Source organism: Paraburkholderia sp. 35.1, from assembly GCF_050436525.1.
GTDB classification, from domain to species: domain Bacteria; phylum Pseudomonadota; class Gammaproteobacteria; order Burkholderiales; family Burkholderiaceae; genus Paraburkholderia; species Paraburkholderia tuberum.
The window spans coordinates 2976199-3033505 of record NZ_JBNDMJ010000003.1; the positions used below are offsets into that span (position 1 = coordinate 2976199).

Consider the following 57307-nt stretch of genomic DNA (forward strand, 5'->3'; position numbering starts at 1 on the left):
AGGCCGAGGCGCCCGCGGGCTTCATCCTCGCGGTCACGCTGTGGCTGTGGTTCACGGTGCTGTTCGCGAACTTCGCGGAGGCGCTCGCCGAAGGCCGCTCGAAAGCGCAGGCCGCGTCGCTGCGCAGCGCGAAGAGAGACGTGATGGCGAAGAAGCTCAACGAGCCGCATCCGAAGTCGCCGATCCGCATCACGACCGCGACGGATCTGCGCCGTGGCGACGTCGTGCTGGTCGAGACCGGCGACGTGATCCCGGCCGACGGCGAAGTGATCGAGGGCGTCGCTTCGGTCGACGAATCGGCGATCACCGGTGAATCGGCGCCGGTGATCCGCGAGTCGGGCGGCGACTTTTCGTCGGTGACGGGCGGCACGCGGGTGCTGTCGGACTGGATCGTCGTGCGCGTCACGGCCAATCCGGGCGAGGCGTTCCTCGACCGCATGATCGCGATGGTCGAAGGCGCGAAGCGTCAGAAGACGCCGAACGAAATCGCGCTCACCATCCTGCTCGTCGCGCTGACCATCGTGATGCTGCTCGCCACCGCGACGCTGCTGCCGTTCTCGATGTTCTCCGTCGAAGCCGCGAAAGCGGGCCACGTGGTGACGATCACCGCGCTCGCCGCGCTGCTCGTGTGTCTGATCCCGACGACGATCGGCGGCCTGTTGTCGGCGATCGGCGTGGCCGGGATGAGCCGCATGATGCAGGCGAACGTGATCGCGACCTCGGGCCGTGCCGTCGAAGCGGCCGGCGACGTCGACGTGCTGCTGCTCGACAAGACCGGCACGATCACGCTCGGCAACCGCCAGGCGTCGCAGTTTCTGCCGGCGCCGGGTCTGACCGAAGAGGCGCTTGCCGATGCCGCGCAGCTGTCGTCGCTCGCCGACGAAACGCCGGAAGGCCGCAGCATCACTGTGCTCGCGAAGCAGCGCTTCAATATCCGTCAGCGCGATATGGCCTCGCTGCATGCGGTGTTTCTCGCGTTCACGGCGCAGACCCGCATGAGCGGCGTCGATCTCTCCCCCCAGGGGACTTCCTCCGGGGCGCCGAACCGCGAAATCCGCAAGGGCGCGGCCGATGCGGTCAAGCACTATGTCGAAGCGAACGGCGGCCGTTTCCCGAACGAAGTCAGCAACGCGGTCGCCGATGTCGCGCGACGCGGCAGCACACCGCTGGTGGTCGCCGAGAAAGGCGAGCAGGGCGCGCGCGTGCTCGGCGTGATCGAGTTGAAGGACGTCGTGAAGGGCGGTATCAAGGAGCGCTTCGCCGAGCTGCGCAAGATGGGCATCAAGACCGTGATGGTGACGGGCGACAACCGCCTGACCGCCGCCGCGATCGCGGCCGAAGCGGGCGTCGACGACTTCCTTGCCGAGGCGACACCCGAAACGAAGCTCGCGACGATTCGCGCGCATCAGGCCGAAGGGCGTCTGGTCGCGATGACCGGCGACGGCACCAACGACGCGCCCGCGCTCGCGCAGGCCGACGTCGCGGTCGCGATGAACACCGGCACGCAGGCGGCGAAAGAGGCCGGCAATATGGTCGACCTCGATTCGAATCCGACCAAGCTGATCGAGATCGTCGAGATCGGCAAGCAGATGTTGATGACGCGCGGGTCGTTGACCACATTCTCGATCGCCAACGACCTCGCCAAGTACTTCGCGATCATCCCGGCCGCGTTCGCGTCGACGTATCCGGCGTTGAACGCGCTGAACGTGATGCATCTGGCGACGCCGACCTCGGCAATCATGTCGGCGGTGATCTTCAACGCGCTGATCATCGTGCTGCTGATTCCGCTGGCGCTGAAGGGCGTGCGCTATCGCGCTCTCGGTGCTGCGATCCTGCTGCGCCGCAATCTGCTGATCTATGGCCTTGGCGGGATCATCGTGCCGTTCATCGGCATCAAGCTGATCGATATGGTGCTCGCCGCGTTCGGCTGGGTTTGAGCGCAGTGACCATGTGATGAAAAGGGAAAGAGACCCATCATGAAAAATCTGTTCCGTCCGCTGATCGTGATCTTCGCGGTGCTGACCGCGATCACAGGACTCGCCTATCCCGCCGTGATGACCGCGTTCGGCCAGGCGGCGTTTCACGAACAGGCCAACGGCAGCCTCATCGAGCAGAACGGCAAGGTGGTCGGCTCACAGCTGATCGGCCAGCAGTTCGACGCGCCCCAGTACTTCTGGGGCCGGCTGTCGGCGACGAGCCCGATGCCGTACAACCCGCAAAGCTCGGGCGGCTCGAACCTCGGGCCGAACAACCCCGCGCTGCTCGACGAGATCAAGGGCCGTCTCGCGGCGCTGAAGGCGGCGGGCACCGACATGTCGAAGCCGGTGCCGGTCGATCTGGTCACGTCGTCGGGCAGCGGGCTCGATCCGGAGATCAGTCCGGCCGCGGCCGCGTATCAGCTCGAGCGGGTCGCGCAGGCCCGTCACCTCGCGCCGAACGACGTGCAGGCGCTCGTCGAGCGCTACACGACGGGGCGCCAGTTCGGCGTGCTCGGCGAGCCGCGCGTGAATGTGCTGAAGCTCAATCTCGCGCTCGATGAAATGAAGCGCGGCTGACACTGAACGCATCGACGACGCACCAGCCGCAATTGCGGTTCATCGCTGAAACAGCGGCGTTTCGCGTGGCGCCGCGCCGCCATTTGCGGGCCGGCGCGGGCCGTGCCACCATGCAGACACCGCCGCTCGCACGACTATCAAAACCACTGAGCATGAACCGCCCCGATCCTGACCAACTGCTCGACAAGCTGCAGCGCGACGAAGAAAAACGCCAGCGCGGCCGGCTGAAGGTTTTCTTCGGCGCGTCGGCCGGCGTCGGCAAGACCTATGCGATGCTGCAGGCCGCGAGCCGCCGCCAGCAAGAAGGGGTCGACGTGCTGGTCGGCATCGCCGAAACGCATGGACGCAGCGAAACCGCCGCGTTGCTCGCGGGGCTCGACGTGCTGCCGCTCGCGCAGATCGAGTATCGCGGCCGCAAGCTCGGCGAGTTCGATCTCGACGCCGCGCTTGCGCGCAAGCCGCAACTGATCCTCGTCGACGAACTCGCGCATTCGAACCTGCAGGGCGCGCGTCATCTGAAACGCTGGCAGGACGTCTACGAACTGCTCGACGCGGGCATCGACGTTTATACGACCGTCAACGTGCAGCATCTGGAGAGCCTGAACGACGTGGTCGGCCAGATCACCGGCATCCGGGTGTGGGAGACCGTGCCCGATCGCGTGTTCGATCATGCCGACGAAGTGACGCTCGTCGATCTGCCGGCCGAGGAACTGCTCGACCGCATGCGCGACGGCAAGGTCTACATGGCGCAGCAGGCCGAGCGCGCGGTGCGCAACTTCTTTCGCAAGGGCAACCTGATCGCGCTGCGCGAACTCGCGCTGCGCCGCACCGCCGATCGGGTCGACGCGCAGATGCGCGAGTACCGCGCCGATCGGTCGATCCAGCGTATCTGGCAGGCGCGCGAGCGGCTGCTGGTGTGCGTCGGTCCCGGTCCGGAGGCGCCGGCGCTGGTGCGCTCGGCGGCGCGCCTCGCCGCGAGCCTGAGGGCCGACTGGCTCGCGGTCTATGTCGAAACGCCCGCGTTGCAGCGCCTGCCCGACGCGCGCCGCGAACGCACGTTGAACGCGCTGAAGCTCGCCGCCGAACTCGGCGCGGAAACCGCGACGCTCGCCGCCAGCGATGCGCTCGACGCGTTGATCGGTTACGCGCAGGCGCGCAACGTATCGAAGCTGGTGGCGGGCGCATCGTCGCGCACGGGCGCGAGCCGCTGGCTGCGCCGGCCGCTGGGCGAGCGCATCGCCGAGAAGAGCGGCGATCTCGATCTCACGCTGATTCGCGTGTCGTCGGAGCGCGACGGCGGCGAGCAGCGGCGGCTGTTGAACACGACCGCGAACGCGTGGCGCGAGGCGTTGAGCGCGGCCCGCGAGCGTCGCTCGCCGCCGCGCGCGTACGCGTTCGCGCTCGCGATCGGCGCGGCGATCACGTTGCTGTCGAGCCGGTTGATCGTCCGCATCGATCTGACCAACCTCGTGATGCTGTATCTGCTCGGCGTGATCTTCACCGCGGTGAAGCTCGGGCGCGGGCCGGGTGTCGTGCTGTCGTTCGCGAGCGTCGCCGCGTTCGATTTCTTCTTCGTGCCGCCGCGCATGTCGCTGTCGGTCTCCGACACGCAATACCTGCTGACGTTCTTCGGCATGCTGCTGACCTCGCTCGTGATCAGCCATCTAACTTCGAGCCTGCGCCACGAGGCGAGCGTCGCGCGACGCCGCGAGCAGCGCACCGGCGCGATGTACGAGATGGCGCGCGAGCTCGCCGCGGCGCTCGCGACCGAGCAGATCGTCGGCATCGGCACCCGGCACGTGAGCGAGGTGTTCGGCGCGCGTGTGGCGATCCTGCTGCCCGACAGCGCCGACCAGATCAAACAGAAGATCGAGGACCCCGACGCGGCGATCACGCTCGAAGGCGACGCGCTCGATCTCGACGTCGGCCAATGGGTCTACGATCAGCAGAAGCCGGCCGGCCACGGCACCGATACGCTGCCGGCCGCCGCGGCGCTGTATCTGCCGCTGAAGGCGCCGATGCGCACGCGCGGCGTGCTCGCGGTGGTCGTGCGTGACGAGCGCGAGCTGACCGTGCCCGAACAGCGCCGCATGCTCGATGCGTTCGCCGCGCAGATCGCGCTCGCTCTCGAACGGGTGCACTACGTCGATATCGCGCGCGATGCGCTCGTCAACATGGAGTCGGAGCGGCTGCGCAATTCGCTGCTGTCGGCGATTTCGCACGATCTGCGCACGCCGCTGACGACGATCGTCGGGTTTTCGTCGATGCTCGCGCAGGGGCGGCAGGCGGGACAGGGGCGGACAGAAGGCGAGGTGAATGCTTCTTTGCGGACCGACGCGCAATCCGCCGCGCGGCGTGACGACGAACTCGTCGACGCAATCCACGAAGAAGCGCTGCGCATGACCGGCATCGTCACGAATCTGCTCGACATGGCGCGCTTGCAGGCCGGCAGCCTGCAACTGAACCAGCAATGGACGCTGCTCGAGGAGACCGTCGGCGCCGCGCTGCGCGCGTGCAAGCGTGTGCTCGCGGATCATCCGGTGCGGGTTACGCTGCCCGCCGATCTGCCGCTGCTGCATCTCGACGCGGTGTTGATGGAGCGCCTGTTCTCGAACTTGTTCGAGAACGCGGCCAAATACACGGCGTCCGGCACGCCGCTCGCGATCGGCGCGCAGCAGATCGACGCGGACGGCACGCCGTTCGTGCGCATCACGATCGACGACAACGGCCCCGGCCTGCCCGCCGGCATGGAAGCGCGCGTGTTCGAGAAGTTCACGCGCGGCGAGAAGGAGTCGGCGAAACCAGGCATCGGCCTTGGGCTCGCGATCTGCCGCGCGATCGTCGAGGCGCACGGCGGTACAATCGGCGCGCTCAACCGGATGGCCACGGATGGCCACGTCGAGGGCGCGCGCTTCTGGTTCACGCTGCCGGTCAAGACGCCGCCCGACGCACCCGAGACGTTTGATACGCTCGAAGACGAAGGCGCAGCCACCGACACCGCCACCGACCTCAACCCGCTCACCCGCCCCGCCCATGAGTGACCTGAGTATCACCGTCGTTCTGATCGAAGACGAGAAGCAGATTCGCCGCTTCGTGCGCACGGCGCTCGAAGGCGAGGGCATCGCCGTGTACGACGCCGAGACCGGCAAGCAGGGGCTCGTCGAAGCGGCGACGCGCAAGCCCGATCTCGTGATCGTCGATCTGGGCCTGCCCGACACCGACGGCCTCGACGTGATCCGCGAGCTGCGCGGCTGGAGCGAGCTGCCGGTGATCGTGCTGTCGGCGCGTACCCAGGAAAGCGAAAAGGTCGCCGCGCTCGACGCCGGCGCCGACGATTACCTGACCAAGCCGTTCGGCGTGTCCGAGTTGCTTGCGCGGATCCGCGCGCATCTGCGGCGGCGCAATCACGGCGGCGCGAACGAATCGCCGCAGGTGCGCTTCGGTGCGGTCACCGTCGACCTCGCGCTGCGCCAGGTTACGCGCGACGGCGCCGCGGTCCATCTGACGCCGATCGAATACCGGCTGCTCGCGACCCTCGTGCGCCATGCGGGCCGCGTGCTCACGCACCGGCAGTTGCTGCGCGACGTGTGGGGGCCGTCGCACGTCGAGAGTCACCACTATCTGCGCATCTACATGGCGCATCTGCGCGGCAAGCTCGAGCGCGATCCGGCGCAGCCGGAGCATATCGTCACGGAGACGGGCGTCGGGTACCGGCTGGTGGGTGCGGTGTGAGTTCGTCCGCGATGCCGCTTCGTTATAATCTCCCGACGTAAGGACGACCTTGCGCCTGCATCAATCATCGGGGACGGCCCCATTTTTCATGGAGCTGTGTCGATGTCCTGGTTTCTTCTCCTGATTGCCGGTCTGCTCGAAGTCGTGTGGGCGGCCGGTCTCAAAACTTCCGAAGGTTTCACCCGCTTGTGGCCGTCCGTCTTCACGGTCGTGACCGCGCTCGGCAGCTTCGTGCTGCTCGCGCTCGCGATGCGCCAGTTGCCGCTCGGCACAGCCTATGCTGTTTGGACAGGGATCGGCGCGGTCGGCGCGTTCATCTTCGGCGTCGTGATGATGGGCGAGGCGTTGACGGTCGCGCGCGTCGCCAGTGCGTCGCTGATCGTGATCGGCCTCGTCGGGCTGAAGCTGTCGTCGGGGCACTGACCGGGCGGCCACGTCCGCTCGGGGCGCGGCCGCCATTGCCTGCAAGCCACAGCGAAGGCTTCGCCGCTCTACGTTCTGCGAATTATCGTAGCTATAATGAGACAGAAACGACCTTGAGATTGCCCGCGGCCTGGCTGGCGCGGCCAGCTTGGCGAGCCTGATGGCTTCGGCGCGGAACGCCCGCTCGTTCCCGCCGCGGCGCCTGGCACGCACTGAGCGCGCGGAGGCGGCCATGCTTGAATCACTTTCACTTGCAGCGGGCCTTTCATGGGGCAGCGGTCTGCGCCTCTATCTGACGGTCCTCCTGGCCGGCGTGTTCGAACGTCTTGGCCTGATTCACTTGCCGAACACATTGTCCGCGCTGTCATCGCCATGGGTGATCGGTGCGGCGGCCGTGCTGACGCTGGCCGAATTCTTCGCCGACAAGATCCCCGCGTTCGATTCGCTGTGGGATGCGATCCACACCTTCATCCGCATTCCGGCCGGCGCCGTGCTGGCCGCCGGCGCGCTCGGCCACGCCGATCCGACGCTGCTGAGCGTTGCCGCGCTCGCGGGCGGCACGCTCGCCGGCACCGCGCATCTCGCGAAGGCGGGCACGCGCGCGCTGATCAACCTGTCGCCGGAGCCGGTGTCGAACGTCGTCACGTCGACCGCCGAGGACGGCCTCGTGGTCGGCGGCGTACTGCTTGCGCTGTTCGTGCCGCTCGTGTTTCTGGTCTTGATGGTAGGCTTCCTGCTGCTCGCGGCGTGGGCATTGCCGCGATTGTGGCGTGGCGTGCAGGGCGGTTTTCGCGGCATGGCCACGCACATGGTGTCGCGATTTGCGAGGAGCAGGCACGATTGAGCGAAGCACTACCAGGATCCAAGGCGGGTTCAAGAACGCGCGCCGACACGAGACCGGCGCGGCGGCTTGGCGGCATCGATCTATTGCGCCAGGCCATGCGGATGACGGCGCGCGACTGGCGCGCGGGCGAACTGACGATGTTGCTGCTCGCGCTCGTGCTGGCGGTCGCGGCGTTGTCGAGCGTCGGGTTTCTGGGCGATCGGCTGCATCAGGGGCTCGAGCGCGATGCGCGGCGCATGATCGCCGCCGACTTCATCGTGCGTGCCGATCATCCGGTCGATCCGCAATTCGCCGCCGAGGCGCACGCCCTGGGCCTGCGCACCGCCACCACGGCGATCTTTCCCAGCATGATCAATTCGACCGGCGCGCAGCCGGCGACGCGGCTCGCCGCCGTCAAGGCGGTGTCGCCCGGCTATCCGTTGCGCGGCGCATTGCGCATCGCGGCGGCGCCGGGTGCGGCCGATCATCCGGCGACGTCGATTCCGGCGCCGGGCACCGTGTGGGTCGACCGGCAGTTGCTCGACGCGCTGAAGCTGAAGATCGGCGATGCGGTGAAGCTCGGCAATCGCAACTTCACGGTCGGCGCGCTGATCACGCGCGAGCTCGATCGCGGCTTCTCGTTCGTCAACTTTTCGCCGCGCCTGATGCTGAATGCCGCTGACGTACCGTCGACGGGCCTGATCACCTATGGCAGCCGCGTCACGTACCGGCTGCTGGTCGCCGGTTCAGACGAGGCGGTCGCGCGCTTCGCGAAGTTTGCGCATGAGCGCGTCGACGGCGGCAAGATGCGCGGCGTCGCACTCGAGTCGCTGCAGGACGGCCAGCCGCAGGTGCGTCAGACGCTCGATCGCGCGGGCCATTTCCTGACGCTCGTGTCGCTGTTGACCGCGCTGCTCGCGGCCGTCGCGATCGCGATGGCCGCGCACCGCTATATGCGCCGGCATCTCGACGGCTGCGCGGCGATGCGCTGTCTCGGCGTGAGCCAGGCCGCGCTGCGTGCGCTGTTCGCGCTCGAATTCGTCGGGCTGGGCGTACTCGGCGGCGTGCTCGGCGTGGCGCTCGGATATCTCGGGCATCTCGCGCTGCTGACGTGGCTCGGCGGCCTGATCGACGTGGTGCTGCCGCAGCCGACGCTGTGGCCCGCGCTCGAAGGCATCGCGGCCGGCCTCGTGCTGCTGCTCGGCTTCGCGCTGCCGCCGCTGTTGCCGCTCACGCGCGTGCCGCCGGTGCGCGTGCTGCGGCGTGAATGGGGCGAGGAGGGACGCACTGCGTGGGCCGCCTACGCGGTCGGCATCGTGCTGTTCGCAGGGCTGCTGATACTCGCCGCGGGGGAATTGAAGCTCGGGGGCATCGTCGCGGGTGGATTCGCGGGCGGGCTGCTGGTGTTCGCCGGCATCGCGCGGCTCGCGTTGTGGGGCGCGGCGCGCGTGGTGCGCAGCGAGCGCGTCAATGCGGGCGTCGGCTGGCGCTATGCGCTGGCGTCGCTCGAGCGGCGCAGCAGTACCAGCACGCTGCAGATCACCGCGCTCGGCATCGGCCTGATGTGCCTGCTGCTGATCGCGATGACGCGCAACGACCTCGTGCAGGGCTGGCGCAAATCAACCCCGCCCGATGCGCCCAACGAGTTCATCATCGACATCCAGCCCGATCAGCGCGACGCGGTCACGCAGTATCTGGACGCGCACGGCATCGCCGGCGCGGCGCTGTCGCCAATGGTGCGCGGGCGGCTCGTCGCGATCAACGGTAAGGCGGTCGATCCGGATTCGTTCAAGGGCGAGGATGCGCGGCGACTGGTCGACCGCGAGTTCAACCTGTCCTACACGACGCAACTGCCCGACGACAACCGGATCGCCGCGGGAACCTGGTTCGGCGAGACGACGAAGCCGCAGATCTCGATCGAGCGGGGTCTCGCGAAGCTGATCAACGTGAAGCCCGGCGACGTGCTGCGCTTCGACGTGACGGGGCTGACTGTCGAGGCGCCGGTGACGAGCGTGCGCAAGCTCGACTGGGGTTCTTTCAAGGTCAACTTCTTCGTGCTGATGCCGCCGGCTTCGTTACAGGATTTTCCGGCGACGTTCATCACGAGCTTCCATCTGCCGGTGGACAAACAGTCGACGATCGATGGCCTGATCGCCGCGTATCCCAATCTGACCGCGATCGATACCGGCCCGATCCTCGCGCAGGTGCAGCGCGTGTTGCAGCAGGTGATCGGCGCGGTGCAGTTCCTGTTCGCCTTTACGCTCGCGGCCGGCGTGCTGGTGCTATACGCGGCGCTCGCCGGCACGCGCGACGAGCGTATGCGAGAATCCGCGCTGCTGCGTGCGCTGGGCGCATCGCATCGTCAGGTGCGGTCGGTGCAGGTGTCCGAATTCGTCGCGGTCGGCGCGCTTGCCGGCCTGATGGCGGCGCTCGGCGCGCAGATCGTCGGCTCAATGCTGGCCACGCACGTGTTCGAGTTTTATCTGGACTTCGATCCGTGGCTGCTGCCGGCGGGCATTGCGGCCGGCATCGCGTGTGCCGGTGTCGGCGGGTGGTTGAGTTTGCGGCATGTGTTGGCGCGGCCAGCGCTGCAGTCGCTGCGCGACGCGTGAGTTTTCCTGGTGATGTCTTTTTGCTGTTGAGCAGGGTATGAGCGATTTGAACGACGAAGTGTCCTCGGACAAGCCGACGGCCTTCGAACTGTTGGGCGGCGAGACGCGCGTGCGCGACCTGGTCGACCGGTTTTACGACCTGATGGATCTCGAGGCGGATTTCGCCGGGATTCGCGCGCTGCATCCGGCGTCGCTCGAGGGTTCGCGCGACAAGCTATTCTGGTTTTTGTGCGGCTGGCTCGGCGGTCCCGATCATTACATCGGCCGCTTTGGCCATCCCCGTCTGCGCGCGCGGCACCTGCCGTTCGCGATCGCGTCGAGCGAGCGTGACCAGTGGTTGAGGTGCATGGCATGGGCGATGGAGGATGTCGGCTTGCCGGAACCGCTGCGCGAGCGCCTGCTCGGCTCGTTCTTCGAAACCGCCGACTGGATGCGCAACCGCAATGGCTGACACGCCGCCGCACGCCACCTCGGCACCGTACTCGGTCGAAGCCGACTATGCAGCGCTTGCGCCGCGGGCGCGCGAGGTTCTCGACTGCTGGTTCGGCGCGCCGGGCACGCCGGAGCGCGGCACGGAGCGCAAGTTCTGGTTCAAGCGCGATGACGCCGTCGATACGATGCTGCGCGAACGTTTCGGTAACCTGATCGATGCAGCGAACGCGGGTGAGCTCGACGCATGGCAGAGCACGCCGTTGGGTGCGTTGGCGCTCGTCATCGTGCTGGACCAGTTTTCCCGCAACTGCCATCGCAATACGCCGCGCGCCTTCGCGACCGACGGCAAGGCGCTGCAAACCGCGCAACGGATCATCGCGAGCGGCGCCGATCGGCTGTTGCCGGACGTGCAGCATCGCGCGTTCGCGTATCTGCCGTTCGAGCACGATGAAACGCTCGCGAGCCAGCAGGAGTCGCTGCGTCTGTTCAAACAGCTTGCGGCGGAGCCGGGCGGTGACGGCTACTATCAGTACGCGCTGCGCCACGCAAAAGCGATCGAACGATTTGGCCGCTTTCCACATCGCAACGGGTTGCTCGGACGTGAATCGAGCGACGAGGAGATCGCGTTCCTGCGCGAACCCGGTTCGTCGTTCTGAATCGACGCGGACGCGCGCGCGAGGCACTCGGCCGGCGCGACGCGTTGCGCGGCTCTATTCGTCGCCGTGCAGCTTGCCCGCCATCGGCGTGCGCACGAAGACGCGCAACAGCTCATCCGAATCGCCCGGTCGCGCACCGGACCAGAACAGCCGCCATTCGCCGGCCGGCGGCCGCGCGTTGTCGCGGCGGCTTTCCTCGATCAGCCAGGTGCAGGCGGTCGTGCGCGGATCTTCGCTCGGCTGATGCACGATGCCCGTGTAGTAGAAGAGCATCGGCGCTTCGGATTCGCCGAGTCCGGAGCTTGCCATGCAGTCGCCGTCGTTCCATTCGATATCCATCTTCGCGCCGAGGTCCCGGAACACCGAGCGGTAGCTTTTCGCGTAGTCGAGCCACGGCAGCAACAGCGTGCTGACGAGCCCCCAGACGAGCATCGCGCCCGCGCACCAGCTGAGCGCGCCGCGCCATTTGCCCGCGTACTTGAACGACGGCAGCAGCCACAGCCAGCCGATCGTCAGCAGCAGCGCGCCGACGATCAGCGCGGGCGAAATCGGCAGCACCCAGTCGAGCGGCAGCCAGCGGCCGAGCAGATGCAGCGACGCATGCGTGCTCGCGGGGGTCGTCATGATCGACCAGACGATCCACACGAGCGCGGCCGCGCTGCCGAACAGCACTCGGCTAGTCATATCCCAGCCGGTATGCAGGTGCGCCGGCAAACGTTCGACGCCCTGCATCGCGACCAGCGCGAGCGGCGCGATGAACGGCAGGATGTATAGCTCGCGAACCGTCGCCGAGCTTTGCAGCACCGCGAAACCGATACCCGCGAACAGCACCGGCAACGCGACGCGCGGATCGCGCCAGCGCCGCCATGCGCCACCGGCGAGCGCGGCCAGCGCGAGCGGTACGACCGGAAAGCCGACGCTCAGCACGGTGCGCAGTACGAACAGGTGGCTCTCGTTTTCGGAGCCGAGCTCGGCGACCGAAAAACCGAAGAAACGCCCGACGTTGTTATCCCACAGCCACACCTTGAAGAGTGCCTCTGAGCGCAGGTAGAAGCAGATCGGCCAGATCAGCGCGAACGGCGCGCAGACGAGCGCGGCGAGGCCGAGCGCGCCGGCGAAGCCGCGGCTGCGGCATGCGGGATAGAGCAGCAGCGCCGCGCAGGTGGTGGCGCCGAACACGAGCGGTACGAACAGCCCCTTGGCGAGCAGCGACACGCCGACGCCCGCGCCGAACATCGTCGCGCCGCTGATGATCGCGTGACGCCGCTCGCGGGCATCGAGCGGTTTGATCTGCCGGGTGGCTTGCGAGTGCATCGGTAAATACGACGCGGCGCGCGGGTCGTCACACAGATGCACGAGTACGAGTTCGAACAGTCCGCAAAAGCCGAGCGCGGCGCCGGCCATCAGCGCGACGTCGGTCATCATGTCGTGCACGTGCTTGACGACGACGAGCGTGCCGCCGAACAGCGCGAGCGTGCCGATCACGCGCAGGTCGAACCAGCTCGACGCAGCGACCGCGCGACGCGCGACGCGCGCGGTGTAATACACCGTCAGGCCCGCGAACAGCGCGCTCGCGAGCCGTGCCGCATCGTGCAGCGGCAGATAGCGGCCGAACATCCACGCGAGGCCCGTGGCGACCCAATCGTAGATCGGCGGCTTTTCGACGAAGGGCTGGCCGGCATTGGTCGGCACGACGAGGTCGCCGGTATCGAGCATGTGCTGGACGATGCCGAATGTGTAGGTTTCGTCCTGCTTCCACGGTTCGTGGCCGAGAATGCCGGGGGCGAGCCACGCGCACAGGATCGCCAGCGCGACGAGCCACAGCAGCGGGCGGATTGCCGCGAGCGCGCGCCAACGCTGCAGGCCGCGCGTTGCGCGGTCGGCAGAAACGGCGGAGCCCGATGGATGGGCGGTGTCGGCGCTGTATGTCGCTGCGGCCGAAGCCGCGGGGTCCCCGGCCGCCGGCTGGCTCTGCGCGCCGGCAAACGGGTGCGCGGTGCTGGCGGAAAGCGAAGCCTCGTGCGCGCCACCTGCTGGAGCGGCCGAGGTCGGGGCCGTCGCGTTGGCACTGTGCGCGCGCCAGCGCGTGGACTGCTTGTGTTGCATGGAAGTCTCTGGTCAGCGTACGCGGCGGCGTTGGCCTCGTACTTATGCTTTGCTTACGTCGCCTGCAGATGCATACGATCTGGTCAATTGTAGCGCCGCATTATTACTGAAGATTACACACGAACGAACGCGCGCGCATTCGATGCGCGGCTGTGCCGGTTTCATGAGAAATCGACCAGGGTTCGTGGGGAAAGAGGAGAGGGGGGAGCGGGCTGGAAAGGCGCGGCCGTAGTGGCCCGCGCCAGGTGTTTAAGGCTTGCGCCGCGTTGCGTGCGGCGTTCGCTCAGCGGCCGCCGGCGACGTCGAACAGCGCGCCCGTCACGTACGACGACGCGTCGCTGAGCAGCCACACGATGGCCTCGGCGACTTCGTCGGCGCGGCCGGGGCGGCCGAGCGGCGTGGTCGCGCCCAGTTGCGCGGCGCGCTCGGGCTTGCCGCCGCTCGCATGGATCTCGGTGTCGATCAGGCCCGGACGCACCGCGTTCACGCGCACGCCCTGCGGGCCGAGTTCTTTCGCGAGGCCGAGCGTCATCGTGTCGATTGCGCCTTTCGACCCCGCATAGTCGACGTATTCGTTCGGCGAACCGAGCCGCGCCGCCGCCGACGAAACATTGACGATCGCGCCGCCCGCGCCGCCGCGCTGGGTCGACATGCGCCGTGCCGCTTCCCGTGCGCACAGATAGGCGCCGAGCACGTTGACGTCGAACATGCGTTTCAGACGCGCAAAGTCCATATCGGCGAGCTGGCTCGACGGCGCGACGATGCCCGCGTTGTTGACGAGCGCATCGATGCGGCCGAAGGATTGCTGCAGCGTATCGAACATGCCGGTCACGTCGGCTTCGTTCGCGACATCGCCGGCGATCGGCAGCGCGCGGCCGCCCGCGTGTTCGACCTCTGCGACCGTCTGCTGCGCGGCGGCGAGGTCACGCACGTAGTTCACGCCGACGCACCAGCCGCGCGCGCCAAGCAGACGCGCGGTGGCACGGCCAATGCCGCGGCTGCCGCCGGTGATCAGAACAGCTTTCGTCATCGCAACCTCGTCGTTGGGGTGGTGCGTGCGCGGCGCGCTTCGCTCGGGTTCGGCGGACCCGGGATTCAGATCGCGTCGCTTTGGACCGCCGCCCATTTGTCGCGCGCGGGCGGCGCGTAGCGTTGCAGCTTGCCGATCAACGCGAGCGGATCGGCGTCGATCTGCAGCATGTCGAGATAGGTCTTGCGCATGAAGCCTTCGTCGACCGTGTGCTGAAGCAGGTCGATCAGCGGCGCGTAGAAGCCGTCGGTGTTCAGGAGTGCAACCGGTTTGCCGTGGTAGCCGAGCTGCGCCCACGTGAAGACCTCGAACAGCTCCTCGAGCGTGCCCGCGCCGCCGGGCATCGCGACGAACGCATCGGACAGCTCGGCCATCATCTTCTTGCGATGATGCATGTCGGGCACCACGTGCAGTTCGGTCAGGCCGTTATGCCCCACTTCCTTGCTGACGAGCAGCTCGGGAATCACGCCGATCGCGCGGCCGCCTTCGGCCATCACGGTATCGGCGATCACGCCCATCAGCCCCACCTTGCCGCCGCCATAGACGAGCGCGAGATCGGCCTCGACCAGCGCACGGCCGAACGCGCGCGCCGCCTGCGCATACAACGGTTTGGCTCCCATCGAGGAGCCGCAATAGACACACACCGACTTCATGCTCAACTGTCCTTCGATTCGTTGCGAGGCGCGGCGCCTTCACGCGGCGGCAGGTAGTCGTAGAACTCGCGCTTGGGCAGCCTGCCCGATACGAGATCGTCGAACAGCTGCCGCGAGCGGCCGCGCAGGTAGGGCGCCATCAGCGAGACGATCTGCACGCTGACCTGATGCAGCTCTTCGCGGATCGCTTCCTGCTCGTTGTATTTGCGCGGATTCATCACGAACTGATATGACAGCCAGTACGTGCCGATCACGCCGACGTTGGTCGCGATCACCTGCATTTCCTGCGGTGTCGCGACCATTTCGCCGTCGGCGACGAGCTGTTCGCAGAACTGGCTCGCGAAGCGCACCTTATGGCTGATGATCTGCTTGAAGTGCGTCTCGAGCGTGCGGTTGCGCGCAAGCAGGTCGTTCAGGTCGCGGTACAGGAAGCGGTAGCGCCACGTGAAATCGACCATGTACTGCAGATACGACCACATCTCGTCGATGGTCGCGCGATGGTCGTCGGGGAAACGCAGACGCTTCTCGATCTCCTGCTCGAACTGGCTGAAGATGCTGTTGATGATGTCGTCTTTGTTGCGGAAGTGGTAGTACAGGTTGCCTGGGCTGATTTCCATTTCCTCGGCGATCGTCGTCGTCGTGACGTTCGGCTCGCCGATTTCGTTGAACAGCTTCAACGACAGTTCGAGAATCCGTTCGCGCGTGCGGCGGGGAGGTTTGGCTTCCATGTCGTCCGGCCCTGGTTATGCCGGGCTGGGCGCGTGGCGGCGTGCCGCTGCTGCGTGTTCCACCCGGATGCGGTTGGTATATTGAGCTCTCCCGAACCCGCCGACACGCGGCGGGCCCCCCGAAAGGGCAGGATGAGGCGAGGCGCGGATCCGTTTGCGCGAGCGCTTTCCTGTGAGACCGTCAAACGATTATAAACCGAGCGTTCTAATCCCCAACCGCCTGCGCGGATTTTCATCCTGTGGGGCGTGGCGAAGCGTGCGCTTCAACCCGCATCGAACCTCAAAGCCACGCGCGAACCCAGCCGACGACCAGCGGCCCGACGATGACTCCCCACGTCATCACACACATGCCGAGCGCGACCATCACGGCCGCACTGCCGAGATCCTTCGCGCGGCGCGACAACTCGTGACGTTCGAGCGAGATCCGGTCGATTGCCGCTTCGACGCTCGAATTGAGCAGCTCGACGATCAGCACGAGCAGTACCGAGCCGAGCAGCAACACGCGCGAAACGGGATCGACGGGCACCACGAGGCCGCACGGAATCAGGATCGCGGCCAACGTGAGTTCCTGACGAAACGCGCTTTCCTCGCGAATCGCAACGCGAAAACCGGCCAGCGAGTTTTTCATCGCGTGCCATGCGCGCGTGAGGCCGCGGTTGCCTTTGTAGGGGTTGAAGGGCAGCGGGGCGAGCGGGTCGTCGGGGCTGAGCGGTTCGTTGGGGGCGTCGTGGCTTGAGTCGCGAGTCGTGTCCTGGGTGGCGTCAGGTTGCACGCCACCCGCGACGCTGGCGCCGCCGGTCATGGTCCTCGCGCCGTTCACCCGATGCACGGTATCCGCATGCCCGGTCATACCCGGCTCGCGTACGTCGTCGAACGGTTCGATGCTGGTGGTGTCGCGGGTAGACTCGACGGCGCGCAGTGCGCCGTTCGACGCGCCTTCGGCGCTGGATCGACTGCTTCGCATGGATGGCTCCGCGCGCCGCATCACGCAGCGGCGCTTTCCTCACGATACGCTGTGTCGCGCAGCGGCTTCAGATGCGCGGCGAATTGTGCGGACGCCGCTGCCCACGAGAAGCGCTCGGCCCATGCGCGCGCATGCGACCGATCGATCTTCAGTGCCTCCAGACACGCTTCGCGCAGATCCTCGTGCATTGCACCGGCGCCGCCGTCGCCGAGCACGTCGATCGGGCCGGTGACCGGATAAGCGGCCACCGGCGTGCCGCATGCGAGCGCTTCGAGCAGCACGAGTCCGAACGTGTCGGTGCGGCTCGGAAACACGAAGACGTCGGCGGCCGCGTAGACCTTCGCGAGTTCGGCCTGCGACAGCACGCCCAGATAGTTGACCTGCGGATAGCGCGACTTCAGTTCGGCGAGCGCCGGACCTTCGCCCGCGACCCACTTCGAGCCGGGCAGGTCGAGCTGCAAGAATGCCTCGACGTTCTTCTCGACCGCCACGCGTCCCACGTACAGGAAGATCGGCCGCGCGGTGTTGAGCACCTTCGAGTCAATCGGACGGAAGATTTCGAGATCGACGCCGCGCGTCCACAGCACGACGTTCGTGAAGCCGAACTTCTCGAGGTCCTGCTTGACGACGGGGGTCGGCGCCATTACCGCGAGCGACGGCTTGTGGAACCAGTGCAGAAACCTGTAGGTCGCCGCGAGCGGGATGCGAAAGCGCGCCTGCACGTACTCGGGAAAGCGCGTGTGATACGCGGTCGTGAACGGCAGCTTGTGGTCGAGCGCATACGCGCGCGCGGCCATGCCCAGCGGACCTTCGGTCGCGATGTGCAACGCGTCGGGCGCGAAACGGCCGATGCGCTCGCGCAGCCGGCGGCGCGGCAGCAACGACAGGCGTATCTCCGGGTAAGTCGGGCACGGGATGGTGCGGAATTCGAGCGGAGTCAGCAGATCGACCTGATGGCCGAGCGCGGTAAGTTCGCGCCGGGTGTTCTTCAGCGTGCGTACGACACCGTTGACCTGCGGCTCCCATGCGTCGGTGACGATCATGATCTTCATCGCGTTGTTCATCGCTGCGGGCCCTGTGGAAGTGGAGAGTGGAAGTGCTCAGGCAGTGGCGCGGGCTTTTTGCGTGCCCGCCTGGGGCGCGCGCAGCGCAGTCCAGAAGATCACCTTGAGCTCGCCTTCATAAGTCTCGACGAGCGCCGACAGGCTCTCGACCCAATCGCCATCGTTGCAATAGAGCACGCCATCGATCTCGCGCATCTCGGCCTTGTGGATGTGGCCGCAGACGACGCCGTCGCAGCCGCGGCGACGCGCTTCGTCGGTCATTACGCGTTCGAACGACGAGATGAAGTTGACCGCGTTCTTGACCTGATGCTTCAGGTATTGCGACAGCGACCAGTACGGAAATCCGAGCTTGCTGCGAATGCGGTTGAACCAGCGGTTCAGCACGAGGATCATCGTGTACAGCGTGTCGCCGAGATAGGCGAGCCATTTCGCGTGCTGGATCACGCCGTCGAACAGATCGCCGTGCACGATCCACAGTCGCTTGCCGGCGAGCGTCGTGTGGAACGCTTCGCCGCGTACGTGGATGTCGCCGAACGCGAGGTCGCAGAACTGGCGCGCGGCTTCGTCGTGATTGCCGGGCACGTAGATGACCTGAGTGCCTTTGCGCGCTTTGCGCAGCACTTTCTGCACGACGTCGTTGTGCGCCTGCGGCCAGTACCAGCCTTTCTTCAACTGCCAGCCGTCGATGATGTCGCCGACGAGGTACAGGTACTCCGATTCGTTGTGGCGCAGGAAGTCGAGCAGATATCCCGCCTGGCAGCCGCTCGAGCCGAGATGGATATCCGAGAGCCAGATCGTGCGATAGCGATGCGGATCGTCGTGGCCGTCATCGGGATGATCGGCGCGGGCATCGAGTGATGGCGTCGCGGGCAGCGGTAGGCCGTGTTGAGTAGAACCCGGAGCGGGCCGGAACGCGACGGGGTCGACGCTCGGTCCGGTTTGACGAAACAGGGAAGTCGCGGACGTATTGGGGTCCATGGCTCACGCGTCGAGTGGCGGTGCCCGTATTGGGCCGGGTGCGCGTGACTGCGGCGTGACAGTCATGAGAAGTTCTTATTACGGAGGGGCCTTGGCGGGGCCTGTTTTTTCGTTGTTCTGGCTTTGTTGGCCTTTCCTTGTTGTCTTATCGGTCTATTAGCGTTGCCCCTGTGCGGGGCGGCACCTACTTTCTTTGCTGCTGCAAAGAAAGTAGGCAAAGAAGACAGCTCAAACCGCAAACTTTTAAGCGGGTCCCCTTGCTTGGAGGGGGTAGTGGTGCATCTGGAATCCGGGCCCCCGCACATTCCCCCGTTCGTGACAAAGCCATCATCCCTCCCGCTCCGCACTGCGTGCGTCGCGGACGGGTCTGCCAGGGAAACCAATGGTTTTGCCCGCTCAGCGGGGACCCTCGGCTGCGCCTCGGCGACGCGCCGAAACGACCAGTGGTTTTTGAGCGGGGATTCGGCGCGCGTAGCGCCGCCGGAAGAATGACTGCCTTGTCACTAGCGCGGAATGTGCGGGAGCACGGATTCCAGATGCACCACTACCTCACGCGGACCGAGGGACCCGCTTAAGAGTTGGCGGTTTGAGCTGTCTTCTTTGCCTACTTTCTTTGCAGCAGCAAAGAAAGTAGGTGCCGCCCCGCACAGGGGCAACGCTAATAGACCGATAAGTCAGCAAGGAAAGGCCAACACCGCACGAACAAAGGCAAAAAAGGCCTCCCCCGCCCAAGGAGAGCAACGCATTCGGCCCATCCCCACGCGCGCTAGCGCCCAACCGCTACCACCCGCGTCCCCGCGAACCGATCATGCAAAAACTGCCGCTGCGGATCAAAACGCCCACTCGCGGCCCACACCACGAACCAGACGCCCGCAATAACAAGCGTCTGCGGCACCCGCAACCCAAGAAGTGGATGCAACGCCAGCGGCGGCAAAAACCACAACCAGGCGAACACATACCGCGCAACCGCCCGCCCAACCGAAACCGGCGCGCCATCAGCGCCAACAACCCGTAATCGCCAGGTTTTCATCGGCAGCGTCTGGCCGCCGTGCGTCCAGAACCAGACGAAGTACACGCCAACCACGAGGCCGATCCAGCCGGCGAGCAGGTTGTGATGCGCGAGCCCGTTACGCTGCTGCGTCAGCGTGCTGAACAGATAGCCGGCGACAAACACGACGCCGAACAGAATGACCGCTTCGTAGAGCAATGCGGCGAGCCGTCGCCGGACGGTGGGCGCCCTGCCGCCGGGTGCGGCGGCAGGCAGGGTGGGGGTGGCGAGCGGCTGGGACACGTAATGGGTTCGGGGTCGGAATCAGGAGCCGTGGAAGATTGCCGGCGCTTCGGCAGGCGACACGGGCACCGGCGTCGCCGGTACGAAGCTGCCCGCCGCCGGAATCGCAGGCGTTGCCGGCAGCGAGGCCGCGGCCGGCGCGGAGGCAGCCGGCGCGGCGCTCGCCGCCGCGGCAGCACTGGCGCCGTGCTCGCGCGCATTCACGAACCGGTCGATGCCCTTGATCTCGTTGCGAGCCGATGGCGGCGCGCTGACGACGCTGGGGCGACGTTTGTGTTCGCTCGCGGCGAGCCGCTCCTTCGTTTCTTCGGGCAGTTGTTGGTACGCTTTCCACGCCTTCTGGCGCGCTTCGCGCGGCAACTCCTTCGAAACCTGGTAGTTTTCGCGCGCGACGCGGCGCTGATCGGGCGTCATGCGCACCCATTCACTCATGCGCTCTTGCAGACGCTTTTGCGCATCCGGCGACATCTTTGCGTATCGCGACGCAATCTTGATCCACTTTCGCTTGCGTTCGTCGCTAAACGAATCCCATTGCGATGCGAATGGGGCCAGCGCGGCGTGGTCGGCGGCGCTCAGGCGTGACCACGCGAGGGGGCTATTGCTGCCCGGCAGGCTGGGCAATTCGACGGAAAGTGCGGGGGCGGGCGCGGGCGCGGCGACGTTGACGCCGGGCGACGGATTGCCCGCCGACGATGGGCTCGGGTGAAAGCGCGGATAGGTCGCGACAAACGACACCAGGGCCGCGATCGTGCATCCGAAAACAACGGCCAGGCCGCGCTTGTAACTCACCCGAGGAACCTCCCGCTCAGTGGGCGCGTGAAAGATACGCGTTGAAGCCGTGGTCGAGATAGGCATTGAGCGGCAGGTCGTCGCTTAGCATGGCGGCATCGATATCGGCAAGTTCGGCGGTGCGCTGGTGATCTTCCCAGTAGGCGATGCCGATCAGGCTCACGACCAGCGCGGCCAGCGGCCACGCGAGCGCGAAGCGGCGCAGAGGCCAGCGGCGGCGCGGCTCGAAGCCTCCCTGCGGTAGCCCCGCTATCCCGGCCGGCATGCCGGCGAACGCAGGCACGAACACCGGCGCGCTGACGGCTTCGGGCTTTTTGCGCGCCAACGCGGCACGACGTGCGGCAGCGAGCCGGTCGACGGTGGCGGGAGGGAGGCTGGCGGTGTTTTCGTCAAGCGCGCGGCGCAGTTGACGCGCAAACTCGAGTTCTGTGTTTTCAAGGGAGCTCATAGCGTGATTCCTTTCGCCTTGAGCGCTTGCGCCAGCGTGTGAGTGGCCCGGGAGCAGTGCGTTTTCACGCTGCCTTCGGAGCAGCCCATTGCGGCGGCAGTCTCGGCGACATCCATATCCTCCCAATAACGCATGAGAAACGCCTCCCGTTGACGCGCCGGTAATTTCTGGATCTCGTTGTCGATCGACTGCAGGACCTGCTCTCGTTCGAGCTTCTGTTCGTTGCTCTCGGCGCCAGCCGAACCCGCCTCGGCCTCGAAGGTTTCCAGCGGATCGAACTCGTCGTCGTCGGCATTGCCGAGCGACGAGAATAGACTAACCCAAGTGTTGCGTACTTTGGCACGGCGGAAGTAGTCGTGCGTCGCATTCTGCAGAATACGCTGAAACAGCAGCGGTAGCTCGGCCGCCGGACGGTCGCCGTATTTCTCGGCGAGCTTGATCATCGCGTCTTGCACGATGTCGAGGGACGCATCGTCGTCCCGCACGGCGTAGACCGTCTGCTTGAATGCGCGCCTTTCGACGCCCGCCAGAAAATCGGCGAGTTCCTTGTCTGATGCCATCCGGTTGGGGTCGGCGCAGCAAGCGTGCGCGTAATCGGTCGAAAAATGTCGTAAAACTCGCGGATGCTAACAAACTTTTGCTCCGATAGGGGTGAAACGTGCTCAAGCTTGCATTTACATGACGGTCGTCATTCCGTCCGATCGCGCGCTCCTACGCGCGAGCCAATGGCAATATTTTCTTGACCGCGAGCGCGTCAGAAGCTATCGTCGCTGGTTCGCAACATAAGTGAGTTGTCTCAATTGAGGTGTGGCCCAAGAAGCCCGCCTGTCAACTGGACGCGCCGCTTGAACCCGAGCCACAAGCCCGGCAGAGAGCACCCGATCAATTTTTTGCCGAAAATTCGAAAGGTGAATCAATGAATATGCCCAGCGCGGAATTCTCCACGTCGGATACGACCCCCCCACACGAAGCAGACTCTATCGGCGCCACCGTGCTCATGAAGGCACTGGCCGACGAAGACGTCGAGTTCATCTGGGGCTATCCCGGCGGCTCGGTACTCTACATTTACGACGAGCTGTACAAGCAGGACAAGTTCCAGCATGTGCTCGTGCGCCACGAGCAGGCCGCCGTGCATGCCGCGGACGCCTACGCGCGCTCCACCGGCAAGGTCGGCGTGTGTCTCGTGACCTCCGGCCCCGGCGTCACCAACGCGGTGACCGGCATCGCGACCGCCTATATGGATTCGATCCCGTTGGTCGTGATCAGCGGCCAGGTGCCGACTGCCGCGATCGGTCAGGATGCATTCCAGGAATGCGACACGGTCGGCATCACGCGTCCGTGCGTGAAGCACAACTTCCTCGTGAAGGACGTGCGCGATCTCGCCGCCACCGTCAAGAAAGCTTTCTACATCGCCCGTACCGGCCGTCCCGGCCCAGTGCTGATCGACATTCCGAAGGACGTGTCGAAGACGCCGTGCCAATACGAGCCGATCAAGAGCGTTTCGCTGCGCTCATACAACCCGGTCACGAAGGGCCACTCCGGTCAGATCCGCAAGGCGGTGTCGCTGCTGCTGTCGGCGAAGCGTCCGTATATCTACACCGGCGGCGGCATCGTGCTCGCGGATGCGTCGCGTGAATTGAACCAGTTCGCCGATCTGCTCGGCTATCCGGTCACCAATACGCTAATGGGTCTGGGCGGCTACCGCTCGAGCGACAAGAAATTCCTCGGCATGCTCGGCATGCACGGCACGTACGAAGCCAATATGGCGATGCAGCACTGCGACGTGCTGATCGCGATCGGCGCGCGCTTCGACGACCGCGTGATCGGCGATCCGAACCACTTCGCGTCGCGGCCGCGCAAGATCATCCATATCGACATCGATCCCTCTTCCATTTCCAAGCGCGTCAAGGTCGACATTCCGATCGTCGGCGACGTGAAGGAAGTGCTGAAGGAACTGATCGAGCAGTTGCAGACGGCCGAGCATGGCCCCGACGCCGCGGCGCTCGCCGACTGGTGGAAGGACATCGACGGCTGGCGCGCGAAAGATTGCCTGAAGTTCGACCGCAAGAGCGACATCATCAAGCCGCAGTACGTGGTCGAAAAGGCGTGGGAGCTGACCGACGGCAACGCGTTCGTGTGCTCCGACGTGGGCCAGCACCAGATGTGGGCCGCGCAGTTCTACAAGTTCAACAAGCCGCGTCGCTGGATCAATTCCGGTGGCCTCGGCACGATGGGCTTCGGCTTACCGGCCGCGATGGGCGTGAAGATGGCCCATCCGGACGACGACGTGCTGTGCATCACGGGCGAAGGCTCGATCCAGATGTGCATCCAGGAGCTGTCGACCTGCAAGCAGTACGACCTGCCGATCAAGATTATTTCGCTGAATAACCGCTATCTGGGCATGGTGCGCCAGTGGCAGCAGATCGAATACAGCAAACGCTATTCGCATTCGTACATGGATGCGCTGCCGGACTTCGTGAAGCTCGCCGAAGCGTACGGACACGTGGGCATGCGCATCGAGCGCACGGCCGATGTGGAACCGGCGCTGAAGGAAGCGCTGCGCCTGAAGGATCGCACGGTGTTTCTCGACTTCCAGACCGATCCGACCGAAAACGTCTGGCCGATGGTTCAGGCCGGCAAGGGCATCACCGAGATGCTCATGGGTTCGGAAGATCTTTAAACGACGGGGCGTCTGGATAACTCCAGCGCCGGCTTCGTGATGCGCGCCTTCAAAAAAGGCGAGGGCAGACGAAGCGGCGCCGCTCCGCTCGCAGACATCGACACATCATCTGGAAGAAGCGAAACATGAGACACATCATTTCCGTCCTGCTGGAAAACGAACCAGGCGCGCTGTCGCGCGTGGTGGGTCTGTTCTCCGCACGCGGCTACAACATTGAAACCTTGACGGTGGCTCCGACCGAAGACCGTTCGCTGTCGCGCATGACCATCGTCTCCGTTGGCTCGGACGACGTGATCGAACAGATCACGAAGCATCTGAACCGCCTGATCGAGGTGGTGAAAGTGGTCGACCTTACCGAGGGCGCCCACATCGAACGCGAGCTGATGCTGATCAAGGTGAGGGCGGTCGGCAAGGAACGTGAGGAGATGAAGCGGATGGCGGACATTTTCCGCGGCCGCATCATCGACGTCACCGAAAAGACCTACACGATCGAATTGACGGGGGCGAGCGACAAGCTCGACGCCTTCATCGAGGGGCTCGATTCCACGGCGATTCTCGAGACGGTCCGCACGGGCAGCTCGGGCATCGGTCGAGGCGAGCGCATTCTGAAGGTCTGACGTCGCGTTTCGCAAGGCCGGGCAACGCGGTATCGCCCGGCTGGCAATAACAACATTCGCAGTACCCGAATTTCTCTGAATCATCGAATCTAGCCAAGGAACCGACATGAAAGTTTTCTACGACAAGGACGCCGATCTCTCCCTCATCAAGGGCAAGCAGGTCACCATCATCGGCTATGGCTCGCAAGGCCATGCGCACGCGCTGAACCTGAAGGAAAGCGGCGTGAACATCACGGTCGGTCTGCGCAAGGGCGGCGCATCGTGGAGCAAGGCTGAAAACGCCGGCCTGCAAGTCAAGGAAGTCGCGGAAGCGGTGAAGGGCGCGGACGTCGTCATGATGCTGCTGCCGGACGAGCAGATCGCCGACGTGTACGCGAAGGAAGTCCACGCGAACATCAAGCAGGGCGCAGCGCTCGCGTTCGCGCACGGCTTCAACGTTCACTACGGCCAGGTGATCCCGCGTGCCGACCTCGACGTCATCATGATCGCGCCGAAGGCGCCGGGCCACACGGTTCGCGGCACCTACTCCCAAGGTGGCGGCGTGCCGCACCTGATCGCGGTTGCGCAGGACAAGTCGGGCGCGGCGCGCGACATCGCGCTGTCGTACGCAGCGGCTAACGGCGGCGGCCGGGCCGGCATCATCGAAACGAACTTCCGCGAAGAAACCGAAACCGACCTGTTCGGCGAGCAGGCCGTGCTGTGCGGCGGTACCGTCGACCTGATCAAGGCCGGCTTCGAAACGCTGGTCGAAGCGGGTTACGCGCCGGAAATGGCGTACTTCGAGTGCCTGCACGAACTGAAGCTGATCGTCGACCTGATCTACGAAGGCGGCATCGCGAACATGAACTACTCGATCTCGAACAACGCCGAGTACGGCGAGTACGTGACGGGTCCGCGCATCGTGACCGCTGAAACGAAGAAGGCGATGAAGGCCGTGCTGACCGACATCCAGACCGGCGAATACGCGAAGAGCTTCATCATCGAGAACAAGGCTGGCGCACCGACGCTGCAATCGCGCCGCCGTCTGACGGCCGAGCACCAGATCGAGCAGGTTGGCTCGAAGCTGCGCGCGATGATGCCGTGGATCGCGAAGAACAAGCTCGTCGACCAGTCGAAGAACTAAGCGTCTCGACGTAACGAGGTCCGGCGCGGCGCTTCGGTGCGGCGGCCGGACCAGTCAAAAAGCCGTCCAAGGGTGCTGAACCCTGGGCGGCTTTTGCTATCCTACGGTTTTACAAAAACACAGAAGCCATCCATGAATTACCCTCATCCGATCATCGCGCGAGAAGGCTGGCCGTTCATCGCCATCGCGGCCGTCGTTGCATTACTGGTTCACGCCTTCGGGGGGTTCGGCTTTGCGTGGCTCTTCTGGCTGATCCTGATCTTCATCGTGCAGTTTTTCCGCGACCCGGCGCGTCCGATTCCGACGCAGGCCAACGCGGTGCTGTGTCCTGCCGACGGTCGTATCGTCGCGGTAGAAACCGCGCATGATCCTTATGCGAATCGCGAAGCGCTGAAGATCAGCGTGTTCATGAACGTATTCAACGTGCACTCGCAGCGCTCGCCCGTCGACGGTGCGATCTCGAAAGTCGAATACTTTCCTGGCGCCTATCTGAACGCGGCGGTCGATAAAGCCTCGCTCGAAAACGAGCGCAACGCGGTCGTGATCGAAATGGCCGGCGGCCAGACGGTCACGTCGGTGCAGATTGCCGGGCTGATCGCGCGGCGGATTCTTTGCTACGTCCGTGCAGGCGAGCCGCTGACCCGCGGCCAGCGTTACGGATTCATCCGCTTCGGTTCGCGCGTCGACGTGTATTTGCCGGTGGGCAGCCGTCCGCGCGTGTCGATCGGCGAGAAGGTGTCGGCGTCGTCCACAATCCTCGCCGAGCTGTAAAGCGGCATACAGGAGGTTGTCCGAATGGCCGCATTCAAACCGCGTCGACCCCGCAGCAGTGGACCGCTGCCGCGGCCGTTTCGTCGCAACAAGCCGCCGGTGGTCACGGAGTCGCCGGTCGCCGACAGCCGGCGCGCGCAGCGTCAGCAGTTCCTCAGAAAACGCGGCATCTACCTGCTGCCGAACGCATTCACCACGGCCGCGCTGTTCTGCGGCTTCTTCGCCGTCGTGCAGGCGATGAACGTGCGCTTCGAGATCGCGGCGATCGCGATCTTCGTCGCGATGGTGCTCGATGGCATGGACGGTCGCGTCGCGCGCATGACGCATACGCAAAGCGCGTTCGGCGAGCAGTTCGACAGCCTGTCGGACATGGTGTCGTTCGGTGTTGCGCCCGCGCTCGTGATGTACGAATGGATCCTGAAGGACCTCGGCCGGTGGGGCTGGCTCGCGGCGTTCGTCTATTGTTCCGGCGCGGCGCTACGGCTCGCGCGTTTCAACACGAATATCGGCGTGGTCGACAAGCGTTTTTTCCAGGGCATGCCGAGCCCGGCCGCGGCGGCACTGATCGCCGGTTTCGTGTGGCTCGCCACCGACAACCGCGTGCCGCTGAAGCTCGTCTGGCTGCCGTGGGTCGCCTTCGTGCTGACCATCTACGCGGGCGTGACGATGGTGTCGAACGCGCCGTTCTATAGCGGCAAGGCGCTCGACGTACGGCATCGCGTGCCGTTCGGCGTGATCCTGCTGGTGGTGGTCGCCTTCGTGCTCGTGTCGTCCGACCCGCCGTTGATGCTGTTCGGCCTGTTCGTGCTGTACGGTCTGTCCGGCTACGTGTTCTGGGCGTATCAGGCGGTGCGCGGCCGGGCCAATCCGGCGCGTTCGATGTCGCACGACCGTTGAGGATTTGAACCGCGCTGCATCGCAGCGACGTACGAAAAACGGCAGCCTGCAGGCTGCCGTTTTTCGTTGGTTGGTGCCGTTACGCGGTCGCTTCGGACAGCGCCGCAGGCCGCCCCGGCGCGCATTGCGCGGTGGCTGGAATGCCGCTATAGTCGTCGGATCAGTGCGTGGGCGTGGCCGATTTTGCCGGGTCGGCGAGGCCGTTCGCTGCGCCGCGCCATCATGCTTCGTTCACGCCCTTATGCGGTTTTGCGTCCCATCCGCACCGGCCGCGATCATCGTGATCGCCCTACCTTGCCAGCGGCGGCGCTCATCGTCCCATTCCAAAACCAAGTCCCACATCTGAACGACTCCCGAGGAGGCCCGACATGTCCGACAAACTGATCATTTTCGACACCACGCTGCGTGACGGCGAGCAATCGCCCGGCGCGTCGATGACGAAGGAAGAGAAGATCCGCATCGCCCGGCAACTCGAACGGATGAAAGTCGACGTGATCGAAGCGGGCTTCGCGGCCAGCTCGAACGGCGACTTCGACGCGATCCATACGATCGCCGGCCTCGTGAAGGACAGCACGATCTGCTCGCTTGCGCGCGCGAACGACAAGGACATACAGAAGGCCGCCGACGCACTGAAGCCGGCCGATCATTTCCGCATCCACACGTTCATCGCAACGTCGCCACTGCACATGGAGAAGAAGCTGCGGATGACGCCCGAGCAGGTATTCGAGCAGGCCAGGCTTGCGGTGCGTTTCGCGCGCAAGTTCACCGACGACGTCGAATTCTCGCCGGAAGACGGCAGCCGCTCGGATTTGGACTTCCTGTGCCGTGTGCTGGAAGCGGTGATCGCCGAAGGCGCGACCACGATCAACATCGCGGACACCGTCGGCTACGGCGTGCCGGAACTCTATGGCCAACTCGTGAAGACGCTGCGCGAGCGCATTCCCAACTCGCACAAGGCGGTGTTCTCCGTGCATTGCCACAATGACCTCGGCATGGCGGTCGCGAATTCGCTCGCCGGCGTGCAGATTGGCGGCGCGCGCCAGGTCGAATGCACGATCAACGGGCTCGGCGAGCGCGCGGGCAATACGTCGCTCGAAGAAATCGTCATGGCGGTGAAGACCCGCAAGGATTACTTCGGACTCGACGTCGGCCTCGACACGACTCAGATCGTGCCGGCCTCGAAGCTCGTGTCGCAGATCACTGGCTTCGTCGTGCAGCCGAACAAGGCCGTGGTCGGCGCGAACGCTTTCGCGCACGCGTCGGGCATCCATCAGGATGGCGTGCTGAAGGCGCGCGATACTTACGAAATCATGCGCGCGGAAGACGTGGGTTGGGCCGCGAACAAGATCGTGCTCGGCAAGCTGTCGGGCCGCAATGCGTTCAAACAGCGTCTGCAGGAGCTTGGCATCGCGCTCGACAGCGAAGCCGAACTGAACACCGCGTTCGCGCGCTTCAAGGAACTCGCCGATCGCAAGGCGGAGATCTTCGACGAAGACATCATCGCCATCGTCAACGAGGAATCGGCGGAAGCGCACGAGAAGGAGCACTACAAGTTTCTGTCGATGTCGCAGCATTCCGAAACCGGCGAGCAGCCGCACGCGAAGGTCGTGTTCTCGGTAGAGGGTAAAGAGATCACCGGCGAAGCGCGCGGCAACGGACCGGTCGACGCCACCCTCAACGCGATCGAAACGGAAGTGGGCAGCGGCTCCGAACTGCTGCTGTACTCGGTCAACGCGATCACGACCGGCACGCAGGCGCAGGGCGAAGTGACCGTGCGGTTGTCGAAGAGCGGGCGCATCGTCAACGGCACGGGCACTGATCCGGATATCGTCGCGGCATCCGCGAAGGCATATTTTTCGGCGCTCAACAAGCTGTATTCGAATGCGGACAAGGTGAATCCGCAGCGCTCGGAGTAACGCGAGCATGGCGCGCCGGTAGCGCGCGATCGCTTGTGTGGATCGGAGGAGAAGCCCCGTGGTGCTCGGCACACGGGGCTTTTTTCTGCCGTCATCGCGCAGCTGCGGTGGCGCGATATGACGAAACTAGTCCGCCGTCGTGCGCCGCAGCGACCAGCCGCGCGTTGCGCGGGCCTGCTCGCGGACTTGAAATCTGACGTCGACGGTAATCCCACGGCGAGGCGCATCGGCGACGAACGCGTCCAGCAGTTCGCGCACGTCGTGGTCGACGAAATCGGCGCGTGTCGCATCGACGATGACGGTGGCGCCATCCGGAATCTGCTGCAGATAGTGCTTGAGCGGCACCTTACCGAGAAACGATACGTCCTTGCGAAACGACAGCAGGTAGTGATCGCCATGCTGCGCGAGCACGATCGGGCCGCGCAGGTTTGCGTACAGCGCGAACAGCATGCTGCATAGGATGCCGAGCACGATACCGATCAGCAGATCGGTGACGAGCACACCGACGACTGTGACGATAAATGGTGCGAACGGCGCGAATCCCTGCCGCGCGAGCCCGGCGAACAACGACGGCTTGGCGAGTTTGAACCCGGTGAAGATCAGGATCGCGGCAAGGCAGGCGAGCGGGATCAGGTTGATCACGCTCGTGAGCGCGAACACGCTGACGAGAAGCAACACGCCGTGAACGATCGCCGAGAGTCGGCTTTTTGCGCCGGCATGGACGTTCGCGGAGCTGCGCACGATCACCGCGGTGATCGGCAGGCCGCCGATCGCACCCGCGATCAGATTGCCCACGCCCTGCGCCTTCAGCTCGCGATCGGGAGGCGCGCGGCGGCGCTCCGGATCGATCTGTTCGACCGCTTCGAGGCTCAGTAGCGTTTCGAGACTTGCGAGGATGGCGATCGTGATCGCAACGCGCCATATGTCGGGATTGACGAGCTGGGCGAACCGTGGGCCGAAGTCGGCCGACGCGAGCACGGCCTGCAGTGCCGCGAACGATTCCAGCGACGGCAACGCGACCCGCCCTTCGGCGGGCGGTGCCAACGATGGCGCGACGAGATTGAGGGCGAGCGTCGCGCCGATGCCGAGCAGCACCACCGCGAGCGGCGCGGGCATGATGCGCACGACAGCGAAGCGGCGCAGCGCGCGCGTTTCCCAGCCGGCGAGGATCGCGAGCGACAGCAGTGTGATCAGCACGGCGGTCAGTGAGATTGGGCCGAGCGGCGTTGCGACCGCCGCCGCCGACTGGCCGGAGTCGGCGGTGCCGGACAGCCCCAGCGCAACGGGAAACTGCTTGAGGATCAACAGCACGCCGATTGCCGCGAGCATCCCCTTGATCACCGGCGACGGCACGTAGGCGGCGAACCGGCCGGCCTTGAGCATGCCGAAGCCGAACTGGATGACGCCCGACAGCAGTACGGCCAGCAGGAAAGCGGAAAAGCCGCCAAGCCGTGCGATGCCGTCGACGACGATCACGACGAGGCCCGCGGCCGGGCCGCTCACGCTCAGACGCGAGCCGCTCAGCGCGGCAACCACGAGCCCGCCAATGATGCCGGACACCAGTCCGGCAAACGGGTCGACGCCCGATGCGTGAGCAATGCCGAGGCAAAGCGGCAGGGCCACCAGAAAAACGGCCGTTCCGGCGAGCACGTCGCTCTGGAGCGCGGAGAAAGAGGTTTGATTGTCCATGGTGTCGAAGAGCGAGAGGTGGGACGATGGGCGACGAACAGGTATGGCCCGATGACGATTCCGCTGTCGGCTCCGTCCGCGGTTCGAATGGGACGGGCGACGCGCTTCGCTAGGCCGCGCTGTGCGCCGCGGTCGTGCAGGTCATCGCGTCGTCGGCGGTATAGCCGGAGGTGAGAACCTTGATGCGCCCGTCGTCGAGCGCAAAGATCCAGCCGTGCACGAGCGGCGCCGGCTCAGCCTCGTGCACGATCGGGCTCGCCCGTAGCTGCCGCACCTGTTCGAGCACGTTCAGCTCGGCGAGGCGATTGACGCGATCCGGCTCGGTCGCTGCGCCGTCCAGCTCCGAGTGATGCGTTTTGGCGAGTGCGCAGAGCGGCGCGATACGGCGGTTCACATGGGGCAGCGCGGGGTCCGGCGGCAGCAGCGCGGCGCGCACGCCGCCGCAGCCATAGTGGCCGCAGACGATCACATGGCCGACCTTGAGCACCCGCACCGCGTATTCAAGGACGCTCGCGACGTTATCGTCGCCGGGATGAAACAGGTTGGCGATGTTGCGATGGACGAACAGATCGCCGGGCTCGCAATGCGTGATCGTTTCGGCGGGCACGCGGCTGTCCGCGCAGCCGATCCAAAGAATGTGTGGATTCTGTCCGCGCATCAGGTCGCGAAAAAATGCCGGATTACGCGTCGCGGTTTCATGGGCCCACGCGACGTTGGCGACCAGCAGGTGTTTGGGTCGGTTCATCGTAGCAACTCCGTATGAGAGGCAATTGACCTGGCACCGGACCGAAACCGCGTCTGCACGTGATTGCGAGCCGGTGCTCGAACGGCGTTTACAATAACCTTTCTTTCGCAAAATTGTGGACGTAAACAGGATAAAATTCTGTTTTATGCTTAAACAATAAAAAAGCCGCCTATCGAAGGCGGCTTTTTTGAGATTTGGTGCTTCTTCCGAAGAGGGTGCTCAGTGCTCAGAACAGGTTGCGGCGGTCGGGGTCGTGCAGCGGGTCGGGGGTCTTCTGCGTGAGGCGCAAGATGCCCTGGTCATCGAAGTAGAAGTTGTACATCATGTACCAGACGTTGTCTTCGAGATAGCGATAGGTCCAGACTTCGCGCCTCATCAGCGGGAAGTACGACGTTTCGACCGGGCGGCCGAAGTTCACCAGCACGTCGCCGCGTGTCCATTTGCCGATCTCGGCGCGGTAGAACTCGTTGGGCTGCAGCACCTGGCGCATGTTGATGATCTTGCCGGCTGCGTTGATGTCGGCGGCGGTGGTGGTTTCGCCCATCGGTTGGGTCGGCCACATCAGACGCTTGCCGCCGTCGGGCAGATCATAGGTTTCGCGCGGCGGACCGAGACGCGCGATGACCGTCGATGCGTCCGCTCCCGGTTGATACTGCTGCCACGGCTGGGCGCAGCCGGCGAGCGCGAGCACGCTCAGGCAAACGAGCGCGGCGCGGCGCAGACTGGCGCCGGCCGGGGCTGTGATAGCAGCGGCCGTGGGGTGGTGGCGGTTCGGCATGTATTCCTCCGATGGCGTTTGAATAGCGGTTCTTATCATCGAAACGCACCATTTTGACACGCGCTGTGGCGAAAGAACGGCGTTGCTTGCACGTGCGTCGCCATCAAACGGTAACGGATGCGCCGGCTTGCCTATTCCGTGCGCGTCATCCTATGATCCGCGCTTCGAAGATTCAGGCGGGACGACCATGACGGCGATGTGGCGAGGGGCGGCGGCGGTTGCGCTGATGGCGATTTCGATGGCGGTGGCGGGAGTTGGCGTGGCTGAGGCGGCGAATCCGGCCTCGACGGGCGCGAGTCAGGCGTCCGCGCAGGAGACCGTTCCGCCCACCGGCAAGCCGGGGAGCCGCGCGGCCACGCTGGCGGCAAGCCCGGCCGGTAATCACGCAAGCAAGTTCGCCAGCCTGCCGGCCGGCAAACTCACCGGCACGCCAATCCAGCTCGCGCTGATCGAAGGCATGTCCGGCCCGTTCGCGAACGCGGGCGCGGCAGTCGAGCGCAATCTGCGTTTCGGTGTCGAGCAGGTCAACGCGCACGGCGGCGTGGAACTCGCGGACGGCGCGCATCCGTTCGAACTCGTCGTGCTCGACAGCAAGGGCAGCACGGAGGAAGCGCTGACGCAATTGCGCGCGGCCGCGGATCGCCATATCGGCTACATTCTGCAGGGCAATAGCTCGGCGGTCGCCGCGGCGCTGATCGGCGCGATCGAGAAGCAGAACAGCCGCGAGCCGGACAACCGCGAACTGTTCCTCAACTACTCCGCCGACGACCCCGCGCTCACCAACGCGGACTGCAGCTTCTGGCACTTCCGCTTCGACGCGCACGCCGGCATGCGGATGGCCGCGCTCGCCGACGTGATCGAGCGCGACAAGGCGGTGAAAAAGGTGTACCTGCTGAACCAGGATTACAGCTTCGGACACGACGTGAGCAGCCTTGCGCGTTCGACGCTCGCGGCGAAGCGTCCCGACATCGCGGTGGTCGGCGACGAATTTCACCCGATCGGCCGCGTGAAGGATTTCGCGCCGTACATCGCGAAGATCCGCGCGAGCGGCGCGGACGCCGTGATCACCGGCAACTGGGGCAACGACCTGACGCTGCTCGTGAAGGCGGCGCGCGAGCAGGGCCTCGACACGAAGTTCTACACGTTCTACGGCAACAGCCTCGGCGCGCCGGCCGCGCTTGGCGACGCGGGCGTGGGTCACGTGATCGCGGTGGCCGAGTGGCATCCGAATGTCGGTGGCGCGGCCTCCGACGCGTGGTACGCGGCGTTCCGCGCGCGCTTTCCGGCCGCCCAGGACGACTATCCGGTGCTGCGCATGCCACTGATGATCGAAACGCTCGCCGCCGCGATGAGCCGCGCCGGCAGCGCCGCTCCGACGGCGGTCGCGAAAGCGCTCGAGGGCATCCGCTTCGACAACGGTATTCACGCATCGTGGATGCGCGCCGATGACCATCAGCTGATCCAGCCCCTCTACGTGATGCAGATGGACAAAGCAGGCACACCCGGCGTGCATTTCGATAACGAAGGGTCGGGCTATGGCTTTCGCACGGTGCTGGCGATACCAGCCGAACGCACCCTATTGCCGACGGTCTGCCGGATGCGGCGCCCCTGAGCGCCCGCGAGCGACACTCAATCCGCCTTGCTGGCCCGGGGTTCGCGGCCGGAATCGGCTGTGCTACAATACGCCTCCCGTTGTTGGGCTGGGTTCAGTTAATTCAGCCACGAACGGGACTCAGTAAATTGTGAAACGGGTATCCCACGGCACGGCCTTTCTTCCGTGACCGCCTGTCCAGTTATCAAGGAAATTGACATGTCCGCAGTTGAAGCAAGCAAGAAGTCCGAAGTCGTCGCGCAATTCGCACGCGCAGCCAACGACACCGGCTCCCCCGAAGTTCAGGTCGCGCTGCTCACGACCCGTATCAACGAACTGACCTCCCACTTCAAGGAGCACACGAAGGATCACCACAGCCGCCGCGGTCTGCTGCGCATGGTGAGCCGCCGTCGCAAGTTGCTCGACTACCTGAAGGGTAAGGACGCGGATCGTTACCGCAGCCTGATCGAGAAGCTGGGTCTGCGTAAGTAATCGGCCAGTCGTTCAGCAAGATGCCTGTGTCAGTTTCGCTGATACAGGCATTTTGTTTTTGCGCGGCGCGCTGCGTGTAACGCGCACCGCCTGTGATCCGCGGCGTATGCCGGTTCGCGCGGCGTCTACGGGCAAGCGCAGTAGCAGTAGCAGAACAGCGGTAGAAGAAGCAGTAACAGGAAACAAGGCCGGGCTTCAGGGCAGAGTTTTGTGTCATTCCAGCGGTTCGCGCGCAGTCGCAGCACGTGGCTCTCTGGAATGGCATAGCACGACTCTTCCCATGCGGCGCCGGCCTGGCGTTGCCGCGCCGCTCCGGTCCGCGCGGCATTACGATGAGGAAAAGCAATGACTATGTTCAATAAGATCGTCAAAGAGTTTAAGTGGGGGCAGCACAACGTTCGCCTCGAAACCGGTGAAATCGCTCGCCAGGCGGGCGGCGCGGTGATCGTCGACGTCGAAGATACCGTGGTGCTCGCCACCGTGGTCGGCGCGAAGACCGCGAAGCCGGGCCAGGACTTCTTCCCCCTCACCGTCGATTACATCGAAAAGACTTACGCCGCCGGCAAGATCCCGGGTGGCTTCTTCCGTCGCGAAGGCCGTCCGTCGGAAGGCGAGACGCTGATCTCGCGCCTGATCGACCGTCCGCTGCGTCCGCTCTTCCCGGAAGGCTTCTACAACGAAGTGCAGGTCGTGATTCACGTGCTGTCGCTGAATCCGGAAATCCCCGCCGACATCCCTGCGCTGATCGGCGCCTCGGCGGCGCTCGCGGTGTCCGGTCTGCCGTTCAACGGCCCGGTCGGCGCGGCGCGCGTGGCCTACATCAACAACGAATACGTGCTGAACCCGACGCGTCCGCAGATGAAGGAATCGGCACTCGACCTCGTCGTCGCCGGCACGGAACGCGCGGTGCTGATGGTCGAATCGGAAGCGCAGCAATTGAGCGAAGAAGTGATGCTCGGCGCCGTCGTGTTCGGTCACGAGCAGATGCAGACCGCGATCGACGCGATCCACGAACTCGTCCGCGAAGGCGGCAAGCCCGAGTGGGACTGGCAGCCCGCCGCAAAGAACGAAGCGCTGATCGCACGCGTGACCGAACTCGCGCAGGCCGATCTGCTCGCCGCTTACCAGATCCGCGACAAGCAGGCTCGCTCGACCAAGCTGAAGGAAGTCTACGCGGCGACCTCGGCGAAGCTCGAGGAAGAAGCGGCAGCAGCGGGCACCGTGGCGGCCGACAAGGCGTCGGTCGGCAACGTGCTGTTCGACATCGAAGCGAAGATCGTCCGTACGCAGATCCTGAACGGCGAGCCGCGTATCGACGGCCGCGACACGCGCACCGTGCGCCCGATCGAAATCCGCACCGGCGTGCTGCCGCGTACCCACGGCTCGGCGCTGTTCACGCGCGGCGAGACGCAGGCGATGGTGGTCGCGACGCTCGGCACGAAGGGCGACGAGCAAAACATCGACGCGCTCGAAGGCGAGTACCGCGAACGCTTCATGCTCCACTACAACATGCCTCCGTTCGCGACGGGCGAAACGGGCCGCGTCGGTTCGCCGAAGCGCCGTGAAATCGGTCACGGCCGTCTCGCCAAGCGCGCGCTCGTCGCGTGCCTGCCGAGCGCCGACGAGTTCGGCTACTCGATCCGCGTCGTGTCGGAAATCACCGAGTCGAACGGATCGTCGTCGATGGCTTCGGTGTGCGGCGGCTGCCTCGCGCTGATGGACGCCGGCGTGCCGATGAAGGCGCACGTCGCCGGTATCGCGATGGGCCTGATCCTCGAAGGTAATCGCTTTGCGGTGCTGACCGACATTCTCGGTGACGAAGATCACCTCGGCGACATGGACTTCAAGGTCGCGGGTACGGAACAAGGCGTGACCGCGCTGCAGATGGACATCAAGATTCAGGGCATCACGAAGGAAATCATGCAGGTCGCGCTCGCGCAGGCGAAGGAAGGCCGCATGCACATCCTCGGCAAGATGACCTCGGCCGTGGCCGGCGCGAACACCCAACTGTCGGAGTTCGCACCGCGCATGATCACGATCAAGATCAACCCGGAAAAGATTCGCGACGTGATCGGCAAGGGCGGCTCGGTGATCCGCGCGCTCACCGAAGAAACCGGCACGACGATCGACATTTCGGATGACGGCGTCGTCACGATCGCGAGCACGAACAGCGAAGGCATGGCCGAAGCGAAGCGTCGTATCGAAGCGATCACGATGGAAGTCGAAGTGGGCCAGGTGTACGAAGGCACCGTGCTCAAGCTGCTCGACTTCGGCGCGATCGTGAACATCCTGCCGGGTAAGGATGGTCTGCTGCATATCTCCGAGATCGCGAACGAGCGCATCAAGGACATCAACGACTATCTGAAGGATGGCCAGCAAGTGAAGGTCAAGGTCATCCAGACGGACGAGAAGGGTCGTGTGCGTCTGTCGGCGAAGGCATTGCTGAACGACGCGCCGCAAGGCGAGCCGACGCCGCAGTAAGGCGGTAGCGGACAAACGGCCGGCCGTGTCATGCGCGCCGGCCGTTTTTCATGCAGGATGGATTGCCTTGCGCATTCGAATCGCAGCGCGGCGCTATGGCAGACGGCAGCAACGGGTATGTAACGCAATCCAATCTTGGAGTTGACGCAGATGAAAGCGATCGAAATCACTGAATTCGGTGCGCCGGAAGTCCTCAAGCTGGCGGAGCGTCCGACGCCGCAGCTCAAGGCTGGCGAGGTGCTGATCAAGGTGGCGGCATCCGGCATCAATCGTCCGGACGTGTTTCAGCGCAAGGGCGGCTATGCGCCGCCGCCGGGAGCGTCGGATCTGCCGGGGCTGGAGGTGGCGGGCGAGATCGTCGGCGGCACGATCGACGCGAAGAGCAACCCGTTTGGTCTGAAGATCGGCGATCGCGTGTGCGCGCTGCTCGCGGGCGGCGGCTACGCGGAATTTGCGGCCGCGCCGCTGCTGCAATGCCTGCCGGTGCCGACGGGGTTGTCGGATATCGAAGCGGCTTCGCTGCCCGAGACTTTTTTCACGGTGTGGAGCAACGTCTTCAATCGCGCGCAGCTCGGCCAGGGCGAGGGCGGTGCGAATGAAACGCTGCTCGTGCAGGGTGGTTCGAGCGGCATCGGCGTGACGGCGATCCAGATTGCGCACGCGCTCGGCTTCCGTGTGTTCGCGACCGCGGGTTCGGACGAAAAGTGCCGCGCGTGCGAAGCGCTCGGCGCCGAACGCGCGATCAACTACAGGACTGAAGATTTCGTCGAAGTCATCAAGTCGCTGACCAACGATCGTGGCGTCGACGTGATCCTCGACATGGTGGCAGGCAGCTACGTGCCGCGCGAATTGTCGGCTCTCGCCGACGGTGGCCGTATCGTACTAATTGCGCTGCTCGGCGGCGCGAAGGCGGAGCTGAACCTGAACGAAGTGTTGCGTCGTCGTCTGACGGTTACCGGTTCCACACTGCGACCACGGCCGATCGAGTTCAAGGCGCAGATCGCCGCGCAACTGAAGGAGCGCGTGTGGCCGCATCTCGAAGCTGGGCGCATCAAGCCGGTCGTGCATCGCGTGTTTCCGGCCGCCCAGGCCGCCGACGCGCATGCGCTGATGGAAAGCGGCACGCACGTCGGCAAGATCGTGTTGACGTGGGGTCAGGAGGCTTGACGTCATCGGTTTGACCCGATCCACCCCACGCAGTAAAATTGCGCGTTTTGCGCGCGCCGGATCAATCCGACGGGCGGGCCGCGAGCGCAGGAACAAACTGCAGCGAGGCGCGAGCGAAGTCCGCCGGCAGCAGGCCGGACTGGCAAGACAGGACAATACTAGACGATGTCGAATCAACAACGAGCCAAACTGGTAGTCGGTAACTGGAAGATGCATGGGCGGCTCGCCGCCAACGCCGCGTTGCTGCAGGCAGTGGCACAGGGCGCCAGTGAATTGCCGGCCGACGTGCGCGTCGGTGTGTGCGTGCCGAGCCTCTATCTCGGGCAGACTCAGTCGCTGCTCGAAGGCAGCCCGGTCGTGTGGGGCGTGCAGGACGTGTCCGCGTTCACGCATGGCGCCTATACCGGCGAAGTGGCTGCGCCGATGGTGACGGACTTCGGCGCCACGTTTGCGATCGTCGGGCACTCGGAGCGCCGCGCGTATCACCGCGAAAGCGCCGAACTGGTCGCGGTGAAAGCGCAGCGTGTGCTCGAGGCGGGTTTGACGCCGATCGTGTGCGTCGGCGAAACGCTCGAAGAACGCGAAGCGGGTTGCACCGAGCAGGTCGTCGGCGGTCAGCTCGACGAGGTGCTCGCGAAGCTGTCGGCTCAGAAAGCGGCTCGCCTCGTCGTCGCGTATGAGCCGGTGTGGGCAATTGGCACCGGCAAGAGCGCATCGGCGGCACAGGCGCAGGCCGTGCATGGGTTCCTGCGCGCACGTCTCGCGGCCAAGGGTGCGGCGGACGTGCCGTTGCTATACGGCGGCAGCGTTAAGCCGGACAACGCGGAAGAACTGTTCCGTCAGCTCGATATCGACGGCGGCCTGATCGGCGGCGCGTCGTTGAAAGATCAGGATTTCCTGGCGATCTGCAAGGCGGCCGCTGCGACCAGCGTGGCTGGTTAAGCTGGGCGTCTCGGCGAGGATGACTCCATTTCGCGCAACACACAGTGTGCGGCGCGGTTAAATAAAGACTCAGGTGAGTGTGATGCTGTATTTGAAAACATTGATTATCGTCGTTCAGTTGTTGTCGGCGTTCGGGGTCATCGGACTTGTGTTGCTGCAGCACGGCAAAGGTGCCGATATGGGCGCGGCTTTCGGCAGCGGCGCGTCGGGTAGCCTGTTCGGTGCGACGGGTTCGGCGAACTTCCTGTCGCGTACCACGGCAGTGCTCGCAGCGCTGTTCTTTGCCACGACACTGGCACTCACTTACCTTGGTGCGTATCACGTGAAGCCGTCGGCAGGCGTGCTGGGCGCGGCAGCTACTGCGCCGGTCGCGGCTTCGCCGGCTGCGGGCTCGGCCCCGGTGGCGGCAGCACCGGCTTCGCCTGCGTCGGTTCCGGCGACGGGCGTGCCGAAATAAATTTTCGGCGGACGTGGTCTTGTGCGTTGAACAATCTGCTTAAGCAAGTTACAATTCAAGTCTTGAAGCGATTCGCGGGTTTTGCAAGTTGTTTTCCCGGATTGCATATAGTGCCGACGTGGTGAAATTGGTAGACACGCTATCTTGAGGGGGTAGTGGCGAAAGCTGTGCGAGTTCGAGTCTCGCCGTCGGCACCAAATGTTATCTAAATGCCAGCCGTTTGCTTCGCTTCGGCTGGCATTTTCACTTCTGGCGTATCGCTGTACGGCTTACGTCATGCGCGTTGAGGAAGTGATTTCGCGTCAGGGGTGCTATGCTCCTGACGGCACTCAGAACCAACCGATTGAGGATTGTCTTGAACCTCGCAGCCTATTTCCCCGTTTTGCTGTTCCTTATTGTGGGCACCGGTTTAGGCGTAGCACTGGTCAGTATTGGCAAGCTCCTCGGTCCCAACAAGCCCGACACCGAGAAAAACGCACCGTACGAGTGCGGCTTCGAAGCATTCGAAGATGCGCGCATGAAATTCGACGTGCGCTACTACCTCGTCGCCATTCTCTTCATCATTTTCGACCTTGAGACCGCATTCCTGTTCCCGTGGGGCGTGGCGTTGCGTGACATCGGCTGGGCTGGTTTCACGGCAATGATGATTTTCCTGCTCGAGTTCCTGCTTGGCTTTGCCTACATCTGGAAGAAGGGCGGCCTCGACTGGGAATGATGGATTAATCGCCGGTTTGCGTGGGTGGCCAGGCTTGCCGCCCCGTCTGGAGTGGAAAGCAAATGAGTATCGAAGGGGTCTTGAAGGAAGGGTTTGTCACCACTACGGCGGACAAACTGATTAACTGGACGCGCACCGGCTCGCTGTGGCCGATGTCGTTCGGTCTTGCGTGCTGCGCGGTCGAGATGATGCATGCGGGCGCTGCCCGTTATGATCTCGACCGTTTCGGCGTGGTGTTTCGTCCGAGTCCGCGTCAGTCGGACGTGATGATCGTCGCCGGCACGCTGTGCAACAAGATGGCGCCCGCTCTGCGCAAGGTCTACGACCAGATGGCAGAGCCGCGGTGGGTGATCTCGATGGGCTCATGTGCGAACGGCGGCGGCTATTACCACTACTCGTACTCGGTGGTGCGCGGCTGCGACCGGATCGTCCCGGTCGACGTGTACGTGCCGGGTTGTCCGCCCACGGCGGAAGCGCTGGTATACGGCGTGATCCAGCTGCAAGCCAAGATTCGCCGCACTAACACCATCGCCCGTCAATAAGGCCAACGCCTCCCCACAATATGGCAAGCAAACTCGAGACCCTGAAAGCGAACCTCGAGGCGGCCTTTGGCGGCCTCCTGTTGAGCGTGACCGAGTCGGTCGGTGAATTGACGATCGTCGTCAAGGCCGGCGACTACCTCAACGTGGCAAAGCGTCTGCGCGACGATCGCTCGCTCGGTTTCGAGCAGTGTGTCGACCTGTGCGGCGTCGATTATCAGACCTATGCCGAAGGCGCTTACGACGGCCCGCGTTTTGCGGCAGTGCTGCATCTGCTGTCGGTACAGAACAACTGGCGTCTGCGGCTGCGCGTGTTCGCGCCGGACGACGACATGCCGATCCTGCCGTCCGTCGTCGATATCTGGAATTCGGTCAACTGGTACGAGCGTGAAGCGTTCGACCTGTACGGCATCGTCTTCGAAGGTCACCCGGACCTGCGCCGCATTCTGACCGACTACGGTTTCATCGGTCATCCGTTCCGCAAGGATTTCCCGGTCTCCGGCTACGTCGAGATGCGTTACGACCCGGAAGAGAAGCGCGTCGTTTATCAGCCGGTGACGATCGAGCCGCGGGAAATCACGCCGCGCGTGATCCGCGAGGATCGCTATGGCGGTCTGAAACACTAAGAGAACGTCATGGCAGAGATCAAGAACTACACGCTCAACTTTGGTCCGCAGCACCCGGCAGCGCACGGTGTGTTGCGTCTCGTGCTCGAACTCGACGGCGAAGTGATCCAACGCGCCGATCCGCACATCGGTCTGCTGCATCGCGCGACTGAAAAGCTCGCCGAAAGCAAGACGTTCATTCAGTCGGTGCCGTACATGGACCGTCTCGACTACGTGTCGATGATGGCCAACGAGCACGGCTACGTGCTCGCCATTGAAAAGCTGCTCGGCATCGACGTGCCGCTGCGCGCGCAATACATTCGTGTGCTGTTCGACGAAGTCACGCGCGTGTTGAATCACCTGATGGGGATTGGCTCGCACGCGCTCGACGTCGGTGCGATGGCGGTGTTCCTGTATGCGTTCCGCGAGCGCGAAGACCTGATGGACGTGTACGAGGCGGTGTCGGGCGCGCGCATGCACGCGGCCTACTATCGCCCGGGCGGCGTCTATCGCGATCTGCCTGACGCAATGCCGCAATACAAGGCGTCGAAGATTCGCAATGCGAAGGCGTTGTCGAAGATGAACGAAAACCGTCAGGGTTCGCTGCTCGACTTCATCGACGACTTCTTTACGCGCTTCCCGAAGTGTGTCGACGAATACGAAACGCTGCTCACCGACAACCGGATCTGGAAGCAGCGTCTGGTTGGTATCGGCGTGGTCAGCCCGGAGCGCGCGCTGCAGCTCGGCATGACCGGCGCGATGCTGCGTGGCTCGGGCATCGAGTGGGATCTGCGCAAGAAGCAGCCGTATGAGGTTTATGACAAGCTCGACTTCGACATTCCGGTCGGCGTGAATGGCGACTGCTATGACCGCTATCTGGTGCGCGTCGAAGAAATGCGCCAGTCCACGCGTATCGCGAAACAGTGCATTGAGTGGCTGCGCAAAAATCCGGGCCCGGTAATGACGGACAATCACAAGGTTGCGCCGCCGTCGCGCGTCGGCATGAAGTCGAACATGGAAGATCTGATCCACCACTTCAAGCTTTTCACCGAAGGCTTCCATGTGCCCGAAGGCGAGGCGTATGCCGCAGTCGAACATCCGAAGGGCGAGTTCGGCATCTATCTGATCTCGGACGGCGCCAACAAGCCGTATCGTTTGAAGATCCGCGCCCCGGGCTATGCGCACCTGTCCGCGCTCGACGAAATGGCGCGCGGCCACATGATCGCCGACGCAGTAACGATCATCGGCACGCAGGACATCGTGTTCGGCGAAATAGATCGCTAGGACGTATTCATCGACGCGCGTCTGCGGTCGTTGCACCGCCACGCGGGTCAAGCAAAGGAACGCCGGGTCTGTCGCAGTATGACGTGAGCGACAGGTTTTCGTTCGGTAGGAATTGAAAGAGTCGTGTCTGAAAATGATCTCAGCTGAAGGCCTGAAAGAAATCGATCGTGCGGTCGCAAAGTACCCCGCGGATCAGAAACAGTCCGCCGTGATGTCGGCGTTGGCCATTGCTCAAACGGAGCATGGCTGGCTGTCGCCCGAACTCATGCAGTTCGTCGCGGATTATCTCGGCATGCCGGCAATCGCCGTGCAGGAGGTAGCGACCTTCTACACGATGTATGAGACCTCGCCGGTCGGCAAGTTCAAGATCACGCTCTGTACGAACCTGCCGTGCCAGCTCGGCCCGGACGGCGGTTCCGAAAGCGCCGCTGAATACCTGAAGCAGAAGCTCGGCATCGACTTCGGCGAAACCACGCCCGATGGCAAATTCTCCCTGAAAGAAGGTGAGTGCATGGGTTCGTGCGGCGACGCGCCGGTGATGCTGGTGAACAACCATCGCATGTGCAGCTTCATGAGCCGCGAGAAGATCGACCAGCTGCTCGAGGAACTTTCGAAATGACGTCTTTACACGATCGTCACATCAAACCGCTGATTCTCGCCGGCCTGAACGGCGACAACTGGCATCTCGAAGACTATGTGGCGCGCGGCGGTTACGCCCAGCTGCGCCGCATCCTGGAAGAAAAGATCGCGCCCGAGCAGGTGATCGCCGACGTCAAGGCGTCGGGTCTGCGCGGCCGCGGCGGCGCGGGCTTCCCGACCGGTCTGAAATGGAGCTTCATGCCGCGTCAGTTCCCGGGCCAGAAGTACCTCGTCTGTAATTCGGACGAGGGCGAGCCGGGTACGTTCAAGGACCGCGACATTCTGCGCTTCAATCCGCATTCGCTGATCGAAGGTATGGCGATCGGCGCGTACGCGATGGGCATCACGGTCGGCTACAACTATATTCACGGCGAAATCTGGGAAGTCTATAAGCGCTTCGAAGAAGCGTTGGAAGAAGCTCGTCGCGCCGGGTTCCTCGGCGACAACATCATGGGCTCTGGCTTTTCGTTTGAGCTGCATGCGCATCACGGTTACGGCGCGTACATCTGTGGCGAAGAAACCGCGCTGCTCGAATCGATCGAGGGCAAGAAGGGGCAGCCGCGCTTCAAGCCGCCGTTCCCGGCGAGCTTTGGCGTGTACGGCAAGCCGACCACGATCAACAACACCGAAACGTTCGCGGCGGTGCCGTTCCTGCTCGCCATCGGCCCGCAGAATTACCTTGAAATCGGCAAGCCGAACAACGGCGGCACGAAGATTTTCTCGGTGTCGGGCGACGTCGAGCGTCCGGGCAATTACGAAATTCCGCTCGGCACGCCGTTCGCGACGCTGATGGAACTCGCCGGCGGCATGCGTGGCGGCAAGAAGATCAAGGCTGTGATTCCTGGTGGTTCGTCGGCGCCGGTGATTCCGGGCGAGATGATGATGCAGACCGACATGGATTACGACTCGATCGCGAAGGCCGGCTCGATGCTCGGCTCGGGCGCAGTGATCGTGATGGACGAGACGCGCTGCATGGTGCGCTCGCTGCTGCGCCTGTCGTACTTCTATTACGAAGAGTCGTGCGGTCAATGCACGCCTTGCCGTGAAGGCACGGGCTGGCTGTATCGCGTCGTTCATCGTATCGAGCATGGTCTCGGCCGCCAGGAAGATCTGGATCTGCTGAACTCCGTCGCGGAAAACATCATGGGCCGCACGATCTGCGCGCTCGGCGACGCGGCCGCGATGCCGGTTCGGGGCATGCTCAAGCACTACTGGGACGAATTCGAATATCACGTCGCCCACAAGCATTGCCTCGTCGGCGGCCATGCCGGCATGGCGGCGCCCGAAACAATGGCTGCCTGACGGTGGCTGCCTGAGTCGGCCCGCCAGGTTCGGCTGACGGATAACTACCAGACGAACACCTCAACCGCAGGATTCATGGCCCGAAGCGGGCGATGAGCAGGCGAACGATTGAGCGGTAACAGGTTAAGGAAGATTGACCATCATGGTTGAACTGGAAATAGACGGCAAGAAAGTCGAGGTGCCTGAAGGCAGCATGGTGATCCAGGCTGCGCATAAGGTCGACACCTACATTCCTCACTTCTGCTATCACAAGAAGCTGTCGATTGCGGCCAACTGCCGGATGTGTCTGGTCGATGTCGAGAAGATGCCGAAGGCCGTGCCCGCGTGCGCGACCCCGGTGTCGGCTGGCATGATCGTGCGCACCAGGTCGGACAAGGCGGTGAAGGGCCAGCAAGCCGTGATGGAATTCCTGCTGATCAACCATCCGCTCGACTGCCCGATCTGCGATCAGGGTGGCGAATGCCAGTTGCAGGATCTGGCCGTTGGTTACGGCAAGTCGTCGTCACGCTATAGCGAAGAAAAGCGCGTGGTGTTCCACAAGAACGTGGGTCCGCTGATCTCGATGGAAGAGATGTCGCGCTGCATTCACTGCACGCGTTGCGTTCGCTTCGGCCAGGAAATCGCCGGGGTGATGGAACTCGGCATGCTGGGCCGTGGCGAGCATGCGGAAATCACATCGTTCGTCGGCAAGACGGTCGACTCCGAGCTGTCGGGCAACATGATCGACCTGTGCCCGGTCGGCGCGCTCACGAGCAAGCCGTTCCGCTACAGCGCCCGTACGTGGGAGCTGTCACGCCGCAAGTCGGTGAGCCCGCACGATTCCGTCGGTGCGAACCTCATCGTGCAGGTGAAGAACAATCGCGTGATGCGCGTTCTGCCGTTCGAAAACGAAGCGATCAACGAGTGCTGGATCTCGGACAAGGACCGCTTCTCGTACGAAGGCCTGAACAGCCCCGAGCGTCTGACCAAACCGATGCTCAAGCAAGGCGGCCAGTGGGTCGAAACCGACTGGCAGACCGCGCTCGAATACGTGGTCAAGGGTCTGAAGGGCATCAAGAGTGACCATGGCGCGAACGCGCTTGCCGCACTGTCGAGCGCGCACAGCACCGTCGAAGAACTGTTCCTGTTGAAGCAGATCGCGCAAGCGGTCGGCACGCCGAACGTCGACTTCCGTCTGCGTCAGTCGGATTTCTCGGCGCCCGTTACTGGCGCGCCGTGGCTCGGCGGCACGATCGCCGATCTGTCGAACGTCGATGCGGCGCTCGTGATCGGCTCGGATCTGCGCCGTGACCATCCGCTGCTCGCCGCGCGTTTGCGCCAGGTCGCACGAGGCGGTTCGGCACTTACGCTGCTCCAGGCCACCAACGACGACGCGATGATCCCTCAGGCGCAACGCGTGGTCGCGGCGCCGTCGGCATGGCTCGAGGTGTTGGCAGGCATCGCCGGCGCGGTGGGCGAAGCGAAGGGCGTCGCGCTGCCGGAAGCATTCGCGGGCACGCAGCCGACGGACGCGCACAAGCAGATAGCGAAATCGCTGACTACCGGCGAGCGCCGCGTCGTGCTGCTCGGTAACGAAGCGGTCCGTCATCCGGACTTCGCGGCGATCCACGCCGCGGCGCAATGGATTGCCGAGGCAACCGGTGCAACGCTCGGTTTCCTGACCGAAGCGGCCAATACGGTCGGCGCGCACCTCGTGAACGCGCTGCCGGGCGAAGGCGGTCTGAACGCGCGCGAAGTGTTCGAGCAGCCGCGCAAGGGCTATCTGCTGTTGAATCTCGAGCCGGAATTCGACACGGCCAATCCGGCGCGGGCGCTTGCGGCGCTGAAGCAGGCCGAAATGGTCGTCGTGATGTCGCCGTTCCAGACCGGCGCCGACTATGCCGACGTGCTGCTGCCGATCGCGCCATTCACCGAATCGGGCGGTACGTTCGTCAACGCTGAAGGCACGGTGCAGGCGTTCAACGGCGTCGTGCGTCCGCTCGGCGACACGCGTCCGGCCTGGAAGGTGTTGCGCGTGCTGGGCAGCCTGCTCGGTGCGTCGGGCTTCGAATACGACACGGTCGAAGAAGTGCGTGCGGCCGCGCTCGGCGACGGCGAGCTGAAGTCGCGTCTATCGAACCGCACCAGCGTCGCGGTGACGCGCGGCCAGGCCGTGAAGGCGGCGGAAGGCAAGTTCGAGCGTCTCGCGAACGTGCCGATCTATCATGCCGATGCGCTCGTGCGTCGCGCGGAGTCGCTGCATCTGACCGCGGCGGCCCGTACGGCGAATTCGGTCGGCCTGCCGGCTGCGCTGTTCGACAAACTGGGTTTGAAAGAGGGCGACGCGGTGCGCGTTCGTCAGGGCGAGCAAGCGGTGCAGTTGCCGGCCGTGCGCGATGCGAATCTTGCGGAGACAGTCGTCCGCGTATCGGCGGCTACGCCTGCCGGTGCAGCGCTGGGCAGCCTGTTCGGTGAACTGGTGGTGGAGAAGGCGTAAATGAGCTTGTTCGATACGATCAACTCGGGCGGCGCCCAACTTCTCGGTGTGGCATGGCCCACGGTGTGGGCGCTCGTGCGCATCCTGGTGGTGGCCGTCGCGATCCTGCTGTGCGTCGCTTACCTGATCCTGTGGGAGCGCAAGCTGATCGGCTGGATGCATGTGCGTCTCGGTCCGAACCGCGTCGGTCCCGCCGGGCTCTTGCAGCCGATCGCCGACGTGCTGAAACTGCTGCTGAAGGAAGTGATCCAGCCCGCTCAGGCAAGCCGCTGGATCTACATGATCGCGCCGATCATGGTGGTGGTGCCGGCCTTCGCGGTCTGGGCGGTGATTCCTTTCCAGGCGGGCGCGGTGCTCGGTGACATCAACGCGGGTCTGCTATACGCGATGGCGATCTCGTCGATCGGCGTGTATGGCGTGATTCTGGCCGGCTGGGCGTCGAACTCGAAGTACGCGTTCCTCGGCGCGATGCGCGCCGCCGCGCAGATGGTCTCGTACGAAATCTCGATGGGCTTCGCGCTGGTGGTCGTGCTGATGACGGCCGGCACGCTGAACCTGTCGGGCATCGTCGGCTCGCAGGAGCAGGGCTTCTTCGCCTCGCACGGCCTGAACTTCCTGTCCTGGAACTGGCTGCCGCTGCTGCCGATGTTCGTCGTGTACTTCATCTCGGGCATCGCCGAAACGAACCGCCACCCGTTCGACGTGGTGGAGGGCGAATCGGAAATCGTCGCGGGCCACATGATCGATTACTCGGGTATGGCGTTCGCGCTGTTCTTCCTCGCCGAGTACATCAACATGATCGTGATCTCGGCATTGGCTGCAACACTGTTCCTCGGCGGCTGGAGCGCCCCGTTCGGGTTCCTGTCGTTCATCCCGGGCATCGTCTGGCTCGTCGCCAAGGTTTTCTTCCTGTTGTCGGTGTTCATCTGGGCGCGTGCCACGTTCCCGCGCTACCGCTATGACCAGATCATGCGTCTCGGCTGGAAGATTTTCATTCCGGTCTGCGTGGTGTGGCTCGTGGTGGTCGGCTTCTGGATCATGTCGCCGTTGAACATCTGGAAATAAAGGGCGGACGAACCTATGACCGCAATCCAAAACTTCTTCAAGACTTTCTTCCTCACGGAACTGCTGAAAGGCCTCGCGCTGACCGGACGCTACGCGTTCCAGCGCAAGATCACCGTGCAGTTCCCGGAAGAGAAGACCCCGATCTCGCCGCGTTTCCGCGGTCTGCATGCGCTGCGCCGCTATGAAAACGGCGAAGAGCGCTGCATCGCGTGCAAGCTGTGCGAAGCAGTGTGCCCGGCGCTCGCGATCACAATCGAATCGGAAACGCGCGCGGACAACACGCGCCGCACGACGCGCTACGACATCGACCTGACCAAGTGCATCTTCTGCGGTTTCTGCGAAGAAAGCTGCCCGGTCGATTCGATCGTCGAGACGCACATTCTCGAGTATCACGGCGAGAAGCGCGGCGACCTTTACTTCACGAAGGAAATGCTGCTGGCCGTTGGCGATCGTTACGAAGCAGAAATCGCCGCCAACAAGGCAGCCGACGCACCGTATCGTTGAAGCGTTTTCCCGCTTGCAGCAAATGCGGCAGTAAAAGCAGTAACACGGCCTGCTGTCGGGCCGACCGCCGCGGCCTGAACGCCGCGGCACGGTGCACCTGTGTGGCGGTTCTGGCGGTTTCGTCCGCTTTTGCCAGCCACGGGTGCCAAAGAACAATGCCTGACGATGGCCTAACGATGAACCGGTAATCATGGAATTCACGACCGTACTGTTCTACATCTTCGCGCTGCTCCTGGTGGTTTCAGGGCTGAAGGTGATCACCTCGCGCAACCCGGTGTCGTCCGCACTGTTTCTCGTGCTGGCGTTCTTCAACGCAGCGGCGATCTGGATGCTGCTGGAGGCCGAGTTCCTCGCGATCCTGCTGGTGCTGGTCTACGTCGGCGCGGTGATGGTGCTGTTCCTGTTCGTCGTGATGATGCTGGACGTCAATCTCGACGTGCTGCGCAAGGACTTCAAACGCTTCGTGCCGATGGCCTCGGCGGTGGGCGCGATCATCGTGATCGAAACCGCGCTGATCCTGTGGCACGGCTACGGCGCGACCACCACGGCGCTGCACGACACGGCCGCGGCCGCCGCTGGCATGGGCGACTGGTCGAACACGCGCCTGATCGGCAAGGTCATCTATACCGACTACATCTTCGCGTTCGAAATTGCCGGCCTGATCCTGCTAGTTGCCATCATCGCGGCGATCGCGCTGACCACGAGCCACAAGAAGGACAGCAAGCGTCAGAACGTCAGCGCACAGGTCAAGGTGCGCGTGCAGGACCGCGTGCGCGTTGTGAAGATGCCGTCAGAGAAAACCGCGGCGACCCTCGCTGCGGAACAAGCGGCTGCCGCGGCAGCAGCAGCAGCAGCCGACTCGGCGCCGGCCAAGAACAGCTGAGCGGACAGGAGATAGAAATCATGTTGACCCTTGCCCATTACCTTGTCCTCGGCGCGATCCTGTTTGCGATCAGCATCGTCGGCATTTTCCTGAACCGCCGCAACGTCATCATCATCCTGATGGCGATCGAACTGATGCTGCTCGCGGTGAACACCAATTTCATCGCGTTCTCGCACTACCTGGGCGACGTGCATGGCCAGATTTTCGTCTTCTTCGTGCTGACGGTTGCGGCAGCCGAAGCGGCGATCGGTCTCGCAATTCTGGTGACCCTGTTCCGTAGTCTCGACACGATCAATGTCGAGGATCTCGATCAGCTCAAAGGTTAATTTCAGGAAAAGCGGTTATGTCCACGATACTCAATGAAAACCTGCTGTTGGCAATTCCGCTGGCACCGCTCGCTGGTTCCCTGATTGCGGGGCTGTTCGGCAAGGCGATAGGGCGGGCGGGTGCGCATTCGGTCACGATCCTCGGCGTCGCGATTTCGTTCATCCTGTCGGTCATGGTCTTTTTCCAGGTGATGGACGGCGCGAGCTTCAACGCGACCATTTATCAATGGATGTCAATCGGCAAGACCCAGCTCGAAGTCGGTTTTCTGGTCGACTCGCTGACCGCGATGATGATCTGCGTGGTGAACTTCGTGTCGCTGATGGTGCATATCTACACGATCGGCTACATGGCCGACGACGACGGCTACCAGCGCTTCTTCTCGTACATCTCGCTGTTCACGTTCTCGATGCTGATGCTCGTGATGAGCAACAACTTCCTGCAGCTGTTCTTCGGCTGGGAAGCGGTGGGTCTCATGTCGTACCTGCTGATCGGCTTCTACTTCAAGCGTGAGAGTGCGATCTACGCGAACATGAAGGCGTTCATCGTGAATCGCGTCGGCGACTTCGGTTTCCTGCTCGGCATCGGTTTGCTGTTCGCGTTCGCCGGCTCGATGAACTACGGCGAAGTCTTCGCGAAGCGTACCGAACTCGCGGCGCTGAACTTCCCGGGTACCGACTGGGGCCTGCTGACGGTGGCTTGCATCTGCCTGTTCATCGGCGCGATGGGTAAGTCGGCTCAGTTCCCGCTGCACGTGTGGCTGCCGGACTCGATGGAAGGCCCGACGCCGATCTCCGCGCTGATTCACGCGGCGACCATGGTGACGGCCGGTATCTTCATGGTCACGCGCATGTCGCCGCTCTTCGAACTGTCGGATACGGCGCTGTCGTTCGTCATGGTTATCGGTGCGATTACCGCGCTGTTCATGGGTTTCCTCGGGATCGTCCAGAACGACATCAAGCGTGTGATCGCTTATTCCACCCTGTCGCAGCTCGGTTACATGACGGTCGCGCTCGGCGCGTCGGCATATTCGGTCGCCGTGTTTCACCTGATGACGCACGCGTTCTTCAAGGCGCTGCTGTTCCTCGGCGCGGGTTCGGTGATCATCGGCATGCATCACGATCAGGACATGCGCAACATGGGCGGCCTGCGCAAGTACATGCCGATTACGTGGATCACGTCGCTGATCGGTTCGCTCGCGCTGATCGGCACGCCGTTCTTTTCGGGCTTCTACTCGAAAGACTCGATCATCGACGCGGTGAAACTGTCGCATCTGCCGGGCTCGGGTTTCGCATACTTCGCGGTGGTCGCAAGCGTGTTCGTGACCGCGTTGTATTCGTTCCGTATGTATTTCATGGTGTTCCACGGTGAGGAGCGCTTCCGCAATCCGAAGCACCCGGAATCGCCGATGGGCGCGGAGGCCGAGTCGCATGGGCATGACGCGCACGGCCACGACGACCATGGTCATGGTCACGACGACCACGCTCACGAGCCGCACGAAACGCCGTGGGTCGTGTGGGTGCCGCTCGTGCTGCTGGCGATTCCGTCGGTCGTGATCGGCGCGATCGGCGTCGGTCCGATGCTGTTCGGCGACTTCTTCCAGCACGGCGTCGCGTTCGACAAGGTGATCTACATCGGCGAGAACCATCCGGCGCTGCATGAGATGACCGAAGAATTCCACGGCTGGGCGTCGATGGGTCTGCACTCGGTGTCGGGCCTGCCTGTTTGGCTCGCGCTCGCAGGCGTGGTGGTCGCATGGTTTCTGTATCTGGTCCGTCCGGATCTGCCCGCTGTCGTCAAGCGCGCATTCGGCCCGATCTACACGTTGCTCGATAACAAGTACTACATGGACAAGATCAACGAAGTCGTGTTTGCGCGAGGCGCGGTGGCCATTGGCCGGGGTCTGTGGAAGGAAGGCGACGTGGTCGTGATCGACGGCATCGTCAACGGCAGCGCACGCTTTATCGGCTGGTTCGCGAGCGTGATCCGCTTCCTCCAATCCGGCTACATCTACCACTACGCGTTCGCCATGATCATCGGCATGCTGGGGCTCCTGACCCTGTTCGTAACGCTCGGCGGCAAATAAAGGCGAGGGACACCCATGCACGCTTATCCGATTCTGAGCATCGCGATCTGGTTGCCGATCTTCTTCGGTCTGCTGGTCCTCGCGATCGGCAACGACGAGAACCCCGCCCCCGCGCGCTGGATTTCGCTGATCGGCTCGGTTCTGAGCTTCCTCGTCACGCTGCCACTGATCACCAGCTTCGATTCGAGCACCGCCGAGTTGCAGTTCGTCGAGCAGGCGAACTGGATCGAGCGCTTCCACATCACGTATCACCTCGGCGTGGACGGCATTTCGATGTGGTTCGTTGCGTTGACCGCGTTGATCACGGTGATCGTCGTGATCGCGGCGTGGGAAGTGATCACGAAGAACGTCGGCCAGTACCTCGCGGCCTTCCTGATCCTGTCGGGCATCATGGTCGGCGTGTTCAGCGCGGCCGACGGCCTGTTGTTCTACGTGTTCTTCGAAGCGACACTGATCCCGATGTACATCATCATCGGCGTGTGGGGCGGGGCGAACCGCGTGTACGCGGCATTCAAGTTCTTCCTGTACACGCTGGCGGGCTCGCTGCTGATGCTGGTTGCGCTGATCTATCTGTACAACCAGACCGGCTCGTTCGACATCGCCACGTGGCAGCACGCGCAGATAGCGATGACGCCGCAGGTGCTACTGTTTATCGCGTTTTTCCTGGCCTTCGCGGTGAAGGTGCCGATGTGGCCGGTGCACACGTGGTTGCCGGACGCGCACGTGGAAGCGCCGACCGGCGGCTCGGTCGTGCTGGCCGCGATCATGCTGAAGCTCGGTGCGTACGGTTTCCTGCGCTTCTCGCTGCCGATCACGCCTGATGCGAGCCATTTCCTCGCACCGGTCGTCATCACGCTGTCGCTGATCGCGGTGATCTACATCGGTCTCGTCGCGATGGTGCAGGCCGACATGAAGAAACTGGTCGCGTATTCGTCGATCGCGCACATGGGCTTTGTCACGCTCGGCTTCTTTATCTTCAATCAGCTCGGCGCGGAAGGCGCGATCGTGCAGATGATCTCGCACGGTTTCGTGTCGGGCGCGATGTTCCTGTGCATCGGCGTACTGTACGACCGCATGCACTCGCGTCAGATCGCCGATTACGGCGGCGTCGTCAACGTGATGCCGAAGTTCGCGGCGTTCGTGATGCTGTTCGCGATGGCGAATTGCGGCTTGCCGGGCACTTCCGGTTTCGTCGGCGAATTCATGGTGATTCTGGCTTCCGTCCAGTACAACTTCTGGATCGCGAGCGGCGCGGCAGTCACGCTGATTCTCGGCGCGGCCTACACGCTGTGGATGTACAAGCGCGTGTACTTCGGCGCGGTCGCGAACGACCATGTGAAGAACCTGCTCGACATCGACCGTCGCGAGTTTTTCATGCTGGCTGTGCTCGCCGCACTGACGCTGTTCATGGGCCTGTACCCGAAGCCCTTTACCGATGTGATGCACGTATCCGTGGAAAACCTCCTCTCCCACGTTGCCCAATCGAAGCTGCCGTTGCCTCAGTAACGACGAGCGGAGGAATTTAAGACCATGCAAAACGCCCCTATGACTGCTCTGTTGCCCGACGCACTGGTGATGTCCGCCATTGTCATCGCGTGGCTCAACGACACGTTCGTCGGCCAGGAGGGTCGCCGTACCACGTATTTCATCGCGTTCTTCTCGACGCTCGTCGCCGGGATCTGGTTCGCGATCAATGCGTTCGACCCGCAAGTGCATTACTTCTTCGATCACATGTACGTGGTCGATCCGTTCGCCAATGTGATGAAGGCAGTGGTGTCGCTCGGCTATGCGGTGACGATCGTTTATTCGCGTCGCTACCTCGAAGACCGTAGCCTGTTCCGCGGCGACTTCTTCCTGCTCGGCATGTTCTCGCTGCTCGGCCAGATCGTGATGATCTCGGGCAATAACTTCCTGACGCTGTATCTCGGTCTGGAACTGATGTCGCTATCGCTGTACGCGGTGATCGCGCTGCGTCGCGAAGTGGCGTCGTCGAACGAAGCGGCGATGAAGTACTACGTGCTCGGCGCGCTGGCTTCCGGCTTCCTGCTATACGGTGTTTCGATGCTGTATGGCGCGACCGGCTCGCTCGACCTGAACGAAGTGTTCAAGGCGATCAGCACGAGCCACTACGATCCGACCGTGCTGCTGTTCGGCGTCATCTTCATCGTGGCGGGCGTGGCGTTCAAGATGGGTGCGGTGCCGTTCCATATGTGGGTGCCTGACGTGTACCAGGGCGCACCGACGGCGATGACGCTCATCGTCGGCGGCGGCCCGAAGGTCGCGGCGTTCGCGTGGGGTCTGCGTTTCCTCGTGATGGGCCTGCTGCCGCTGGCGGTCGAATGGCAGCAGATGCTGGTGATTCTGGCGGCGCTGTCGTTGATCGTCGGCAACATCACCGGGATCGTGCAGCGCAACGTCAAGCGGATGCTCGCGTATTCGGCGATCTCGAACATGGGCTTCGTGCTGCTCGGCCTGCTCGCCGGCGTGGTCGACCAGAAGACCACGGGCGCCGCGAACGCGTACGGCTCGGCGATGTTCTACAGCATCGTCTACCTGATCACGACGCTCGGCACCTTCGGCGTCATCATGCTGCTCGCGCGCCGCGACTTCGAAGCGGACACGCTGGAGGACTTCAAGGGCCTCAATCAGCGCAGCGCGGTATTTGCGTTCGTGATGATGATCATGATGTTCTCGCTCGCGGGTATTCCGCCGGCAGTCGGCTTCTATGCGAAGCTCGCCGTGCTGCAAGCGACGATGAACGCCGGCCTGACCTGGCTCACCGTGCTCGCCGTGATCACGTCGCTGTTCGGCGCGTTCTACTACCTGCGTATCGTCAAGCTGATGTACTTCGACGAGCCGCAAGACAAGTCGCCGATCCTGGCGGACACGAGCACGCGCGCGTTGCTCGCGTTGAACGGCGTCGCCGTGCTGGTGCTCGGTATCGTGCCGGATCCGCTGTTGCGCGCCTGCTTGCAGGCGATCCAGCACACGCTGCTGCTCTGATGTCCGCTGCGGGCTGGTTTATCGTGCTGTTGGCGCTGGTCGGCGCCAACCTGCCGTTCCTGAATCAGCGCCTCTTCGCCGCGGTGCCGTTGAAAGCGGCGAAGAAAAGCGCCTGGCTCCGGATTGCCGAATTGATCGTGCTGTATTTCGTGGTCGGCGCGCTGGGCTTTTTGCTCGAAGCGCGCGCGGGAAATCGCTTCGAGCAGGGCTGGCAGTTCTACGCGATCACGTTCGCGCTGTTCGTCGTGTTCGCTTTCCCCGGCTTTACCTTCCAATATCTCGTCAAACGCCGCTGACGGCGTCCCGCCGTCGCGCGCGCCTGGCTTGTTCTGAGGTCCGCACATGGCTGAGCTTCCCAATCACGACGCCGCGCTAACCGAGACTTGTATCGACAGCAAGACGGTCCATCAAGGACCGTTCATGACGGTCAAGTACGATACGGTCCGACTGCCCGACGGCAAACAGGCAACGCGCGAATACGTTCAGCATCCGGGCGCCGTCATGGTGATCCCCTTGTTCGACGACGCTCGCGTGCTGCTCGAAAGTCAGTATCGCTATCCGATGGGCAAGGTGATGGTCGAATATCCGGCCGGCAAGCTCGACCCGAACGAGGGCGCGCTGGCCTGCGCGGTCCGGGAACTGCGCGAGGAAACCGGCTATACCGCGCGCGAGTACGTGTACCTGACTCGGATTCACCCGATCATTTCTTACTCGACCGAATTCATTGATATCTATCTCGCGCGGGGCTTGACCGCGGGTGAGCGCAACCTCGATGAAGGCGAGTTTCTCGAACCTTTCACCGCGACCGTGGAGCAGGTATCCGAGTGGGTGCGCACGGGCAAGATCACCGATGTGAAGACGATTATCGGTACCTTCTGGCTCGAGAAAGTGCTGTCGGGTACGTGGCCGACCGAGGCGCCCGAAACGGTATAAGTTCGCGTCTGCCCGGTAGCTGATCCGCGTTGCAGGTGAACGGAGCCCCTGTTGGTCGATGACCGGCAGGGGCTTTTCATTGGCTTCGCGGTTTCTTTCTGGCTCGAAAAATAAGCCGTCTCCTATGCCATCTGGCTAGCTCGTCGTGGCGCCGGCGGCCGGCTAATATGAACCTCTCGATCACCGAATTCGTCGTCGATTCTGTTTTGGATGACTGAGGTTAAAGATCGCAGTGATCTCATTTCTGCTCCAGCACAGGTTGTCAATTGACAACCTGTGCTGGAGCGACTAAATTGGAGGTCTCGATGGTTCGAGCAAGGCACATGAAGAAAGAGATCGAGGCCGCATTGGCATACGCGGAGCAGCACGGCTGGCGCGTTCAGGACGGCGGAAGAGGTCATGCGTGGGGAAAAATCCATTGCCCGTACAGAGACGCCGAATGTCGTTGCGGGGAGTTCTGTATATCGAGCGTCTGGAGTACGCCGAAGAATGCCGGCAATCACGCCAGGCACTTGCGGCGCATCGTCGGCAACTGCACGGCACGGCGCTAGTGGGTTCGTAGGTATCACGCAGGTATCAAGCAGGTATCAAGCAGGAATCGCAACAACCTGGGCTCAACGAAGACAGGAGTAACGTATGGAATATGTGTTCACGTTGAAATACCGCCTCGCCGCGGAAGAATGCGATGCAGACGCAATCGTCGAGCGGTTGGGCGAAGCGGGGTGCGACGACGCCACGATTGGCGTCGGGCAACCCGGCCGCCTCGGGCTGCTTTTCACCCGTGAAGGCGCGAGCGCGCTCGCGGCTGTCACCAGCGCGCTCAAGGACGTGAAAGGTGCGGTGCCGTCCGCGCGGCTGGTCGAGGCGGGACCTGACTTCGTAGGGCTGACCGACGTGGCCGAGGTGGCCGGCGTGTCGCGGCAAAACATGCGCAAGCTGATGCTGAACAACGCAATCGACTTCCCGTCACCGGTCCACGAAGGCAGTGCGTCGGTCTGGCATCTGGCGGACGTGCTCGAATGGCTGACCGCGCGCGGCGGGTACGAGATTGAGGTCGGTGTGGCGGATGTCGCAAAACTCGCGAAGCAGATCAATCTGACGAAGGAGGCCCGTCAGATTGAACCGCGTGTGAGCCGTCAACTGAGCAATCTCGTGGCGTAGCAGTGCGCCGCAAGCGGGCCGTAGAGCGGAGCAGATGTGGCACCGCTTACTAGCCGGGCCGCCTTCGGCAGCACCTGCCGTAAAGCGTTAAAATCGCCCACCCGCGTCATATTCCCTTGCGGCCGCTGACGCTTGCGCGTCGGCTCTAAAGCTTTGCG

The 57307-nt window shown here is 63.8% G+C and carries 53 protein-coding genes and 1 tRNA gene (1 of these 54 cut by a window edge); 40 read left to right on the forward strand and 14 right to left on the reverse strand.

Annotated elements, in window-relative coordinates:
- The 9 genes from kdpB to OKW27_RS33905 form a co-directional block, all read left to right on the forward strand.
- Positions 1–1937, forward strand: the 3' portion of a protein-coding gene (kdpB, locus tag OKW27_RS33865) for a potassium-transporting ATPase subunit KdpB (RefSeq protein WP_429336023.1). The gene continues 175 nt to the left of window position 1, outside the view; only the last 1937 of its 2112 coding nucleotides appear in the window; the start codon falls outside the window, past its left edge; the stop codon is at positions 1935–1937.
- A 39-nt stretch (positions 1938–1976) separates the two neighbouring features.
- Entirely contained in the window at positions 1977–2555 is a 579-nt protein-coding gene (gene kdpC, locus OKW27_RS33870) for a potassium-transporting ATPase subunit KdpC (protein WP_090803729.1), read from the forward strand.
- A 152-nt stretch (positions 2556–2707) separates the two neighbouring features.
- Complete coding sequence (locus OKW27_RS33875; RefSeq protein ID WP_429336024.1) at positions 2708–5596, forward strand: DUF4118 domain-containing protein; 2889 nt, start codon at positions 2708–2710, stop codon at positions 5594–5596.
- Positions 5589–6287, forward strand: a complete 699-nt coding sequence (kdpE, locus tag OKW27_RS33880; RefSeq protein WP_176109149.1) for a two-component system response regulator KdpE — start codon at positions 5589–5591, stop codon at positions 6285–6287. Before OKW27_RS33875 ends, kdpE begins: the two co-directional genes overlap by 8 nt.
- Positions 6288–6389: 102 nt before the next feature.
- Positions 6390–6710 carry a quaternary ammonium compound efflux SMR transporter SugE gene (gene sugE / locus OKW27_RS33885; RefSeq protein ID WP_429336025.1) on the forward strand — a complete coding sequence of 107 codons (321 nt, stop codon included), beginning with the start codon at positions 6390–6392 and terminating at the stop codon, positions 6708–6710.
- A 232-nt stretch (positions 6711–6942) separates the two neighbouring features.
- Positions 6943–7554 carry a DUF4126 domain-containing protein gene (locus OKW27_RS33890; protein WP_429336026.1) on the forward strand — a complete coding sequence of 204 codons (612 nt, stop codon included), beginning with the start codon at positions 6943–6945 and terminating at the stop codon, positions 7552–7554.
- A gap of 101 nt (positions 7555–7655) precedes the next feature.
- Positions 7656–10145, forward strand: coding sequence for an ABC transporter permease (locus tag OKW27_RS33895; protein ID WP_429336619.1), 2490 nt, complete (start codon positions 7656–7658; stop codon positions 10143–10145).
- A 37-nt stretch (positions 10146–10182) separates the two neighbouring features.
- Entirely contained in the window at positions 10183–10596 is a 414-nt protein-coding gene (locus OKW27_RS33900) for a group II truncated hemoglobin (protein ID WP_429336027.1), read from the forward strand.
- Positions 10589–11233, forward strand: coding sequence for a DUF924 family protein (locus tag OKW27_RS33905; protein ID WP_187617966.1), 645 nt, complete (start codon positions 10589–10591; stop codon positions 11231–11233). The genes OKW27_RS33900 and OKW27_RS33905 overlap by 8 nt, the downstream gene beginning before the upstream one ends.
- 54 nt (positions 11234–11287) lie before the next feature.
- Here OKW27_RS33905 and OKW27_RS33910 read toward each other — a convergent pair whose 3' ends face one another.
- The 11 genes from OKW27_RS33910 to OKW27_RS33960 all read right to left on the reverse strand — a co-directional run bounded on the left by OKW27_RS33910 (position 11288) and on the right by OKW27_RS33960 (position 21844).
- Entirely contained in the window at positions 11288–13339 is a 2052-nt protein-coding gene (locus tag OKW27_RS33910; protein WP_429336028.1) for an ArnT family glycosyltransferase, read from the reverse strand.
- Positions 13340–13622: 283 nt separating this feature from the next.
- On the reverse strand, positions 13623–14369 hold the full coding sequence (locus OKW27_RS33915) for an SDR family oxidoreductase (RefSeq protein WP_429336029.1): 747 nt from the start codon (positions 14367–14369) through the stop codon (positions 13623–13625).
- A gap of 65 nt (positions 14370–14434) precedes the next feature.
- Positions 14435–15022 (reverse strand): TIGR00730 family Rossman fold protein, encoded by a 588-nt coding sequence (locus tag OKW27_RS33920; RefSeq protein ID WP_026225698.1) that lies wholly within the window; start codon positions 15020–15022, stop codon positions 14435–14437.
- A gap of 2 nt (positions 15023–15024) precedes the next feature.
- Positions 15025–15750, reverse strand: coding sequence for a TetR/AcrR family transcriptional regulator (locus OKW27_RS33925; protein ID WP_090803741.1), 726 nt, complete (start codon positions 15748–15750; stop codon positions 15025–15027).
- A 280-nt stretch (positions 15751–16030) separates the two neighbouring features.
- On the reverse strand, positions 16031–16714 hold the full coding sequence (locus OKW27_RS33930) for a diacylglycerol kinase (RefSeq protein WP_090805653.1): 684 nt from the start codon (positions 16712–16714) through the stop codon (positions 16031–16033).
- Between the two features lie 20 nt (positions 16715–16734).
- The gene (locus OKW27_RS33935; RefSeq protein WP_090805654.1) at positions 16735–17766 is read right to left on the reverse strand and encodes a glycosyltransferase family 4 protein; all 1032 of its coding nucleotides are present in this window, start codon (positions 17764–17766) and stop codon (positions 16735–16737) included.
- A 48-nt stretch (positions 17767–17814) separates the two neighbouring features.
- Positions 17815–18756, reverse strand: a complete 942-nt coding sequence (locus OKW27_RS33940) for a UDP-2,3-diacylglucosamine diphosphatase (RefSeq protein ID WP_090803742.1) — start codon at positions 18754–18756, stop codon at positions 17815–17817.
- A gap of 766 nt (positions 18757–19522) precedes the next feature.
- Positions 19523–20047, reverse strand: a complete 525-nt coding sequence (locus OKW27_RS33945) for an RDD family protein (RefSeq protein WP_429336030.1) — start codon at positions 20045–20047, stop codon at positions 19523–19525.
- Positions 20048–20068: 21 nt separating this feature from the next.
- Positions 20069–20836, reverse strand: coding sequence for a DUF3106 domain-containing protein (locus OKW27_RS33950; RefSeq protein ID WP_090803745.1), 768 nt, complete (start codon positions 20834–20836; stop codon positions 20069–20071).
- A gap of 16 nt (positions 20837–20852) precedes the next feature.
- Positions 20853–21284 (reverse strand): DUF3619 family protein, encoded by a 432-nt coding sequence (locus OKW27_RS33955; protein WP_429336031.1) that lies wholly within the window; start codon positions 21282–21284, stop codon positions 20853–20855.
- Entirely contained in the window at positions 21281–21844 is a 564-nt protein-coding gene (locus OKW27_RS33960; RefSeq protein WP_090803748.1) for an RNA polymerase sigma factor, read from the reverse strand. The genes OKW27_RS33955 and OKW27_RS33960 overlap by 4 nt, the downstream gene beginning before the upstream one ends.
- A 356-nt stretch (positions 21845–22200) precedes the next feature.
- Between OKW27_RS33960 and OKW27_RS33965 the strand changes: the two genes are divergently transcribed.
- The 6 genes from OKW27_RS33965 (at position 22201) to OKW27_RS33990 (ending at position 29288) form a co-directional block, all read left to right on the forward strand.
- Positions 22201–23964, forward strand: a complete 1764-nt coding sequence (locus tag OKW27_RS33965) for an acetolactate synthase 3 catalytic subunit (protein WP_429336032.1) — start codon at positions 22201–22203, stop codon at positions 23962–23964.
- Between the two features lie 125 nt (positions 23965–24089).
- Positions 24090–24581, forward strand: a complete 492-nt coding sequence (ilvN, locus tag OKW27_RS33970; RefSeq protein WP_018420000.1) for an acetolactate synthase small subunit — start codon at positions 24090–24092, stop codon at positions 24579–24581.
- Between the two features lie 106 nt (positions 24582–24687).
- On the forward strand, positions 24688–25704 hold the full coding sequence (ilvC, locus tag OKW27_RS33975; RefSeq protein WP_008920617.1) for a ketol-acid reductoisomerase: 1017 nt from the start codon (positions 24688–24690) through the stop codon (positions 25702–25704).
- 132 nt (positions 25705–25836) lie between these two features.
- Positions 25837–26475, forward strand: a complete 639-nt coding sequence (locus OKW27_RS33980; protein ID WP_184059342.1) for a phosphatidylserine decarboxylase — start codon at positions 25837–25839, stop codon at positions 26473–26475.
- Positions 26476–26499: 24 nt separating this feature from the next.
- The gene (gene pssA, locus OKW27_RS33985; protein ID WP_018420002.1) at positions 26500–27372 is read left to right on the forward strand and encodes a CDP-diacylglycerol--serine O-phosphatidyltransferase; all 873 of its coding nucleotides are present in this window, start codon (positions 26500–26502) and stop codon (positions 27370–27372) included.
- Between the two features lie 368 nt (positions 27373–27740).
- Positions 27741–29288: a 2-isopropylmalate synthase gene (locus tag OKW27_RS33990; RefSeq protein ID WP_018420003.1), complete on the forward strand. Its 1548-nt coding sequence runs from the start codon at positions 27741–27743 to the stop codon at positions 29286–29288.
- A gap of 126 nt (positions 29289–29414) precedes the next feature.
- On the opposite strand, the gene OKW27_RS33995 is transcribed toward OKW27_RS33990, so the two are convergent.
- From OKW27_RS33995 to OKW27_RS34005, 3 genes are all read right to left on the reverse strand, one after another.
- Positions 29415–30977 (reverse strand): SulP family inorganic anion transporter, encoded by a 1563-nt coding sequence (locus tag OKW27_RS33995; protein ID WP_090803753.1) that lies wholly within the window; start codon positions 30975–30977, stop codon positions 29415–29417.
- 109 nt (positions 30978–31086) lie between these two features.
- The gene (locus tag OKW27_RS34000; RefSeq protein ID WP_018420005.1) at positions 31087–31722 is read right to left on the reverse strand and encodes a carbonic anhydrase; all 636 of its coding nucleotides are present in this window, start codon (positions 31720–31722) and stop codon (positions 31087–31089) included.
- A gap of 226 nt (positions 31723–31948) precedes the next feature.
- Positions 31949–32500: a hypothetical protein gene (locus OKW27_RS34005; protein ID WP_090803756.1), complete on the reverse strand. Its 552-nt coding sequence runs from the start codon at positions 32498–32500 to the stop codon at positions 31949–31951.
- Positions 32501–32687: 187 nt separating this feature from the next.
- Here OKW27_RS34005 and OKW27_RS34010 point away from each other — a divergent pair, with 187 nt between their 5' ends.
- From OKW27_RS34010 to OKW27_RS34130, 25 genes are all read left to right on the forward strand, one after another.
- Positions 32688–34112: a branched-chain amino acid ABC transporter substrate-binding protein gene (locus OKW27_RS34010; RefSeq protein WP_429336033.1), complete on the forward strand. Its 1425-nt coding sequence runs from the start codon at positions 32688–32690 to the stop codon at positions 34110–34112.
- Between the two features lie 198 nt (positions 34113–34310).
- Positions 34311–34583, forward strand: coding sequence for a 30S ribosomal protein S15 (rpsO, locus tag OKW27_RS34015; RefSeq protein WP_008920609.1), 273 nt, complete (start codon positions 34311–34313; stop codon positions 34581–34583).
- 345 nt (positions 34584–34928) lie between these two features.
- On the forward strand, positions 34929–37064 hold the full coding sequence (gene pnp / locus OKW27_RS34020; RefSeq protein WP_176078899.1) for a polyribonucleotide nucleotidyltransferase: 2136 nt from the start codon (positions 34929–34931) through the stop codon (positions 37062–37064).
- Positions 37065–37214: 150 nt separating this feature from the next.
- Positions 37215–38231, forward strand: a complete 1017-nt coding sequence (locus tag OKW27_RS34025; protein WP_090803759.1) for an NAD(P)H-quinone oxidoreductase — start codon at positions 37215–37217, stop codon at positions 38229–38231.
- Between the two features lie 165 nt (positions 38232–38396).
- Positions 38397–39173, forward strand: coding sequence for a triose-phosphate isomerase (gene tpiA, locus OKW27_RS34030; RefSeq protein ID WP_429336034.1), 777 nt, complete (start codon positions 38397–38399; stop codon positions 39171–39173).
- Between the two features lie 82 nt (positions 39174–39255).
- The gene (gene secG, locus OKW27_RS34035; RefSeq protein ID WP_090803763.1) at positions 39256–39630 is read left to right on the forward strand and encodes a preprotein translocase subunit SecG; all 375 of its coding nucleotides are present in this window, start codon (positions 39256–39258) and stop codon (positions 39628–39630) included.
- Positions 39631–39742: 112 nt separating this feature from the next.
- Positions 39743–39827, forward strand: a tRNA-Leu gene (locus OKW27_RS34040).
- A 158-nt stretch (positions 39828–39985) separates the two neighbouring features.
- A complete protein-coding gene (locus tag OKW27_RS34045; RefSeq protein ID WP_018420012.1) occupies positions 39986–40345 on the forward strand; it encodes an NADH-quinone oxidoreductase subunit A in 360 nt (119 codons plus the stop codon).
- Between the two features lie 62 nt (positions 40346–40407).
- Complete coding sequence (locus tag OKW27_RS34050; protein ID WP_187627007.1) at positions 40408–40887, forward strand: NuoB/complex I 20 kDa subunit family protein; 480 nt, start codon at positions 40408–40410, stop codon at positions 40885–40887.
- Positions 40888–40907: 20 nt separating this feature from the next.
- Positions 40908–41510 (forward strand): NADH-quinone oxidoreductase subunit C, encoded by a 603-nt coding sequence (locus tag OKW27_RS34055; RefSeq protein ID WP_090803764.1) that lies wholly within the window; start codon positions 40908–40910, stop codon positions 41508–41510.
- Between the two features lie 9 nt (positions 41511–41519).
- Positions 41520–42773, forward strand: a complete 1254-nt coding sequence (locus OKW27_RS34060; RefSeq protein ID WP_187627005.1) for an NADH-quinone oxidoreductase subunit D — start codon at positions 41520–41522, stop codon at positions 42771–42773.
- A 133-nt stretch (positions 42774–42906) separates the two neighbouring features.
- Positions 42907–43392, forward strand: a complete 486-nt coding sequence (nuoE, locus tag OKW27_RS34065) for an NADH-quinone oxidoreductase subunit NuoE (protein ID WP_090803767.1) — start codon at positions 42907–42909, stop codon at positions 43390–43392.
- Positions 43389–44714, forward strand: a complete 1326-nt coding sequence (nuoF, locus tag OKW27_RS34070; RefSeq protein WP_429336035.1) for an NADH-quinone oxidoreductase subunit NuoF — start codon at positions 43389–43391, stop codon at positions 44712–44714. Before nuoE ends, nuoF begins: the two co-directional genes overlap by 4 nt.
- A gap of 142 nt (positions 44715–44856) precedes the next feature.
- The gene (nuoG, locus tag OKW27_RS34075; protein WP_429336036.1) at positions 44857–47190 is read left to right on the forward strand and encodes an NADH-quinone oxidoreductase subunit NuoG; all 2334 of its coding nucleotides are present in this window, start codon (positions 44857–44859) and stop codon (positions 47188–47190) included.
- The gene (gene nuoH / locus OKW27_RS34080; protein ID WP_187610967.1) at positions 47191–48255 is read left to right on the forward strand and encodes an NADH-quinone oxidoreductase subunit NuoH; all 1065 of its coding nucleotides are present in this window, start codon (positions 47191–47193) and stop codon (positions 48253–48255) included.
- A 15-nt stretch (positions 48256–48270) separates the two neighbouring features.
- Complete coding sequence (gene nuoI / locus OKW27_RS34085) at positions 48271–48759, forward strand: NADH-quinone oxidoreductase subunit NuoI (RefSeq protein ID WP_090803773.1); 489 nt, start codon at positions 48271–48273, stop codon at positions 48757–48759.
- A 190-nt stretch (positions 48760–48949) separates the two neighbouring features.
- Entirely contained in the window at positions 48950–49642 is a 693-nt protein-coding gene (locus OKW27_RS34090) for an NADH-quinone oxidoreductase subunit J (RefSeq protein ID WP_090803774.1), read from the forward strand.
- Positions 49643–49662: 20 nt separating this feature from the next.
- Positions 49663–49968, forward strand: coding sequence for an NADH-quinone oxidoreductase subunit NuoK (nuoK, locus tag OKW27_RS34095; RefSeq protein ID WP_187610965.1), 306 nt, complete (start codon positions 49663–49665; stop codon positions 49966–49968).
- A gap of 17 nt (positions 49969–49985) precedes the next feature.
- Positions 49986–52052: an NADH-quinone oxidoreductase subunit L gene (gene nuoL / locus OKW27_RS34100; RefSeq protein WP_429336037.1), complete on the forward strand. Its 2067-nt coding sequence runs from the start codon at positions 49986–49988 to the stop codon at positions 52050–52052.
- A 15-nt stretch (positions 52053–52067) separates the two neighbouring features.
- The gene (locus OKW27_RS34105) at positions 52068–53558 is read left to right on the forward strand and encodes an NADH-quinone oxidoreductase subunit M (RefSeq protein ID WP_090803779.1); all 1491 of its coding nucleotides are present in this window, start codon (positions 52068–52070) and stop codon (positions 53556–53558) included.
- A gap of 24 nt (positions 53559–53582) precedes the next feature.
- Positions 53583–55055 (forward strand): NADH-quinone oxidoreductase subunit NuoN, encoded by a 1473-nt coding sequence (gene nuoN / locus OKW27_RS34110; RefSeq protein ID WP_090803780.1) that lies wholly within the window; start codon positions 53583–53585, stop codon positions 55053–55055.
- Entirely contained in the window at positions 55055–55351 is a 297-nt protein-coding gene (locus OKW27_RS34115) for a DUF2818 family protein (protein ID WP_018420024.1), read from the forward strand. Before nuoN ends, OKW27_RS34115 begins: the two co-directional genes overlap by 1 nt.
- Positions 55352–55397: 46 nt before the next feature.
- Positions 55398–55988 (forward strand): NUDIX domain-containing protein, encoded by a 591-nt coding sequence (locus tag OKW27_RS34120; protein WP_429336038.1) that lies wholly within the window; start codon positions 55398–55400, stop codon positions 55986–55988.
- A 305-nt stretch (positions 55989–56293) separates the two neighbouring features.
- Positions 56294–56539, forward strand: a complete 246-nt coding sequence (locus tag OKW27_RS34125; RefSeq protein ID WP_090805657.1) for a hypothetical protein — start codon at positions 56294–56296, stop codon at positions 56537–56539.
- 85 nt (positions 56540–56624) lie between these two features.
- Complete coding sequence (locus tag OKW27_RS34130) at positions 56625–57149, forward strand: helix-turn-helix transcriptional regulator (RefSeq protein ID WP_429336039.1); 525 nt, start codon at positions 56625–56627, stop codon at positions 57147–57149.
- Positions 57150–57307: the final 158 nt, after the last annotated feature.

Bases quoted from the DNA above. Each gene is read 5' to 3' on its own strand.
- pssA (WP_018420002.1), top strand. From the start codon at position 26,500: ATGGCCGCATTCAAACCGCGTCGACCCCGCAGCAGTGGACCGCTGCCG.
- OKW27_RS33910 (WP_429336028.1), bottom strand. From the start codon at position 13,339: ATGCAACACAAGCAGTCCACGCGCTGGCGCGCGCACAGTGCCAACGCG.
- OKW27_RS33995 (WP_090803753.1), bottom strand. From the start codon at position 30,977: ATGGACAATCAAACCTCTTTCTCCGCGCTCCAGAGCGACGTGCTCGCC.
- OKW27_RS34010 (WP_429336033.1), top strand. From the start codon at position 32,688: ATGACGGCGATGTGGCGAGGGGCGGCGGCGGTTGCGCTGATGGCGATT.
- OKW27_RS33875 (WP_429336024.1), top strand. From the start codon at position 2,708: ATGAACCGCCCCGATCCTGACCAACTGCTCGACAAGCTGCAGCGCGAC.
- secG (WP_090803763.1), top strand. From the start codon at position 39,256: ATGCTGTATTTGAAAACATTGATTATCGTCGTTCAGTTGTTGTCGGCG.
- OKW27_RS34005 (WP_090803756.1), bottom strand. From the start codon at position 32,500: ATGCCGAACCGCCACCACCCCACGGCCGCTGCTATCACAGCCCCGGCC.
- tpiA (WP_429336034.1), top strand. From the start codon at position 38,397: ATGTCGAATCAACAACGAGCCAAACTGGTAGTCGGTAACTGGAAGATG.
- nuoI (WP_090803773.1), top strand. From the start codon at position 48,271: ATGACCGCAATCCAAAACTTCTTCAAGACTTTCTTCCTCACGGAACTG.
- OKW27_RS34105 (WP_090803779.1), top strand. From the start codon at position 52,068: ATGCACGCTTATCCGATTCTGAGCATCGCGATCTGGTTGCCGATCTTC.
- OKW27_RS33990 (WP_018420003.1), top strand. From the start codon at position 27,741: ATGTCCGACAAACTGATCATTTTCGACACCACGCTGCGTGACGGCGAG.
- OKW27_RS34025 (WP_090803759.1), top strand. From the start codon at position 37,215: ATGAAAGCGATCGAAATCACTGAATTCGGTGCGCCGGAAGTCCTCAAG.
- OKW27_RS33960 (WP_090803748.1), bottom strand. From the start codon at position 21,844: ATGGCATCAGACAAGGAACTCGCCGATTTTCTGGCGGGCGTCGAAAGG.
- OKW27_RS33900 (WP_429336027.1), top strand. From the start codon at position 10,183: ATGAGCGATTTGAACGACGAAGTGTCCTCGGACAAGCCGACGGCCTTC.
- nuoH (WP_187610967.1), top strand. From the start codon at position 47,191: ATGAGCTTGTTCGATACGATCAACTCGGGCGGCGCCCAACTTCTCGGT.
- OKW27_RS34125 (WP_090805657.1), top strand. From the start codon at position 56,294: ATGGTTCGAGCAAGGCACATGAAGAAAGAGATCGAGGCCGCATTGGCA.
- OKW27_RS34090 (WP_090803774.1), top strand. From the start codon at position 48,950: ATGGAATTCACGACCGTACTGTTCTACATCTTCGCGCTGCTCCTGGTG.
- OKW27_RS33895 (WP_429336619.1), top strand. From the start codon at position 7,656: ATGACGGCGCGCGACTGGCGCGCGGGCGAACTGACGATGTTGCTGCTC.
- OKW27_RS33980 (WP_184059342.1), top strand. From the start codon at position 25,837: ATGAATTACCCTCATCCGATCATCGCGCGAGAAGGCTGGCCGTTCATC.
- nuoE (WP_090803767.1), top strand. From the start codon at position 42,907: ATGATCTCAGCTGAAGGCCTGAAAGAAATCGATCGTGCGGTCGCAAAG.
- OKW27_RS34060 (WP_187627005.1), top strand. From the start codon at position 41,520: ATGGCAGAGATCAAGAACTACACGCTCAACTTTGGTCCGCAGCACCCG.
- OKW27_RS34130 (WP_429336039.1), top strand. From the start codon at position 56,625: ATGGAATATGTGTTCACGTTGAAATACCGCCTCGCCGCGGAAGAATGC.
- sugE (WP_429336025.1), top strand. From the start codon at position 6,390: ATGTCCTGGTTTCTTCTCCTGATTGCCGGTCTGCTCGAAGTCGTGTGG.
- ilvC (WP_008920617.1), top strand. From the start codon at position 24,688: ATGAAAGTTTTCTACGACAAGGACGCCGATCTCTCCCTCATCAAGGGC.
- OKW27_RS33925 (WP_090803741.1), bottom strand. From the start codon at position 15,750: ATGGAAGCCAAACCTCCCCGCCGCACGCGCGAACGGATTCTCGAACTG.
- OKW27_RS33940 (WP_090803742.1), bottom strand. From the start codon at position 18,756: ATGGACCCCAATACGTCCGCGACTTCCCTGTTTCGTCAAACCGGACCG.
- OKW27_RS33915 (WP_429336029.1), bottom strand. From the start codon at position 14,369: ATGACGAAAGCTGTTCTGATCACCGGCGGCAGCCGCGGCATTGGCCGT.
- kdpC (WP_090803729.1), top strand. From the start codon at position 1,977: ATGAAAAATCTGTTCCGTCCGCTGATCGTGATCTTCGCGGTGCTGACC.
- OKW27_RS34055 (WP_090803764.1), top strand. From the start codon at position 40,908: ATGGCAAGCAAACTCGAGACCCTGAAAGCGAACCTCGAGGCGGCCTTT.
- OKW27_RS33930 (WP_090805653.1), bottom strand. From the start codon at position 16,714: ATGCGAAGCAGTCGATCCAGCGCCGAAGGCGCGTCGAACGGCGCACTG.
- nuoG (WP_429336036.1), top strand. From the start codon at position 44,857: ATGGTTGAACTGGAAATAGACGGCAAGAAAGTCGAGGTGCCTGAAGGC.
- OKW27_RS33955 (WP_429336031.1), bottom strand. From the start codon at position 21,284: ATGAGCTCCCTTGAAAACACAGAACTCGAGTTTGCGCGTCAACTGCGC.
- rpsO (WP_008920609.1), top strand. From the start codon at position 34,311: ATGTCCGCAGTTGAAGCAAGCAAGAAGTCCGAAGTCGTCGCGCAATTC.
- OKW27_RS33905 (WP_187617966.1), top strand. From the start codon at position 10,589: ATGGCTGACACGCCGCCGCACGCCACCTCGGCACCGTACTCGGTCGAA.
- OKW27_RS34050 (WP_187627007.1), top strand. From the start codon at position 40,408: ATGAGTATCGAAGGGGTCTTGAAGGAAGGGTTTGTCACCACTACGGCG.
- OKW27_RS33965 (WP_429336032.1), top strand. From the start codon at position 22,201: ATGAATATGCCCAGCGCGGAATTCTCCACGTCGGATACGACCCCCCCA.
- nuoF (WP_429336035.1), top strand. From the start codon at position 43,389: ATGACGTCTTTACACGATCGTCACATCAAACCGCTGATTCTCGCCGGC.
- pnp (WP_176078899.1), top strand. From the start codon at position 34,929: ATGACTATGTTCAATAAGATCGTCAAAGAGTTTAAGTGGGGGCAGCAC.
- ilvN (WP_018420000.1), top strand. From the start codon at position 24,090: ATGAGACACATCATTTCCGTCCTGCTGGAAAACGAACCAGGCGCGCTG.
- OKW27_RS34115 (WP_018420024.1), top strand. From the start codon at position 55,055: ATGTCCGCTGCGGGCTGGTTTATCGTGCTGTTGGCGCTGGTCGGCGCC.
- nuoK (WP_187610965.1), top strand. From the start codon at position 49,663: ATGTTGACCCTTGCCCATTACCTTGTCCTCGGCGCGATCCTGTTTGCG.
- OKW27_RS33935 (WP_090805654.1), bottom strand. From the start codon at position 17,766: ATGAAGATCATGATCGTCACCGACGCATGGGAGCCGCAGGTCAACGGT.
- OKW27_RS33920 (WP_026225698.1), bottom strand. From the start codon at position 15,022: ATGAAGTCGGTGTGTGTCTATTGCGGCTCCTCGATGGGAGCCAAACCG.
- kdpE (WP_176109149.1), top strand. From the start codon at position 5,589: ATGAGTGACCTGAGTATCACCGTCGTTCTGATCGAAGACGAGAAGCAG.
- OKW27_RS34000 (WP_018420005.1), bottom strand. From the start codon at position 31,722: ATGAACCGACCCAAACACCTGCTGGTCGCCAACGTCGCGTGGGCCCAT.
- nuoL (WP_429336037.1), top strand. From the start codon at position 49,986: ATGTCCACGATACTCAATGAAAACCTGCTGTTGGCAATTCCGCTGGCA.
- OKW27_RS33890 (WP_429336026.1), top strand. From the start codon at position 6,943: ATGCTTGAATCACTTTCACTTGCAGCGGGCCTTTCATGGGGCAGCGGT.
- OKW27_RS34120 (WP_429336038.1), top strand. From the start codon at position 55,398: ATGGCTGAGCTTCCCAATCACGACGCCGCGCTAACCGAGACTTGTATC.
- nuoN (WP_090803780.1), top strand. From the start codon at position 53,583: ATGCAAAACGCCCCTATGACTGCTCTGTTGCCCGACGCACTGGTGATG.